Annotated in this window: 54 protein-coding genes (1 of these 54 running past the window's edge); 21 read left to right on the top strand and 33 right to left on the bottom strand. The window is 68.2% G+C overall.

Features of this window, described 5'->3' with window-relative positions; all coding sequences use genetic code 11:
* A partial coding sequence (locus J7357_RS13885; RefSeq protein ID WP_209247316.1) for a FecR/PupR family sigma factor regulator occupies window positions 1-371 on the bottom strand: 371 nt, incomplete at its 3' end.
* The gene (locus tag J7357_RS13890; protein WP_010342400.1) at window positions 364-879 is read right to left on the bottom strand and encodes a sigma-70 family RNA polymerase sigma factor; all 516 of its coding nucleotides are present in this window, start codon (window positions 877-879) and stop codon (window positions 364-366) included. The genes J7357_RS13890 and J7357_RS13885, both read right to left, overlap by 8 nt.
* A 352-nt stretch (window positions 880-1231) precedes the next feature.
* Here J7357_RS13890 and J7357_RS13895 point away from each other — a divergent pair, with 352 nt between their 5' ends.
* Complete coding sequence (locus J7357_RS13895; RefSeq protein WP_209247318.1) at window positions 1232-2302, top strand: pirin family protein; 1071 nt, start codon at window positions 1232-1234, stop codon at window positions 2300-2302.
* A gap of 196 nt (window positions 2303-2498) precedes the next feature.
* Here the strand turns inward: J7357_RS13895 and J7357_RS13900 are convergent, their stop codons facing one another.
* The 6 genes from J7357_RS13900 to J7357_RS13925 all read right to left on the bottom strand — a co-directional run bounded on the left by J7357_RS13900 (window position 2499) and on the right by J7357_RS13925 (window position 6846).
* Window positions 2499-3101, bottom strand: coding sequence for a DUF4142 domain-containing protein (locus J7357_RS13900; protein WP_209247320.1), 603 nt, complete (start codon window positions 3099-3101; stop codon window positions 2499-2501).
* Window positions 3102-3346: 245 nt separating this feature from the next.
* Window positions 3347-3562 carry a hypothetical protein gene (locus J7357_RS13905; protein ID WP_209247322.1) on the bottom strand — a complete coding sequence of 72 codons (216 nt, stop codon included), beginning with the start codon at window positions 3560-3562 and terminating at the stop codon, window positions 3347-3349.
* A 3-nt stretch (window positions 3563-3565) separates the two neighbouring features.
* Window positions 3566-4126 (bottom strand): TlpA disulfide reductase family protein, encoded by a 561-nt coding sequence (locus J7357_RS13910; protein ID WP_209247473.1) that lies wholly within the window; start codon window positions 4124-4126, stop codon window positions 3566-3568.
* Window positions 4127-4522: 396 nt separating this feature from the next.
* Window positions 4523-4822: a hypothetical protein gene (locus tag J7357_RS13915; RefSeq protein WP_209247324.1), complete on the bottom strand. Its 300-nt coding sequence runs from the start codon at window positions 4820-4822 to the stop codon at window positions 4523-4525.
* Window positions 4823-5504: 682 nt separating this feature from the next.
* Complete coding sequence (locus J7357_RS13920; RefSeq protein WP_209247326.1) at window positions 5505-5936, bottom strand: hypothetical protein; 432 nt, start codon at window positions 5934-5936, stop codon at window positions 5505-5507.
* A 157-nt stretch (window positions 5937-6093) separates the two neighbouring features.
* Window positions 6094-6846, bottom strand: coding sequence for an IclR family transcriptional regulator (locus J7357_RS13925; RefSeq protein WP_209247327.1), 753 nt, complete (start codon window positions 6844-6846; stop codon window positions 6094-6096).
* Between the two features lie 211 nt (window positions 6847-7057).
* On the opposite strand from J7357_RS13925, the gene fucP reads away from it, so the two are divergent.
* Complete coding sequence (gene fucP, locus J7357_RS13930) at window positions 7058-8365, top strand: L-fucose:H+ symporter permease (RefSeq protein WP_209247329.1); 1308 nt, start codon at window positions 7058-7060, stop codon at window positions 8363-8365.
* 3 nt (window positions 8366-8368) lie between these two features.
* Window positions 8369-8743, top strand: a complete 375-nt coding sequence (locus tag J7357_RS13935; RefSeq protein WP_209247331.1) for an L-rhamnose mutarotase — start codon at window positions 8369-8371, stop codon at window positions 8741-8743.
* 196 nt (window positions 8744-8939) lie between these two features.
* Here J7357_RS13935 and J7357_RS13940 read toward each other — a convergent pair whose 3' ends face one another.
* The 7 genes from J7357_RS13940 to J7357_RS13970 form a co-directional block, all read right to left on the bottom strand.
* Window positions 8940-10259 (bottom strand): L-fuconate dehydratase, encoded by a 1320-nt coding sequence (locus J7357_RS13940; protein WP_209247333.1) that lies wholly within the window; start codon window positions 10257-10259, stop codon window positions 8940-8942.
* Window positions 10260-10510: 251 nt separating this feature from the next.
* A complete protein-coding gene (locus tag J7357_RS13945; protein WP_209247335.1) occupies window positions 10511-11368 on the bottom strand; it encodes a fumarylacetoacetate hydrolase family protein in 858 nt (285 codons plus the stop codon).
* A 33-nt stretch (window positions 11369-11401) separates the two neighbouring features.
* A complete protein-coding gene (locus J7357_RS13950) occupies window positions 11402-12148 on the bottom strand; it encodes an SDR family oxidoreductase (protein WP_010342411.1) in 747 nt (248 codons plus the stop codon).
* Between the two features lie 31 nt (window positions 12149-12179).
* The gene (locus J7357_RS13955) at window positions 12180-13061 is read right to left on the bottom strand and encodes an amidohydrolase family protein (protein WP_209247337.1); all 882 of its coding nucleotides are present in this window, start codon (window positions 13059-13061) and stop codon (window positions 12180-12182) included.
* Entirely contained in the window at window positions 13058-14092 is a 1035-nt protein-coding gene (locus tag J7357_RS13960; RefSeq protein ID WP_209247339.1) for an aldo/keto reductase, read from the bottom strand. The genes J7357_RS13955 and J7357_RS13960 overlap by 4 nt, the downstream gene beginning before the upstream one ends.
* Window positions 14093-14706: 614 nt before the next feature.
* Window positions 14707-14955: a hypothetical protein gene (locus J7357_RS21375; RefSeq protein ID WP_244667530.1), complete on the bottom strand. Its 249-nt coding sequence runs from the start codon at window positions 14953-14955 to the stop codon at window positions 14707-14709.
* Window positions 14952-15689, bottom strand: a complete 738-nt coding sequence (locus tag J7357_RS13970; protein ID WP_209247341.1) for an HAD-IA family hydrolase — start codon at window positions 15687-15689, stop codon at window positions 14952-14954. Before J7357_RS13970 ends, J7357_RS21375 begins: the two co-directional genes overlap by 4 nt.
* A 166-nt stretch (window positions 15690-15855) precedes the next feature.
* Between J7357_RS13970 and J7357_RS13975 the strand changes: the two genes are divergently transcribed.
* Entirely contained in the window at window positions 15856-16074 is a 219-nt protein-coding gene (locus J7357_RS13975) for a hypothetical protein (RefSeq protein WP_209247343.1), read from the top strand.
* Between the two features lie 154 nt (window positions 16075-16228).
* On the opposite strand, the gene glpK is transcribed toward J7357_RS13975, so the two are convergent.
* The 4 genes from glpK to J7357_RS13995 form a co-directional block, all read right to left on the bottom strand.
* The gene (gene glpK / locus J7357_RS13980; protein WP_209247345.1) at window positions 16229-17728 is read right to left on the bottom strand and encodes a glycerol kinase GlpK; all 1500 of its coding nucleotides are present in this window, start codon (window positions 17726-17728) and stop codon (window positions 16229-16231) included.
* Between the two features lie 103 nt (window positions 17729-17831).
* Complete coding sequence (locus J7357_RS13985; protein WP_017916383.1) at window positions 17832-18653, bottom strand: MIP/aquaporin family protein; 822 nt, start codon at window positions 18651-18653, stop codon at window positions 17832-17834.
* Window positions 18654-18813: 160 nt separating this feature from the next.
* The gene (gene glpD, locus J7357_RS13990) at window positions 18814-20328 is read right to left on the bottom strand and encodes a glycerol-3-phosphate dehydrogenase (RefSeq protein WP_209247347.1); all 1515 of its coding nucleotides are present in this window, start codon (window positions 20326-20328) and stop codon (window positions 18814-18816) included.
* Between the two features lie 290 nt (window positions 20329-20618).
* Window positions 20619-21479, bottom strand: coding sequence for a DeoR family transcriptional regulator (locus J7357_RS13995; RefSeq protein ID WP_343237416.1), 861 nt, complete (start codon window positions 21477-21479; stop codon window positions 20619-20621).
* A gap of 142 nt (window positions 21480-21621) precedes the next feature.
* Between J7357_RS13995 and J7357_RS14000 the strand changes: the two genes are divergently transcribed.
* The gene (locus J7357_RS14000; protein WP_209247351.1) at window positions 21622-22095 is read left to right on the top strand and encodes a DUF1456 family protein; all 474 of its coding nucleotides are present in this window, start codon (window positions 21622-21624) and stop codon (window positions 22093-22095) included.
* 157 nt (window positions 22096-22252) lie between these two features.
* Window positions 22253-23071 carry an HDOD domain-containing protein gene (locus J7357_RS14005; RefSeq protein WP_017907477.1) on the top strand — a complete coding sequence of 273 codons (819 nt, stop codon included), beginning with the start codon at window positions 22253-22255 and terminating at the stop codon, window positions 23069-23071.
* A gap of 61 nt (window positions 23072-23132) precedes the next feature.
* On the opposite strand, the gene J7357_RS14010 is transcribed toward J7357_RS14005, so the two are convergent.
* Window positions 23133-24239, bottom strand: coding sequence for an exodeoxyribonuclease III (locus tag J7357_RS14010; protein ID WP_209247353.1), 1107 nt, complete (start codon window positions 24237-24239; stop codon window positions 23133-23135).
* Between the two features lie 74 nt (window positions 24240-24313).
* Here J7357_RS14010 and J7357_RS14015 point away from each other — a divergent pair, with 74 nt between their 5' ends.
* A complete protein-coding gene (locus tag J7357_RS14015; protein WP_010342424.1) occupies window positions 24314-24520 on the top strand; it encodes a hypothetical protein in 207 nt (68 codons plus the stop codon).
* Window positions 24521-24673: 153 nt separating this feature from the next.
* Window positions 24674-25102, top strand: coding sequence for a hypothetical protein (locus J7357_RS14020; protein WP_209247354.1), 429 nt, complete (start codon window positions 24674-24676; stop codon window positions 25100-25102).
* A gap of 283 nt (window positions 25103-25385) precedes the next feature.
* Here the strand turns inward: J7357_RS14020 and J7357_RS14025 are convergent, their stop codons facing one another.
* Window positions 25386-25775, bottom strand: a complete 390-nt coding sequence (locus tag J7357_RS14025; RefSeq protein WP_209247356.1) for a ribonuclease domain-containing protein — start codon at window positions 25773-25775, stop codon at window positions 25386-25388.
* A gap of 340 nt (window positions 25776-26115) precedes the next feature.
* Here J7357_RS14025 and J7357_RS14030 point away from each other — a divergent pair, with 340 nt between their 5' ends.
* The gene (locus J7357_RS14030) at window positions 26116-26949 is read left to right on the top strand and encodes a lysophospholipid acyltransferase family protein (RefSeq protein WP_209247358.1); all 834 of its coding nucleotides are present in this window, start codon (window positions 26116-26118) and stop codon (window positions 26947-26949) included.
* Between the two features lie 45 nt (window positions 26950-26994).
* Here the strand turns inward: J7357_RS14030 and J7357_RS14035 are convergent, their stop codons facing one another.
* From J7357_RS14035 to J7357_RS14045, 3 genes are all read right to left on the bottom strand, one after another.
* Window positions 26995-27819 carry a DUF6348 family protein gene (locus J7357_RS14035; RefSeq protein WP_209247360.1) on the bottom strand — a complete coding sequence of 275 codons (825 nt, stop codon included), beginning with the start codon at window positions 27817-27819 and terminating at the stop codon, window positions 26995-26997.
* Between the two features lie 172 nt (window positions 27820-27991).
* Window positions 27992-28726, bottom strand: coding sequence for a hypothetical protein (locus tag J7357_RS14040; protein WP_209247362.1), 735 nt, complete (start codon window positions 28724-28726; stop codon window positions 27992-27994).
* A gap of 228 nt (window positions 28727-28954) precedes the next feature.
* Complete coding sequence (locus tag J7357_RS14045; RefSeq protein WP_209247364.1) at window positions 28955-29875, bottom strand: LysR family transcriptional regulator; 921 nt, start codon at window positions 29873-29875, stop codon at window positions 28955-28957.
* Between the two features lie 156 nt (window positions 29876-30031).
* Between J7357_RS14045 and J7357_RS14050 the strand changes: the two genes are divergently transcribed.
* Window positions 30032-30739 (top strand): SDR family NAD(P)-dependent oxidoreductase, encoded by a 708-nt coding sequence (locus J7357_RS14050; protein ID WP_209247366.1) that lies wholly within the window; start codon window positions 30032-30034, stop codon window positions 30737-30739.
* Window positions 30740-30782: 43 nt separating this feature from the next.
* Here the strand turns inward: J7357_RS14050 and J7357_RS14055 are convergent, their stop codons facing one another.
* The 3 genes from J7357_RS14055 to J7357_RS21380 form a co-directional block, all read right to left on the bottom strand.
* Window positions 30783-32021 carry an EAL domain-containing protein gene (locus J7357_RS14055; protein WP_209247368.1) on the bottom strand — a complete coding sequence of 413 codons (1239 nt, stop codon included), beginning with the start codon at window positions 32019-32021 and terminating at the stop codon, window positions 30783-30785.
* 368 nt (window positions 32022-32389) lie between these two features.
* Window positions 32390-33052, bottom strand: a complete 663-nt coding sequence (locus J7357_RS14060) for a type II CAAX endopeptidase family protein (protein ID WP_209247370.1) — start codon at window positions 33050-33052, stop codon at window positions 32390-32392.
* Window positions 33053-33230: 178 nt separating this feature from the next.
* Entirely contained in the window at window positions 33231-34559 is a 1329-nt protein-coding gene (locus tag J7357_RS21380) for a pyridoxamine 5'-phosphate oxidase family protein (RefSeq protein ID WP_244667531.1), read from the bottom strand.
* Window positions 34560-34785: 226 nt separating this feature from the next.
* Here J7357_RS21380 and J7357_RS14070 point away from each other — a divergent pair, with 226 nt between their 5' ends.
* The 4 genes from J7357_RS14070 to J7357_RS14085 all read left to right on the top strand — a co-directional run bounded on the left by J7357_RS14070 (window position 34786) and on the right by J7357_RS14085 (window position 41200).
* Window positions 34786-39378, top strand: coding sequence for an RHS repeat-associated core domain-containing protein (locus tag J7357_RS14070; RefSeq protein WP_244667532.1), 4593 nt, complete (start codon window positions 34786-34788; stop codon window positions 39376-39378).
* A gap of 15 nt (window positions 39379-39393) precedes the next feature.
* Window positions 39394-39951: a hypothetical protein gene (locus J7357_RS14075; RefSeq protein ID WP_209247372.1), complete on the top strand. Its 558-nt coding sequence runs from the start codon at window positions 39394-39396 to the stop codon at window positions 39949-39951.
* Between the two features lie 489 nt (window positions 39952-40440).
* Window positions 40441-40800, top strand: coding sequence for a hypothetical protein (locus tag J7357_RS14080; RefSeq protein WP_209247373.1), 360 nt, complete (start codon window positions 40441-40443; stop codon window positions 40798-40800).
* Window positions 40801-40873: 73 nt separating this feature from the next.
* Window positions 40874-41200: a hypothetical protein gene (locus J7357_RS14085; protein WP_209247375.1), complete on the top strand. Its 327-nt coding sequence runs from the start codon at window positions 40874-40876 to the stop codon at window positions 41198-41200.
* A gap of 41 nt (window positions 41201-41241) precedes the next feature.
* On the opposite strand, the gene J7357_RS14090 is transcribed toward J7357_RS14085, so the two are convergent.
* From J7357_RS14090 to J7357_RS14100, 3 genes are all read right to left on the bottom strand, one after another.
* Window positions 41242-42081 carry an NrdJb gene (locus J7357_RS14090; RefSeq protein ID WP_209247377.1) on the bottom strand — a complete coding sequence of 280 codons (840 nt, stop codon included), beginning with the start codon at window positions 42079-42081 and terminating at the stop codon, window positions 41242-41244.
* Between the two features lie 87 nt (window positions 42082-42168).
* Entirely contained in the window at window positions 42169-42846 is a 678-nt protein-coding gene (locus tag J7357_RS14095) for a hypothetical protein (protein ID WP_209247379.1), read from the bottom strand.
* A gap of 190 nt (window positions 42847-43036) precedes the next feature.
* On the bottom strand, window positions 43037-46309 hold the full coding sequence (locus J7357_RS14100; RefSeq protein WP_209247381.1) for an LAGLIDADG family homing endonuclease: 3273 nt from the start codon (window positions 46307-46309) through the stop codon (window positions 43037-43039).
* A 495-nt stretch (window positions 46310-46804) separates the two neighbouring features.
* Between J7357_RS14100 and J7357_RS14105 the strand changes: the two genes are divergently transcribed.
* Window positions 46805-48238, top strand: a complete 1434-nt coding sequence (locus J7357_RS14105; protein ID WP_209247383.1) for a Do family serine endopeptidase — start codon at window positions 46805-46807, stop codon at window positions 48236-48238.
* Window positions 48239-48248: 10 nt separating this feature from the next.
* Here J7357_RS14105 and J7357_RS14110 read toward each other — a convergent pair whose 3' ends face one another.
* Window positions 48249-48476 carry a hypothetical protein gene (locus tag J7357_RS14110; protein WP_209247385.1) on the bottom strand — a complete coding sequence of 76 codons (228 nt, stop codon included), beginning with the start codon at window positions 48474-48476 and terminating at the stop codon, window positions 48249-48251.
* 174 nt (window positions 48477-48650) lie between these two features.
* Here J7357_RS14110 and J7357_RS14115 point away from each other — a divergent pair, with 174 nt between their 5' ends.
* The 6 genes from J7357_RS14115 (at window position 48651) to J7357_RS14140 (ending at window position 53595) form a co-directional block, all read left to right on the top strand.
* A complete protein-coding gene (locus J7357_RS14115; RefSeq protein WP_010340149.1) occupies window positions 48651-49022 on the top strand; it encodes a hypothetical protein in 372 nt (123 codons plus the stop codon).
* Window positions 49023-49029: 7 nt separating this feature from the next.
* Window positions 49030-49506: a phage holin family protein gene (locus J7357_RS14120; protein ID WP_209247387.1), complete on the top strand. Its 477-nt coding sequence runs from the start codon at window positions 49030-49032 to the stop codon at window positions 49504-49506.
* Window positions 49503-49985, top strand: a complete 483-nt coding sequence (locus J7357_RS14125) for a hypothetical protein (protein ID WP_209247389.1) — start codon at window positions 49503-49505, stop codon at window positions 49983-49985. Before J7357_RS14120 ends, J7357_RS14125 begins: the two co-directional genes overlap by 4 nt.
* Before the next feature lie 248 nt (window positions 49986-50233).
* Complete coding sequence (locus J7357_RS14130; protein WP_209247391.1) at window positions 50234-51346, top strand: AI-2E family transporter; 1113 nt, start codon at window positions 50234-50236, stop codon at window positions 51344-51346.
* Window positions 51347-51458: 112 nt separating this feature from the next.
* A complete protein-coding gene (locus J7357_RS14135) occupies window positions 51459-52175 on the top strand; it encodes an HAD family hydrolase (protein ID WP_209247393.1) in 717 nt (238 codons plus the stop codon).
* A 49-nt stretch (window positions 52176-52224) separates the two neighbouring features.
* Window positions 52225-53595 (top strand): leucyl aminopeptidase family protein, encoded by a 1371-nt coding sequence (locus tag J7357_RS14140; RefSeq protein ID WP_209247395.1) that lies wholly within the window; start codon window positions 52225-52227, stop codon window positions 53593-53595.
* A gap of 490 nt (window positions 53596-54085) precedes the next feature.
* On the opposite strand, the gene J7357_RS14145 is transcribed toward J7357_RS14140, so the two are convergent.
* Together J7357_RS14145 and J7357_RS14150 are read right to left on the bottom strand one after the other, a co-directional pair.
* A complete protein-coding gene (locus tag J7357_RS14145; protein ID WP_209247397.1) occupies window positions 54086-55447 on the bottom strand; it encodes a VOC family protein in 1362 nt (453 codons plus the stop codon).
* Between the two features lie 387 nt (window positions 55448-55834).
* A protein-coding gene (locus tag J7357_RS14150; protein ID WP_244667533.1) for a hypothetical protein crosses the window boundary here: on the bottom strand, window positions 55835-56279 show its 3' portion. It continues 146 nt past the right edge of the window; the window shows 445 of its 591 coding nt (coding positions 147-591); its start codon lies beyond the right edge, outside the window; the stop codon is at window positions 55835-55837.

Genomic DNA, 56279 nt, shown 5'->3' on the forward strand with positions numbered 1-56279 from the left:
AGCGCCACGCCCGCGGCGGCCAGCGCGAGCGCGGCGGCCGCCGCCAGCGGCCAGCGCCGGTGCCGTGGCAGGGCGCGACGCGGGTTGGGCACCGACGTCGGCGTGTCCACATCCGGGCGCAACGGCACCACCACTGCCCCGCTGCGCAAGGCATGCGCGCGCAACTGCGCACTGCTGGCCTGCTGCGCCTGCGCCGCGGACGGCAGGTCGCCGTGCATCCGCGCGATGTCGAAATAGGCGGCCACGTGCCCCGGCGAGTGCCGCAGCCAGGCCAGGAACTCGGCCTGCCGCGCCGGCGGCAGCGCGGTCTCGCGCTGCGCCAGGTACCAGTCCGCGGCCGCCTCGGCGACGCGCTGCGGATCCTCACGCATAGCGCGCCATGCCCTGCCGGCACACCGCCAGGCCCTTGATGATGTATTTCTTGACCATGTGGCTGGAGATCTGCAGTTGCTCGGCGATCTCCTGGTAGCCCAGTTCGTCGCGGTAGCGCAGCGTCATCGCCGCGCGGCACTTCGGCGGCAGCCGCGCCATCAGTTCGGCCAGGCGCTGCCGGCGCTGCGCGCGATGCACCTGCGCATCGGCTTCGCAGGGCACCGCCAGCCGCTCCAGTACATCGTCCAGGCAGGTGTCGCGCTGGCTGTTGCGCTGGTGCAGCAGCGCGTGCTCGCGCATCAGGTTGGCGGCGATGGTGAACAGGTAGGCTTCGGGGTTGGCGATCTCCGGCGCGTGCGCCTCGCTGCGCTGCAGCCGCAGCCACACTTCCTGCAGCAGGTCGTCGGTATCCCAGGCCGCGGCGCGGCGCTTGCGGAAATAGCGGCTCAGCGACGGCCGCCATTGCAGGAACAGCCGCGACAACGCCGGCAGGGGTTCGGAACGCACCAGCCACTCGCAGTGCCGGCGCCATCGGCGGCCGGCGATTCGGAAAGGCTGCGATGCTGGTCCTCGGCGATGACAGTCCGATGACGCACGGGTGGTGCGGGCGCAGAGGAGCGGTTGCGCCCCGGCGAGCATTCAGTTCACCGCTGACTGCCGGGTTCGCGCGATCGGGGCATGCAACGCGGCCGGTCACCGCGCCTGCGCCCGCGCCATGCGAGCGGCGGCCGCGCATCCCAGCGTTTCCCGTGCAGGACAGGATGTCCTTCGGAGCGGCCTTCCGTTCCATCGGCGTCGCCCCATATCGTGAAGGTTGCCGCGTCCAACCTCAGGCGGCGTTCGCACGAAGGATCTCTCCATGACCGACCCCATCGTCCAGATCAAGCCGCTTGGCTTCCCTTGGGACACGATCGACCCGTTCCTGTTCTGCGTCTACCACGACGATGCCTACCCCGCCGGCAACGGCGCGATGGGCCCGGCGGCGCCCCTGCACGGCCGCGCCATCGGCCAGGACTTCAGCCGCAAGGACGGCTGGAGCATGTATCACGGCGAGGAGATTCCCGGCTTTCCCGGTCATCCGCACCGCGGCTTCGAGACCGTGACCATCGTGCGCAAGGGCCTGATCGACCATGCCGACTCGCTCGGTGCGGCGGCGCGCTTCGGCGCCGGCGACGTGCAATGGGTGACGGCCGGCGCGGGCATCGTCCATTCGGAGATGTTTCCGCTGCTGGACACGGCGGCGCCCAACCCGCTGGAACTGTTCCAGATCTGGCTCAACCTGCCGGCGCGCAACAAGCTGGCCGCGCCGCACTTCACCATGTTCTGGTCGGAAGACCTGCCGCGCTTCACGGCCACCGACGACGCCGGCCGCACCACCGAGGTGGCCTGCGTGGCCGGCCGCATCGGCCCGGTCGACGCCGCGCCCGGCAGCGCCGGCGGCCCGCTCGCGCCACCACCGGATTCGTGGGCCGCGCAGGACGATGCCGATGTGGCCATCTGGACGATCCGCATGGCACCCGGCGCACGCTGGACCCTGCCCGCCGCACAAGGCCGCGGCACGCGCCGCAGCCTGTACTTCTTCAAGGGCGCAGCGGTGACGGTGGGCGGGCGCCCGGTGACCCGCCACGCGGCGATCGAGTTGCGCGCCGATCAGGCGGTCGAGTTGGTCAATGGCGACGGCGAGGCGAGCGAGTTCCTGGTGCTGCAAGGCCGACCGATCGCCGAGCCGGTGGCCCAACACGGTCCGTTCGTGATGAACACCCAGGCCGAGATCGCCCAGGCCATGGCCGACTATCGCCGCACCCAGTTCGGCGGCTGGCCGTGGCAGGACGAGGCGCCGGTGCACGGCAGCGACCCGACCCGCTTCGCGCGCCATCCGGATGGACGCGAGGAGCGGCCGGCGTCGCGCGCGGTCGCCGCCGACGGCTAGGGCGTGTCACCGATTCGAGAGGACGCCGCGTTCCCAGCCTCGTGCACCCCGACTCTGCGAGTCGCTTCGCGCCGTCCCCTCACCCCAACCCCCGCTCCGCGCCCCGGCCCACGCTTGCGGCGCGGACGCTCCAGGGTACGCGCGCCAGTGGCGCGCAGGCCCACCCTGTCGCCCCAACGGGAGAGGGGCTAGGTGCTCAGTAGCGCGCCGAGGCCAGCGCCTGCGCGCGCTCCAGTTGCTCGGCGATGCGCTTGCGCGCCTGCTGCAGTTCCTGGCGGGTGGCGTCTTGCTTGGCCGCCGGCACCAGTTCGGCATCGATCACCGACAGCGCATCGGAATACTGCCGCACCACCGCCGCGGCGTAGGCGTTCATGTAGGCGGAGTCGTCCTTCTCGTCGCCCAGCGCCTGCAACTGCGCGCGCCCCTTGGCCACCTGCGCGTCGATCTTCTCCGCATCGCCGGGGCCGCCCTTGCCGGCCGTGGCCGGGTCGGCGTCGTGGTGCACGGCGATGGTCTCGCGGGCGAAGTCGGCCACGGTCTTGCTGACGTTGCGCGACAGCGCCTGCTTCGACAGCGCCACCACGTTGCCCTCCAGCACCTGCAGCATCGCCTTGGCCGAGGCGTCGCCGCCGATCGGCGCACGCCCGCTTTCGCCACCGACCGGTGCGGCGGTGGGCTCAGGCGAGGTGGCCGGTGCGGTGCGCGAAGCCTGGTCGCCGGGCTTGCCGCAGCCGCTCAATGCCACGGTAGTCAGCGCTACAAACAGGGACAGGCGGACGGGGTGAAGAGGTGAGGTCATGAAGCGCTCCTGGTTGGTCTGCGCTCCACCATGCCCAGTGCCCGCGCAAACCCGCGTGAACCGTCGGCGGCTGGCGGCGACGCGGGGCGCGATCGCGTACCAGACGTGCCGTGCAGGTTGGCCGGGGTGATGACGGAATCGCACTGCGGCGTACGCTCACTGCGATTGGTGATCGGTGATCGGTGATCGCCGCCATCGCATCCCCGTTCCCGGAGCCGGCCTGGCGCGGCCGGCTCCGGCGCTGCTCAACCGCAGCAGTAGCAGACCAACGGCTTTCCTGGTCCGCCCGGCCCCAACTCGCCGCCGAACGGCGCGCACTCCTGCTGGCAGGCCCAGGCGCTGCAGGCCGCCTCCTTCTCGATGCCGTCGCCGCCGGTCGCCTGTACGGCGCCGAAGCCCATGCTGGCCAGGAATACGGCCGCAAGCATCCCGTTGCGTAACGCTGTCCAACGCTGTTTCATGGCTTACTCCTCGATGGTTGCCAAGGCCGGTGGCGCCTCCGTGCTGCGCACTGCGGCCATCAGGTCCTGCATCCGCTCCGTGGTATCGAAGACGCCGACGCGCGCATAGCGCACGCGTCCCTCGCGGTCCAGGGCAAGCAGCGTCGGCACGTTGCGCGCGCGGAACAGCATCACCGCGCGGCGATCGGTCAACGTGGTCACCGGAAACGTAAAACCGTGCTCGGCGGCGTAGCGCTGCGCCTGCGCGGGACTGCACTGGCACACGCCCAGCACCTGCACGCGCGGCTGCTGCGCGGCCAGCCGCTGCGCCGCCTGCACGATCTGCGGCGCCGAGCGCTTGCAGTACGGGCAGGTGGTGGTGAAGAAGAACAGCACCTGGCGCTCGGCGGACGGCACGCCGAGCGTCAATGGCGTGCCATCGACCGCAGCGACATCGATGCGCGGCACATACATGCCCGGATACGGCTCGGTGGTGCGGGTGACGAACCAGCGCCGTTCCTCGCGCAGGCCGCGGTTCTGCCAGGCCAGTACCAGCACCAGCGCGCAGGCCGCCAGCAACGCCAACCAACTCCAGGGAAACCGCCGTGCCATGCCGTGTGCCTGTGTCGCCGTGTTCCCTGCAGGCTGCGCAGCGGTGGCGCACAGGTCAACGCTTTGCGCGCACGTACAGCGACTGCGTGATCAGGCTGGGGAGCGAGTCACGTGCACCGTGGGCGCACATTCCAGCGGTGTGGCGCATATGTGGGCATGCAGCGCGGCCGCATGCATGCACTGACCTTGCAGTGTGCTCGCCGCACACGGCGCGAGAACAGCCGCACGCGAGATGCTTCGCGTGGTCGACGCACCGGTGTTGGTACGTCGGTCAGGACTTCCGCCCAGCGCTGCATATCCACAGACGGGCCAGGCGGTCGAATGCCGGAATCAGCCGCGTGCCGTAGGCACGTCAACTTGATTGCCTGATCAGGGGGATTCGCCCCGATTTACCAACAAGGTGTAGACAAAAGAGAGCGGCCAGCAGATGAAGCAGCCTAAGAACCAACGCCAGCTACCAGCAAGATATGCTCGATAAATGCCAAGAAACCAGGTAGCGATCACTGGTGCAACACACATCAGCACGAAGAGCTTCTCGGGCCAGTACATTTCCTCGCCCGTAAGGTAAAAATCCTTGGCGCGATCTTGCCATGAAATGGCGAGGAGATAGGCAAACGGCAGGACCAGGCCCAGCAAACCGAACTTCGGGATTGGGTTGAACTTGAACATGCGCCCTACCGTTTGAATTGAGCAGAGCCACGAAGCGGCTTTGGCCTGGACGAATTATCGGACCTCACGCTACCAAAGCCCATTTCGCCGATACCAGCGCACGCACGCGGCCTCCAAGAGAAACATGCCGACAAGCCCAAGCAGAAAAAGCGCAGGATGCACGCATGCTCCGGAGACGCAGAGCGGAATGACCCCTAACCAACAGCCTGCCTTGTAGGACCAAGGCAGTAGGCCGTAGCGATGCGCCTTCTTCGGACTGCGAGCGAAGTCTCGGCGGCGCTCCCACATCACATAGCCAGCAACCGCGGCATACGCGACTGGAAACCACATTGGCGCAAGAACTGTCACTGATGCCTGACACCAGAATTGCGCCGAGCCGCGAAGCGGCTTCGGCTTGAATGAATTGCCAGGCAACAACCACGTCATTGCCTGCCCCAACGCTCCTCTACATCAATGCCAGGAGGTGGTACCGCATGGACCGTGCCCCCCAGCACCGTCACCGGGCGTTGAGCATGCCACGGATCGCGATCGCGCGGACTATCCCCGCTCGCTTCTCGTACACGCCATCAGGGCATCCCCAGCCCCGGAATCGCCAAGCGCGCGATGTTTACGCCAACACCGCGCTGATCTGGACCGCGGCATCGCATCGGTCTTCGACCCGCCGCGCGGTTTTTCATGATGCTCAGGATACGTCTGGTTCGCCGAACGCACGCCGGCAGGCCTTGCGATCGAACTGCAGGGCGGCACGCATGCGCTGCTCGGTGAGTGGGCGCACGACCCAACTCACCTCCTGTTCGCCACCACGCGACACCACCGAGGGAATCGCCACGAACCAGCGCCCGCCAGGGCCGCGGCAATACCAGAACGCATCGCCCTGGTGAACGACCGGGCTATCCGGCAAGAGCAAAAAACTCTCGTTCGTGCGGATGAACTGCTGCGCCTTCTTCACCACCTCCAGGTCCGCGCCGCGCAGGACGACGCCATCGCTGCTGAAGGACAGCTGGCGGAAGGACTCCATCAGCAGGAGGTCCATGCGGCGCCTGTTGTACCGATAGAGGCTGACCGTCACCAGCGCCACTGTCGCGGCGAACAGATAGAAGACCGCGTTCGCCATCACCCGCCCTCGGTCACCCGACTACCACCACCTCTGCACAGCGAAACCTGCATCCGCCGGGCGCGCGGGCCATTGTCCGCACGCGACACGGGGCGCGAACGCACGCGCTGCAGGAAGAGACGCGCCACGGCACACCGGCAGATGGTGGTCACCGCGCCTACGCCAGCGCCGCACTGATCTGCGCCGCGGCATCGCACACCGCGCGCATCGCCGCCTGTGCGTCGATGGGTTGCGGGCGGCGTTCGATGAAGGGCACGGTCAGGGTGTAGCGGGCGATGCCGTGCTGCAGGATCGGCGCGGTAAGGTCGACCACCCCGACCACCGCCTCGCTGGGGTGGATGCTGTAGCCCAGCGCGTGCACGTCCTGCGCCGCGGCCAGGAACGCGGCGCGGTCGTACGCCACCTCGCTGGCGTCCAGGCGCTGCAGCAATTGCGCCTGCGCATCGGCCGGCTGGAACGCGAACAGCACCAGGCCCGAGGTGGAGTGCGCGAACGGGCGGCGGTGGCCGGGGCGCACCACCAGGCCGAGGTCGCTGGGCACGTCCATCTGCGCGATGACCACGATCTGGTCGTCCGACGGCGCCACCAGGTGGCAGGGCTGGCGGATCGCATCGGCCAGCGCGCGCATCACCGGCAGCGCCACTTCGGTGACGTTCTGCACCCGAGGTTGCTGCATGCCGAGCATGAACAGGCGGTTGGTCAGCGTGTAGCCGCCCTCGCCCGCGGTGCGGGTCAGGTAGCCGCGCTCTTCCAGCACCTGCAGCATGCGGAAGATCTCGCCGCGCGAGCGGCCAATGCCCTGCGAGATCTCGCCCATGCTCATCGGCCGCCCGTCGCGCGCCAGCAGCTCCAGGATGTCCAGCCCCTTGTCCAGGGCGGGCGCGCGGTACTTGGGCAAGGGGGTGGTCATTCCGTCGAGGGCCCGGCAGCAGGTGAAGAGGACTAGGGTACAGGGACGCCGCGCCGGGCCGCACCATGGCGGCCTGCGCTGCAGGGATCGGCGCCGATCGCCTCATGCACATATGAACTCAAATTTTATATTTGCATGGCACTCGCCGGCGCAGTACGCTCCGCCGACAATCCGAACGCGACGCGGCACACCTTGGGAGGGGTAGGCGGCAATGCACTACAGCAGCGAATCCGCCACACCGGCGTCCGCCAGTCTCACCCGGACCGCGCTTGCGCCGTTGGTCCTGATCGTCAGCCTGTTCTTCCTCTGGGGCATGGCGAACAACCTCAACGACATCCTGATCAAGCAGTTCAAGAAGGCCTTCGAGCTGAGCGACCTGCAGGCCGGGCTGGTACAGAGCGCGTTCTACCTGGGCTACTTCGTGTTCGCGATCCCGGCGGCGATGTTCATGCGCCGCTACAGCTACAAGGCCGCGGTGGTGCTGGGCCTGCTGCTGTACGCGGTCGGCGCGTTCCTGTTCTACCCCGCCGCGCAGGTGCACACCTACTGGCTGTTCCTGCTGGCGCTGTTCGTCATCGCCAGCGGCCTGGCCTTTTTGGAAACCACCGCCAACCCGCTGGTGACCGTGCTCGGCCCGGCCGAGGGCGCAGCGCGGCGGCTGAACCTGGCGCAGGCGTTCAATCCGCTGGGTTCGATCACCGGCATCCTGGTCGGCCAGCACTTCATCCTCTCCGGCGTGGAGCACACCCCGCAGGAACTGGCGGCGATGGCGCCGGCCGCGCGCGAGGCGTTCTTCGCCACCGAGTCGCTGGCGGTGCAGACGCCGTACCTGATCATCGGCGCGGTGGTGCTGCTGTGGGCGCTGCTGATCGGGCTGACCCGCTTTCCGGCCACCCGCGCCGATGGCGAGGGCGCGCGCGCCGGCGGCTTCGGCCAGCTGCGGCGCAATGGCCGCTTCGTGTTCGCGGTGATCGCGCAGTTCTTCTATGTCGGCGCGCAGGTCGGCATCTGGAGCTACCTGATCCGCTACCTGCAGGACGGCGTGCCCGGCACCCCGGAGAAGACCGCCGCCGATTTCCTCACCCTGTCGCTGGTGCTGTTCATGGCCGGCCGCTTCATCGGCACCGCGCTGCTGCGTTTCCTGACGCCGTCGCTGCTGCTGGGCGTGTTCGCCCTGCTCAACCTGCTGCTGTGCGCGGTGGCGGTGGCGCTGCCGGGCTGGATCGGCCTGTATGCGCTGGTCGCCAGCAGCCTGTTCATGTCGGTGATGTTCCCGACCATCTTCGCCCTGGGCCTGGACGGACTGGACGACGACGCGCGCAAGCTGGGCGCGTCGCTGATCGTCATGGCGATCATCGGCGGCGCCGCGCTGACCGCGGTGATGGGCGCGGTGTCCGACCATGCCGGCATCCATTGGGCGCTGGCGGTGCCCGCCGTCGGCTTCGCGGTGATCCTCGGCTTCGCGCTGCACGCGGCACACCGCGACGCGGCGTCCTTGCCCTCTACCCGCGGAGCCTGAGCCATGCCGCGTCATTGCTACCTGCTGGACCTGCACGACGATCCGGCGCTGATCGCCGAATACGAACGCTGGCACCGTCCCGACACCGTGTGGCCGGAGATCGTCGCCTCGCTGCGCGCCGCCGGCATCCGCGAGCTGGATATCCACCGCTGCGGCGACCGCCTGGTGATGCTGATGGAGGTGGACGAGGACTATTCGCCCGCAGCCAAGGCCGCCGCCGACGCCGCCGATCCGCGCGTGCAGGCGTGGGAGGAATTGATGTGGCGCTTCCAGAAGCCGCTGCCCGGCTCGGCGCCCGGCGAGAAATGGCGCGAGGCGCTGCAGATCTTTTCGTTGCAGGCGGCGCTGGCCGCGCAGGAGCGCAAGGGCGCGGGCTGAGACGGTTGCGAGCGGGATGTCGGTCTTGACCGCTGGTGCAAGCGGTTGGAGTGCCGCTTCGCTTGTCGCGGCTGAAGCCGCTCCTACGGAAAGCGATCCGGTGCCACTGGCGCTCTCGTAGGAGCGGCTTCAGCCGCGACCGCTTCAACGCCGCCGGTGCGCTTCCGTCAGCGGAAACGCACCTACGCGGCGAACCTCAGCCGCCCTGCGCCGCCAGATCCGCGCTCCAGAACGGGCCGTCCGGATACAGGAACTGGGTGACCGAGGCGGCGTGCATCTCGGCCGAGAAGCCCGGCGTGGTCGGCGCCAGATAGCGACCGTGGACGATCCGCACCGGATCGACGAAGTGCTGGTGCAGGTGATCGACGAATTCGATCGCGCGGTCTTCCATCTTGCCGGTGATGGCGACGAAATCGGCCATCGCCAGGTGCTGCACCAGTTCGCACAGGCCCACGCCGCCGGCATGCGGGAACACGCGCACGCCGAACTTGGCCGCCAGCAGCAGGATCGCCAGGTTCTCGTTGACGCCGCCCACGCGCGCGGCGTCGATCTGGATCAGGTCCACCGCGCCGGCCTGCAGCAACTGCTTGAACACCACCCGGTTCTGGGTGTGCTCGCCGGTGGACACCGGCACCGGGGCGATGCCGCGGCGGATCGCGGCGTGGCCGAGCACGTCGTCGGGGCTGGTCGGCTCCTCGATCCAGGCGATATCGAATTCGGCCAACTGGCGCATCCAGGCGATCGCCGGGCCCACGTCCCAGCGCTGGTTGGCGTCCACCGCCATGGCGATGTCCGGGCCGATCGCCGCGCGCGCCAGGCGGCAGCGGCGGATGTCGTCCTCCACGTTGGCGCCGACCTTGAGCTTGATGGTGCGGAAGCCGTCGGCCACCGCTTCCTTGGCCAGGCGCACCAGCTTCTCGTCGGAATAGCCGAGCCAGCCGGGCGAGGTGGTGTAGGCCGGATAGCCATGTTCCAGCAGCGTCTGGATGCGCTCGGCGCGCAGCGGTTCGGCGTCACGCAACATGGCCAGCGCCTCGTCCGGGGTCAGCGCGTCGCTGAGGTAGCGGAAGTCGATCGCGGCCACCAGTTGCTCCGGCGACAGCTCGGCGATGAAGCGCCACAGCGGCTTGCCGGCGCGACGCGCGGCCATGTCCCAGGCGGCGTTGACCACGGCGCCGATGGCCATGTGCATCACGCCCTTCTCCGGGCCCAGCCAGCGCAGCTGCGAGTCGTCGGTGAGGCTGCGCGCGAACTCGCCCAGGTCGCCGATCACGGTCTCCACGTCGCGGCCGACCACGTGATGCGCCAGCGCCGCCACCGCCGCGCTCTGCACGTCGTTGCCGCGGCCGATGGTGAACGCCAGGCCGTAGCCGGCCAGGCCGTCGTCGGCGTCGGTGCGCAGGCGCAGATAGGCGGCCGAATAGTCCGGATCCGGATTCATCGCATCGGAACCGTCCAGTTCGCGCGAGGTGGGGAAACGGACGTCGAAGGTCTCGAGCGCGACGATTTTGCTCATGGGGATCCTGGTCGGTGAGGCGGAAAGAGGAACGGTCGAAAACAACGATGGAGCAGCCCCTCTCCCCCCGGGAGAGGGGTTGGGGTGAGGGTGCGGGAGTGCAGTGATGTCACCGACCCTGCAAAACAAGAACGAAGTCAGAGCACGTCGCGGTATCGCTCAAGCGCGAGCGAAAGCCGCACTGGGATAAATGGCGAGGTGGCTTCGCCCCGGACCCTCACCCCAACCCCTCTCCCGGAGGGAGAGGGGCTTCAGGCCGCGTCGCGCGGATGCGCGACCACGTCCTGGCGTTGCTCGCCCAGGCCTTCGATGCCCAGCCGCATCACGTCGCCCGGCTTCAGGTACACCTGCGGCTTCTGCCCCAGGCCCACGCCCGGCGGCGTGCCGGTGCTGATCACGTCGCCCGGCAACAGCGTCATGTAGCGGCTGATGTGGCTGACCAGCTCGGCCACGCCGAACACCATCGTGCGGGTGCTGCCATTCTGGTAGCGGTGGCCGTTGACCTCCAGCCACATCGACAGGTTCTGCGGATCCGGCACCTCGTCGGCGGTGACCAGCCACGGGCCGATCGGGCCGAAGCCGTCGCAGCTCTTGCCCTTCACCCACTGCCCGCCGTGCTCGAGCTGGAACGCGCGCTCGGACAGGTCGTTGATCACCGCATAGCCGGCGACGTGCGCCAGCGCCTCGTCCACCGACACGTCACGCGCGGTATCGCCGATCACCACGCCCAGTTCCACTTCCCAGTCGGTCTTGAGCGAACCGCGCGGGATGGTCACGGTGTCGTTGGGGCCGCTGATCGCGCTGGTGGCCTTCATGAACAGCACCGGCATCTCCGGCACCGCCATGCCCGATTCGGCAGCGTGGTCGGCATAGTTCAAGCCGACGCAGATGAACTTGCCGACGCGGCCGACGGCGGCGCCGTAGCGCACCTCGCCGTCCACCTGCGGCAGCGTGGCCGGGTCGAGCGCGCGCAGCCGGGCCAGGCCGGCGGCGGTGAGATGCTCGCCGGCGACGTCGTCGATCACCGCCGAGAGATCGCGCAGGTGGCCGTCGGCATCGAGCAGGGCCGGGCGTTCGTGGCCGGGGTCGCCGTAACGCAGCAGTTTCATGGGAAATCCTCTATCGGGAAGGGGAAGGCGCGGTCAGTTCGACCAGCCGCCATCGATGATGTGGGTCTGGCCGGTGGTGAACGAGGAGTCGTCCGAGGCCAGGTACACCACCAGTTGCGCGATCTCGCGCGGGTCGCCCAGGCGGCCCATCGGCTGGCGGTCGGTGAAGCTCTTCCACACCGCCTGCTCGTCGCCGCCCAGCGCCTTGACCCGCTCGCCCAGCGACGGCGTCTTGATCGTGCCGGGACAGATCGCGTTGCAGCGGATGCCCTTGGCCACGTAGTCGGCGGCGATGGCCTTGCTCAGGCCGATCACCGCCGCCTTGGTCACGCCGTAGGCGAAGCGGTTGGGCACGCCCTTGATGCTGGACGCCACCGAGGACATGTTGACGATGCTGCCGCGGCCCTGCGCGAGCATGCCCGGCAGCACCGCCTGGCACAGGTAGTACATCGCATCGACGTTGATTGCGAACGAACGCTTCCAGGCCGACGCGTCGCAGTCGAGGATGCTGCCCTGGTGCACGTAGCCGGCGCAGTTGAACAGCACGTCGAAGGTCGGCTGCGCCGCCACCAGCGCCTGGATCGCGGCGGGATCGGTGACGTCCAGCGTCTGCGTGACGATGCCGTCGGATTCGGCGGCCAGCGCCTGCAGCGCGGCGGCGTCGATGTCGGTGGCCAGCACCTGCGCACCTTCGCGCGCGCAGGCCAGTGCGCTCTCGCGGCCGATGCCGGCACCGGCGGCGGTGATCAGGCAGCGCTTGCCTTGCAGACGGCCGCTCATGCGCGGCTCCCGGAAACGGACGCGAACGTGGTCATGGGGCAGGACTCCAGGTGGGGGAGGAAGCAATCGGATCGGACAGGCGATAGACGCGCCGCGCAGTGCCAGCGAACACTGCCTCGGTGTCATCGACGGCGTGCTGCGCGACCCAGGCCTGCGCCAGCGCCATCCACGCGGCGTAGTCGGCACGCTGGGTCAGCACCGGCCAGTCGCTGCCCCACAGCAGCCGCTGCGCGCCGAAGCAGGCGAACAGGTGCGCCACGTAGGGCGCCAGCAGCGGAGTGTCGATGGCGGCATCGGCCGGCAGTTCGGTGAGCAGGCCGGACAGCTTGCACACCACGTTGGGGTGCTGCGCCAGTTGCGCCAGGCCATCGGCCCAGGCCCGGAAGTCGGCCCCGCCGATGGACGGCTTGGCGGCGTGGTCCAGCACCACGCGCAACTGCGGATGGCGTTGCAGCCGTGCCAGCAGCGCCGGCAGGTGCAGCGGACGCACCAGCGCGTCGAAGGCCAGGTCGTGCTGCAGCAGCGCGTCGAACGCCGCATCCAGCTGCGGCCGCGCCAGCCACTGCGGATCGGCCAGATCCTGCACCATCGGCCGCAGCCCCTTGAGCAGGCCGGCGCCGTCGGCGCACAGCGCGGCGATGCGCGCAGCAACGTCGGCGGCGTCGAAATCCACCCAGCCGACCACGCCGACGATGCGCGGCTCGGCCCGCGCCAACTGCAGCAGATAGCGGGTTTCCGCCTCGCTCTGCGCCGCCTGCACCGCCACCAGCGCGGTCACGCCCTGCGCGTCGAGCGTCGCGGCCAGGTGCTCGGGCAGGTAGTCGCGGTACAGCACGCCCAGCTCCGGGGTCAGCCAGGCATAGTCGCCACGCGCCAGGCGCCAGAAATGCACATGGGCGTCGACGATGGTCACGGCGTCGGCACCGGCGCGCGCAGCAGGTCGTCGTCGCGCAGCTGTTGCCACAGCGCTGCGGGAATCGCCGCGCGCAGGCGCGTGGCGGCGCTGGCCACTTCCGCCGGCGTGCGCATGCCGGCGACCACCGCGCTCACCGCCGGATGCGCCAGCGGGAACTGCAGCGCCGCCGCGCCCACGTCCACGCCGTGCGCCGCACAGGCCGCGAACAGGCGCTGCGCGTGCTGCAGCGTGGCCGCATCCACCGGCGCGTAGTTGTAGGTCTCGCCCGGGCCGCGCGCGTCGCTCAGCAGGCCGGAACTGTACGGCCCGGCCACCAGGATGCCGACCTGCCGCTGCAGCGCCTGCGCCATGATCCGCTGCGCGGCGTGCTGCTCGAGCAGGGTGTAGCGACCGGCCAGCATCACGCAGTCGAGCGGGAACAGCGGCATCAGTTCCACCGCCACGTCTTCCTCGTTGACGCCGATGCCGATCGCCCGGCACGCGCCCTGCGCCTTCAGCGCGGCCATCGTCGGCAAGGCCTCGTCCAGCGCCTGCCGCAGCATCGCCGGATGGCGCTCGCCATGGGTCAGGCGGCCGATGTCGTGCAGCAGCAGCACATCGACGTGATCGGTACCGAGCCGCTGCAGGCTGGACTCGAACGCACGCAGCACGCCATCGCGGCTGTAGTCGAACTCGGCGCGGCGCCCGGCCACGGCGAAGCCATCGCGCCCCGGCGCGGCCGCGGCATCGTCGTAGACACAGCGGCCGACCTTGGTCGAGAGCGTGTAGCTGGCGCGCGGCAGACCGCGCAGGCCCTGCCCCAGGCGTTGCTCGCTCAGCCCGTAGCCGTAGTACGGCGCGGTGTCGAAATGGCGGATGCCGGCGGCATAGGCATCGGCCACCGCGGCCAGCGCCACCGCATCGTCCACCTCGGCGTACAGATTGCCGATCGGCGCCGCGCCGAAGCCCAGGGTGGATAACTGCACGCCACTGCGGCCCAGCGCGCGCGGCGCCAGGGGGGGGGCGGCGGCGACAGCGCTCAGCGCCATGCGCGCACGCCCGGAGCGACGGCCACAGCGCAGCGCCCACGGACGCGCGAGGGACGGAAGTTGCTGGGGTCACGCATGGCACGCCTCTGCCCGGGGTCGGGCGCGATGAAGGAAGGCCGCAGCATGCACGCCCGGGATGGCGATGGCACGGCGACTGTTCGCATATGAATATAGCAATCACAAGTGAACAATCAACCTGCAGCGCAGCAATTCCGCTCGGCGCCCAGCCGAGCCAGAAGGCGCATGGCGGGGCCGACGTCCGCCAGATGGCACTCGATGCGCCTCTGGATTCCGCGGCGTCGGTCATGGCGCATGCCACCGGGCACGCCGAGGACAAAGGGACGGCGCGAGGATGCGACCGACGGGTCCCTTCGCGCCGTGCGCGCCTGGCTGCTTCGCTCGGGTCGGCGGACTCAGCGCGCAGCCGGCCGCGTGCCGAAGGCCAGGCGGGTCGCCTTGCGGTCGAACTGCAGCGCCACGCGCATGCGCCCCTCGGTCATCGGTCATCGGTCATCGGTCATCGGCCGCACGATCCAGCGCACCTGCGCCTTGCCAAAGCCCGACGTCACCACCGGAATGGCCAGGAACCAGCTCGGTCCCGGCCCGACGCAGTATCAGAACGCATCGGCGGTCTGCAGCGCAGCACCCGGTGCGATCGAATACACATGGCCGTAGCTGCCCTCGATGGTCTGCTTGGATCGCTTGACCACGGTCAGGTCGCTGCCACGCAACAGCCCGTGCTCGCCCGGAAACGCCTGCTCGCGGAACGAAGTCTCCAGCAGGTCCGTCACCTGGCTGCGCCCCATGCGATGCAGCGCGCCGATCGACAGGGCGGCGCTGCCCAGGAAGACGATCGCAATCACCGCACTGATCGCGTAGGGAAGCCACGTAATGCGTCGCCGCCCACGGCCGCGCATGCGCCGCGCGCGCCTGCCCGCGGCAGACGCGCCTGCGCGCAGGCACCGGTACCCAGCACCAGCGCCCGCAGCGCGTCCGGCCGCTGCAGCAACGGCAGCGGCGTGTGCGGCTGCAAGGCGGCCGGCAAGGTGTAGCCCCAGGCGACGCCGGCAAACGCGATGCCGGCCTGGCGCGCGGCCTCGGCATCGCGGATCTCGTCGCCCACGCACAGCGCCCGCGCGGCGGGAACGCCGCAGGCGCGCAGGCTGGCGCGCAGCTTGCGGCGCTTGCCCAGTACCGCCGCGCCGCAGCGCACGTCGCGGAACTGCGCGAGCAGCGCCGGGCCGAGCACGCGCGCAATGTTGGCGTGGCTGTTGGACGTGACCAGGGCCAGCTGCACACCGGCCTGCGCCAGTTGCGCGAGCAACTCGGCGACGCCGTCGAACAGCGCGATGCGCTCGATCTGCGCGCTCATGAGCGTGCGCATGCGTTGCGCCACCGCCGGCACCCGCCACCAGCGCAGGCCGCTGCGCGCCATCAGCTCGCGGGCGCTCAGGCTGCGGATCTCGTCCAGCCGCGCCACGTCGAAGCGGCGGAAGCCGAACTCGTCGGCGACGCCGTTGATGGTCGCCAGGAACCAGGGAAACGAGTCGGCCAGGGTGCCGTCGAAATCGAAGATGACCAGGTCGTAATGGCGCATGCGGCGCCAGCATGCCGGAGCGTTGGAGTCGGCGCCAGCGTTGGGCGAGCCGGTCGCGGCGACATGGCGCACGGATCGGTCGGCCTTTCATCCTGCCTTGGCGTGCGCTTCACCCGCACGCGCTGCCGTGGCGCGCACGCTGGACCCTCATCGCACGGAGACGCTCATGCACATGCAATCCCCCAATCCCGGCCAGGATCCGCAGCAGCCACCGAACGAGGTGCCGGGCCAGGTCCCGAACCCGGGCGTGGATCCGACCCCGGATCGCCCGATCGACCCGATCCCCGACCAGCCGATCGACCCGACCATCCCGCCGATCCAGGACCCGGTCGGCGGCGTCGACGCCCCGGTGCCGGGCCCGCACGGGCCGACGCAGTACGTCTGAACCATCGCCGGACGGACTGCACTGCGAGCGGTCGTCGCGGGCACGCCCGTCGCCGCAAAAGACTCCACCGTCGTAGGAGCGGCTTCAGCCGCGACCAGGCCTTCCCAGGAACGCCCGGTCGCGGTTGAAACCGCTCCTACGTGTGTTGGCCGCCTCAACGAATCCGGAAGCCCATCGTCGCCTCCACCGCCTGCTGCCAGCCGGCATACAGCGCCTCGCGGCGCTCGGCCGGCATGTCCGGCTCGAAGCGGCGGTCCACCGCCCACTGCTGCGCAATCTCCGCACGGTTCTTCCAGAACCCGGTGGCCAGGCCCGCCAGGTAGGCCGCGCCAAGTGCGGTGGTCTCGGCTACCTCCGGTCGCAGCACCGGCACGTCCAGGATGTCGCTCTGGAACTGCGCCATGAAGTCGTTGGCGATGGCGCCGCCGTCGGCGCGCAGTTCCTTCAGTTCGATGCCAGAATCGACCTGCATCGCGGTCAGTACGTCGCGCGTCTGGTAGGCCATCGACTCGATCGCGGCGCGGATGAAATGTTCCTTGGTCGTGCCGCGGGTCAGGCCGAACACCGCGCCACGGATGTCGCTGCGCCAGTACGGCGCGCCCAGGCCGACAAAGGCCGGCACGAAGTACACGCCGTCGTTGTCGCCGGCACGCTCGGCGTAGGCCTGCGAGTCGCTGGCCTTGCCGAGCATGCGCAGGCCGTCGCGCAGCCACTGCACCACCGAGCCGGCGACGAAGATCGCGCCTTCCAGCGCGTACTCGACCTTGCCGTCCACGCCCCAGGCGATGGTGGTGAGCAGGCCGTTCTTCGAGGCCACCGCCTTCTCGCCGGTGTTCATCAGCATGAAACAGCCCGTACCGTAGGTGTTCTTGGCCATGCCCGGCTCGAAGCAGGCCTGGCCGAACAGTGCGGCCTGCTGGTCGCCGGCGATACCCGCGATCGGCACCGCGTGGCCGTAGAAATACTGGCCCTGGGTGTTGCCGTAGATCTCGCTGGACGAGCGCACCTCCGGCAGCATCGAGGCGGGGATATCGAGCAGTTGCAGCAGTTCCTCGTCCCAGCGCAGTTCGTGGATGTTGTACAGCAGCGTGCGCGAGGCATTGGTGTAGTCGGTGACGTGGACCTTGCCGCCGGTGAGGTTCCAGATCAGCCAGCTGTCGATGGTGCCGAAGGCCAGTTCGCCGCGCTGCGCGCGTTCGCGAGCACCGTCCACGTGGTCGAGGATCCACTTGACCTTGGTGCCGGAAAAGTACGCATCGATCAGCAGGCCGGTCTTGGCCCGCACCATGTCCTCGTGGCCGTCGGCCTTGAGCTGGTCGCAGATGTCCTTGGTCTGCCGCGACTGCCAGACGATGGCGTTGTAGATCGGCTGGCCGGTGGCGCGGTCCCACACCACCGCGGTCTCGCGCTGGTTGGTGATGCCGATGCCGGCGATCGCGCTGGCGTCCACCTGGTGGTTGTTGAGCAGTTCGGTGATCGTGGTGTAGACGCTGGTCATGATCTCGCGCGGGTTGTGCTCGACCCAGCCCGGCTGCGGGAAGATCTGCGAGAACTCGCGCTGGGCCATGCCGACGATGCGGCCATGGCGGTCGAACAGGATCGCGCGCGAACTGGTGGTGCCCTGGTCGATGGCCAGGATGAACTGCTTTTCCATCGGAGACTCCTGCGGGATGCACGCCGCGCGCACGGGCACGGCGCCAACGGGGAATTAGGGAGGCGCGCACGCCGCGCGCGGAAACGAACGCGCTGTCGGCGCGCTAGCCGCGGCGCGCGGCGGCCTGCTCTTCCTCCAGCGCTTTCACCCGCGCCGGCAGGAACGGATAGATCAGCCACTGGTAGGCGGCGCCACCGATCACGCCACCGATCAGCGGGCCGACGATCGGGATCCACCAGTAATTGTCGGCCGACGGCAGCGCCGAGGAGCCCCAGCCGGCGACATAGGCGAACAGGCGCGGGCCGAAGTCGCGCGCCGGATTGATCGCCCAGGCTTCCAGATAGCCCATCGAGGCGCCGATGGTGGCCACCAGCAGGCCGATGATCAGCGCACCGGAGTTGGCGGTGGGCGCGGCCTCGTTGTAGCGCTCGGTGATGGCGAAGATGCCGAAGATCAGGAACGCGGTCAGGATCACCTGGTCGCGCAGCGCGTGCATCGGCGTGATCGCCAGGCCCGGCGCGGTGAAGAACACCCCGGCCGCGCCGCCACCGGCGCGGGTGAGATGCTGGGCCTGGTTGTAGTGGTCGATCACCGGCGCGAACAGCAGGTAGACGATCCACGCGCCGAGGAACGCGCCGATCACCTGGGCCACCCAATAAGGCAGCACCTTGGGCCAGGGAAAACCGCGATACAGCGCCAGCGCCAGGGTCACCGCCGGATTGGCGTGGGTGCCGGACACCGAGCCGGTGACATAGATGGCGATGGTCACCGCCAGGCCCCAGGCGATGCACACGCCCCAGTAGGCATGCTGGTACGGGCTGGGATCGTAGAGCACGTACATGCACGCCACCGAGCAGCCGAAGGCGATGATGATCAGCATCGCGATCGCCTCGGAAATCAGTTCGCCCACCAGTTGCCGGCTCATGCCCCTGCCTCCCGGCCTGCCGTCGTTGCCGCTGTCGATCCACCCATGCCTGCCACCCTCCACGGTTGCGTCCAGATTCGTGCGCCACGGCGGGGGCCGGGCGCAGCGCGATTGTGCACGCGCCGCCGCGGCCCGAACCGGGCCGGCCGCAGCGTTTCGATCAAGCCGGTGCCGCGGCCAGCGTGGCCGGCGCCTGTTGCAGGTAGGCGACCAGGCGCTGGCGGCCGGCGGCATCCACCCGCAGGCCGAGCTTGCTGCGCCGCCACAGCAGGTCCTCGGCCTCCACCACCCATTCGTGCTGGCGCAGGTAGTCGACCTCGGCCTGGTACAGGTCGGCGCCGAAGTGCTGACCCAGGTCCTGCAGCGCGGCAGCATCGCCCAGCAACGTGTCCGCGCGGGTGCCGTAGTTGCGCGCCAGCCGCTGCGCGGTGGCCTCGGGCAGCCACGGCCGTGCCGCGCGCAGCTCGCGCGCCAGCGCGGCGATGTCGTTGCGCTCGCCGCCGGGCAGCGGCGCACCGTGCGCGGTCCAGGCCGGCGCCTTGCGCCCGGCATGCGCGGTCAGCCGGTCCACCGCCTCCTCGGCGAGCTTGCGGTAGGTGGTGAGCTTGCCGCCGAACACGTTGAGCAGGGCCGCGCCGTCGCGCGCGTCCAGTTCCAGCAGGTAGTCGCGGGTGACCTCGGCGGCGTTGTCCTCCTCGTCGTCGAGCAGCGGGCGCACGCCGCTGTAGCTCCACACCACGTCGTCCGGGGCGATCTGCTTGCGGAAGTAGCGGTTGGCCGCTTCGCACAGATAGCGCGTCTCCTCGCCGTCGATGCGCGGCGCGGCCGGGTCGGCGCGGTAGTCGACATCGGTGGTGCCGATCAGGGTGTAGTCCTGCTCGTAGGGAATGGCGAAGACGATGCGCCGGTCCGGCTGCTGGAAGATGTAGGCGTGGTCGTGCTCGAACAGCCGCGGCACCACGATGTGGCTGCCCTTGACCAGGCGCAGCGCGTGGTCGTGGCCGACGTGCGCCACCTCATCCAGGAACTGCACCGCCCATGGCCCGGCGGCATTGACCAAGGACCGCGCGCGCAGTTCCTCGCGACGGCCGTCGGCGTGCTGCAACTGGACCTGCCACAGGCCGTCGACGCGGCGCGCGCCGACACAGCGGGTGCGGGTGAGGATGCGCGCGCCGCGCTGCGCGGCGTCCATCGCATTGAGCACCACCAGCCGCGCGTCCTGCACCCAGGCATCGGAATAGACGAAGCCGGTGCGGAACTCCTCGCGCAGCGGCGCGCCCACCGGGTGCGTGCGCAGCGCAAGGCGCCGCGACCCCGGCAGGGTGCGGCGGCCGCGGCCGAGGTGGTCGTACAGGAACAGGCCGGTGCGGATCATCCACGCCGGGCGCAGATGCGGCTGGTGCGGCAGCAGGAAACGCAGCGGCCAGATGATGTGCGGGGCCAGCCGCAGCAGCACCTCGCGCTCGGCCAGGGCCTTGCCGACCAGGGCGAACTCGTACTGCTCCAGGTAGCGCAGGCCGCCGTGGATCAGCTTGGTGCTGGCGCTGGAGGTATGCGCGGCCAGGTCGTCGCGCTCGCACAGGCACACCGACAACCCGCGGCCCACCGCGTCGCGGGCGATGCCCACGCCGTTGATGCCGCCACCGACCACCAGCACATCATAGGTCTCACGCATAGCCGACTCCGGAAGTGTCGTGTCCCGGCGCCGGCACGCTCACCGGGCTCAGGACTGAGGACGAAAAGATCGTAAACGAACATTTCCGAACATATCACGCTGCACTGCAGCGTGGCGTCGCCGGCATCCTGGAAATCGGCCGTAACCGGCCAGCGGCTTAGCTCAGAGACAGTCGGGCGGGCGCGCAAGGCCGCTGCGGCGCGATGATCGCGCCACATCACGCAACATTAACGAAACAATCCGAACACACGCCCTGTGTGCTACCCCGGCGGCGGCAGGACCGGCCTCGCTCAGTCCGCAGCCGCGTCCAGCGCCGGCGCGCCCTGGTCGGCCGCATCGCCCTCGGCGACGAACACGCGGGTGCCGGCCGCATCCAGCACCGCGGCCAGCTCGGCCGGCGGCGCGCGGTCGGTGAACCAGGCGTGCACCCGCCCGATCGGCCCCAGCCGGACCATGGCGTTGCGGCCGAGCTTGCTGTGGTCGGCGGCCAGGAACACCTGCCGCGAGTGCTCGATGATCGCCTGCGCCACCCGCACCTCGTGGAAGTCGAAATCCAGCAGGGTGCCGTCCGGATCGATGCCGGAAATGCCGATCACGCCGAAATCCACCTTGAACTGGCGGATCAGCTCGATGGTGGCCTCGCCGGTGACGCCCTGGTCGCGGCCGCGCACGCGCCCGCCGGCCACCATCACCTCGAAGCTGGGGTTGGCGCTCATCATCACCGCGACATTGAGGTTGTTGGTGATCACGCGCAGGCCGCTGTGGCCCATCAGCGCGCGCGCCACATCCTCGTTGGTGGTGCCGATGTTGATGAACAACGAGGCGTCGTCGGGAATGTGCTGCGCCAGCAGCGTGGCGATGCGCCGCTTCTCCTGCGCCTGCAGCGACTTGCGCGCCGCGTAGGCCAGGTTCTCCACGCTCGACGGCAGGCTCACCCCGCCGTGGTAGCGGCGCAGCACGCCGGCCTCGCACAGCAGGGTCAGGTCGCGGCGGATGGTCTGCGGCGTCACCTCGAAACGCGCCGCCAGCCCTTCCACCTCGGCATAGCCCTGCTGGCGCACCAGCGCCACCAGTTGCTCCTGGCGCGGATTGAGCGCAGAGACTGCGTTCGGCTTGGGAATCGAATGGTCCATGCGCCGATGATGGCGCATGCGCCCGCGGATGCAACCGCGCCGCATACACACCCTCGGTGAACCGCAGCCATGGGCTGGGCCTGCGCGGTCTACGCGCCGATGCGAGCCAGCGCCTAGACTAGCGCCCCTCGCCGGGCCTGCCGGCACTCCTGCACCGATCATGCTCAACAACGACATCCTGCGCTCCATCCGCTACATGCTCGACCTGAGCGACCAGAAGATCGTCGATCTGGCACACCTCGCCGATCCCGCATTCGCGATCGACAAGACGCAGATCCCGGCGTGGCTGAAGAAGGAGGACGAAGAGGGCTTCGTCGAATGCAGCGACGCGGTGCTGGCGCATGTGCTGGACGGGCTGGTGTTCCACTACCGCGGCCGCGACGAGAGCCTGCCGCCGCGCCCGGTGGAGGCGCGCATCACCAACAACGTGGTGCTGAAGAAGCTGCGCGTGGCGTTCCAGCTCAAGGACGTGGACATGCACCAGATCTTCGACGCCGCCGGTTTCCCGGTGTCCAAGCCGGAACTGTCGGCGCTGTTCCGGCAGCCGGAACACAAGAATTTCCGCCTCTGCGGCGACCAGTTGCTGCGCAACTTCCTCAAGGGCCTGACCCTGCGCGTGCGCGGCGCCGGCTGAGCCGCGTCCTCCGCTGCGCCAGGGCGCGGCCGTCGCCGCGGGACCGGTTTTCCACACGCCGGCCATCGCGAATCGGTAGGATGCGCGCATTCCGCCACCGTGGCGGCGTGGCCGGCTGCCGGCCCTGCCCGCCTCCCGTTCCGTTCCGAGGGTCCCCATGAAGCTAGAGGCGCTGTTCGACCAGTTGCACACCCTGCCGACCATTCCCCAGGTGGCGCAGGACCTGATCCTGCAGTTCGATGCACCGGGCACCAGCCTGGACGCGGTGGCGCGCAACATCGAGCGGGACCCGGTGATCGCGGCCAAGGTGCTGCGGCTGGCCAATTCGGCGCGCTTCCGCGGCGCGCGCGACTCCACCACGGTGGAAGACGCGGCGCTGCGCCTGGGCTTCAACACCTTGCGTACCCTGGTGCTGGCCTCCTCGGTGACCGGCGCGTTCCATGCGCCGGCGCATTTCGACCTGCGCGCGTTCTGGCTGCACAGCTTCGAAGTGGCCGGCGTGTGCCGGCTGCTGGCGCGGCAGAAGGGCCTGGACGCGGAGACCGCGTTCACCTGCGGCATGATGCACAACATCGGCGAACTGCTGATCCAGACCGGCGCGCCCGACTACGCCGCGCAACTGCACCCTGACGCCTCCTCCAGCGGCCGCGCCGCCGACGAGACCGTGCAACTGGGCTTCGGCTACCCGGAAGTGGGCGCCGAGCTGGCGCGGCGCTGGCATCTGCCGCAGGTGATCCAGACCGCCATCGCCTTCCAGGCGCGGCCGCTGCAGGCGCCGGAAGGCGAGCCGATGCCCAAGGTCGTCGCCCAGGCCGCGCTGGTCGCCGACGCGCTGGAGCGCCACGGCGGCGCCAACGACCAGGCGCGGCAGGCGGTGACCGGCCCGCTGCTGGACGACGTGGATCTGGACGCGCTGTTCGCCGCGCTGCCGGACGTGATCGAGGCCGATCGCGCGTTTACCGAGATGTTGAAGTAAGGCAAGCCGCCGGGACGCGGCGGTAGCGCGGGGTCGGTACCTTCCCCGCTTCGCCGCACCCTCATCCGGCGCTACGCGCCACCTTCTCCCGACGGGAGAAGGGATGGTTTCCGGCGTGTGCCGCGGCGCGCGGCTTGCGCGCTTTCGGCGTCTTTGTCTTTGTCGCGCTTGTCTTCTTTGTTGCCGGCGCCGGCTGCGCCGATGTCGCCGCGGCCTTGGTCGTCGTCTTGCGCTTGGGCCTCGCGGTCGTCTTCGCCGCCAAAGGCGCCGCGCCGGACGCGGATGCGCGTGCGGTCTTCTTCGCAGCGCCGCGCGTGGTCTTGCTTCCAGCGCCGTCGACGCTGCGCCTCGGCTTGGCCGACGATTTGGCTGCACCGCGGGCCGGCGACGCGCCTAGCGTGACCCAGGTCGGCGCATGGTCGCTGGCATGCGGCAGGTCGCGTACCCAGCGATCCACGCCGGCCTCGCGCAGGCGCGCGACCAGCGGCGGATTCAACAGCAGGTGGTCGATGCGCAGCCCGGCATCGCGCTGCCAGTGCTGGCGGAAATAGTCCCAGAACGTGTAGATGCGGCGCTCGCCGTGCACCTGACGAAGGCTGTCGGTCCACCCCTGCGCCAGCAGCTCGGCATAGGCCTGGCGGCTTTCCGGCTGCAGCAACGCGTCGCGCCGCCACGAGGCCGGGTTGTAGATGTCCGCATCGGTGGGCACCACGTTGAAGTCGCCGATCAGCGCCACCGGATGCGGCAGCGCCACCAGGTGCCGCGCATGCCGCTGCAGCCGCGCGAACCAGTCCAGCTTGTAGTCGAACTTCGGCCCTGGGCGTGGATTGCCGTTGGGCAGGTACAGGCAGCCGACCAGCACGCCGTGCGCCATCGCCTCGATGTAGCGGCTCTGGGTGTCGCGCGGATCGCCGGGCAGGCCGCGCCGGCTCTCGACCGGGTCGCAGCCCCTGGCCAGCAGCGCCACGCCGTTCCAGCCCGACTGCCCCATCCACACCGCACCGTAGCCGGCAGCATGCAGCTCGGCCAGCGGAAACGCCGTGTCGACGCTCTTGAGCTCCTGCAGCCCGACGACGTCCGGCGCCTCGCGCTGCAGCCACTGCAGCAGCTGCGGCAAGCGGCTGCGGATGCCGTTGACGTTGTAGGTGGCGATCTTGAGCGTCTTCATCCGGCGCGCCTGCAGAATCTGCCATCACCTTGGCCCCGCTACCCTCGTCGCATCGTGAAAACGGGAACCGCCGCATGACCCCGCTCGACAAACCCCTGCGCCGCGCACTGGAGATCGACGGCGTGCACTACACCCTGACCGTGGATCCGGAAGGCCTGAAGCTCACCGAGAAAGGTCGTCGCAAGGGCCTGGACTTGCGCTGGAGTGCGCTGGTCAGCGGCGACGCCGCCTTGGCCACCGCGCTGCAGGCGTCGCTGGCCGATCGTCCGGGCAAGCGCTGAGCGTCAGCGCGGCCGGCGCCACGCGGGCAAACGTGGCCGCCGGTGGTGCTATCGTCGCGGCTTCGGCAACCAGCAGGGAGCGGGTGGATGCACAGGCACAACGGTGGTGCTGTCGGGAACAGTCAACGACGCGCTCGGCGCACCGGATGGGTCATGAGCGCGCTGCTGCTCGCCCTGCTGCCCCTGGCGACGCAGGCCGCCCCGGACGTGCCGGACAGCCTGCGCGTCTCCAGCACCACGACCTACGCCGCGGGCACGCCCGAATGGCGGCAGGTGCGCGATTGGCTGGCGAAGCAAAAAACGCGCGGAGACGTGATGAGCATGGGCAATCTCGACCGGCTCGGCCCCATCGTCCTGACCTACGCGAGGACACTGCACGGCGTCCAGACCCGTGCACCCGAACCGCTGCCGCTGCCCGACCAGGGTGCGCCAGGCGACAGCATCGCCATCGCCAGTTGCGTCGGCGGCGTGAGGCAGTCGTGGATTTACGGCGTCGAGACGCGCCCCACGGATATGTGGATCCTTACATCGTTTGCCACCTCGCAGACTGCGGATTGCAAGCAGGCCAATGGCACGCACTGACTCCGCAACGTCCATCGCGTCAGCGGACGCGGCTTCCGAATAGCTCCAGCAGTTCGCTTTCGTTCCGCGACTAGGCCAGGCGCCATTTCCTGCAGGAGCGGCTTCAGCCGCGACGAACTCTACCGGTGACGCCTCGTCGCGGCTGAAGCCGCTCCTGCACTTGCACCTCGGCGTGCTGTTTAGCGGCCTTTTCAGCTGCCCGGACGACAGCATCGCGCTCGATACGCCGGCTTATCGCATCGCCTGGCACCCCCAATTCGCGGAGGGCACCAGGCGAGCGAACTCACTGCACCGCGCAGAACGTGGTGTAGTGATCGGCCGAGTAGTAGCGCTGCGCGATGGTCGACTTGGTCTTGCCGTCGGTGACCAGGAACACCAGACGATAGGTGCCGGCCGCGCCGCCCGGATCGCGCCGCGCCTTGCCTTCGTAATAGGCCTGCCCCTTGCCGGCTTTAGGCAGCCGCCCTTCGGCATTGCCGAACACCTGCACGTCCACCTGGGTGGGACCGCACGCGGTAATGGGGTTGGGCATGGTGATGCAGTACGCCATGTCGCGGGCGGCTTCGCGCACGTAGGTGGGCAATGCGCTGCAGGCGGGCGGTGCCTTCTGCGCCTGTACCTGGGTGGACACCAGCAGAGCGGCAAGCAGGACATAGGGAATCGGGCGGTGCATGGAAGGTGCTCCTTGGCAGTGGTCGGGATGGCCGCCACCGGCGAACGGCGCCGCGGCAGACGCTGCCACGATGCGCGGGCGGCGCCGGCACGCCCATCGGGCGATGGCTGATCTGCGGCTGGCGCAGTCCCCCGGTGCGGCATCCATCTGGAACGACTGCGAAAGCGCGATGTGAGTGCTGTAACGACATCGGAATCGGAAAGGCCAGCACGGCGCGGGCCTGATGCTTTCCCACCCGACACTCCGCGGCAACACGACGCCATGAGACCGAAGACACAGGCGTCGGCTACCATCGCCGCGCGCGCCAGCGCAACCGACCGTCTTCACAGCGACCCCCGCCATGCCCGACGCCGCTTCGCCCCACCCCGCTGCCGCCCCCATCGCCGGCCGCGCGCGCGCCATCGTCCGGCTCGCCGTCTGCATCGCGGCCAGCCTGCTGCTGATCCCACCGCAGTGGCTGCTGATGCGCTTCACCCGCGGCCGCGCCGCGTTCGTGCTGCCGCGGCTGTGGTTCGGCTGCCTGCGGCGCGCGTTGGGGATTCGCGTCGAGGTGGTGGGCACGCCGCGCGACGCGGGCGGCACGCTGTTCGTCGGCAACCACATCTCCCACTTCGACATCGTGGTGCTGGGCAGCCTGCTGCGCGCGCGCTTCATCGCCAAGAACGACATGGAACGCTGGCCGGGCATGCGCCACATCGGCGCGCTGGCGCAGACCGTGTTCATCAGCCGGCGCCGCCAGGATGCGGCCGCGGTGGCCGCCGCCGTGGCCGCGCAACTGCGCCCGGATCACGACGTGGTGCTGTTCGCCGAGGGCACCACCTCCTCCGGCGAGCGCGTCGCGCCGTTCAAGTCCAGCCTGTTCTCGCTGTTCCTCAGTGCCGATCCCGACGCGCGGCGCTGGACGCTGCAGCCGTTCACGCTGGAGGTGCGCAGCGTCGATGGGCAGCCGCTGACGCAGGGCGGCGATCGCGATGCCTACGCCTTCTACGGCGAGATGCAGGCCGGTGCGCACGTCGCGCACTTCCTGCGCCTGTCCGGTGCGGTGGTCAGGGTGACCTTCCACGCACCGATCGCGGTGGCCCCGGGCAGCGACCGCAAGGCGCTGGCCGCGCGGCTACATGCCATCGTGGCCTCGGCGCTGCCGGCTGCGTCGACGGATGCCGCCGCGGCCTAGGATGGCGTGCCTTGCTGGCGTGCGCGGGCGATGCCCGATGGCGCGTCAGTGCGCGGTATCCGGCACCACCGGCTCCGGCAGCCGCACCACCGCGTACTGCTTGCGGAATTCCAAGGCGCCCAGCGCCGGCCAGGTCTCGGCGTAGCGGCGCAGGCAGGCCACGCCGTCGGGAAAGTCCTCGCCATTGACCCGGCAGTCGGCCGCGACCTCGCCGTCGGCGTCGCGCGAGGCGAACAGACGGATGCCGAGCATGCGCTGATCCCGCTGCAGCAACGGCATCAAGGCGTCCAGGCTGTTGGTGAACAGACAGCACGGGCAGAACGCGTGCTCCGTGTCGTCGCCCGCCGCGGCCCGGGCCGCGTCACCGTTCATATGCGCCACCGGCCCCAGCACCACCGTGCGCCGCACCGCGGCCTCGGCCGTAGCCGAGGTGGGGAACTCCATCTGCAACGTCATGCAGCGGGCCTCGGCCGGCGCCGTCACCGCCTCCGAGAGTGCCACCAGATCGGTACGCGCCCAGGTGGTGAAGCCCGAGGCCAGGCTCGCCTCGGTGTCCTCGCCAATGGAATGCTGGAACTCGACGATCCCCTCCGCGAACAGGCTGGCGTGATGCACGCGAATGCAACTGGCCGTGCGCACGCCGCTGCGCAGTTCGGCCAGGTCCACCAGTTCGGTGAACAGTTGCAGGCCGTTGCCGAGCACGACGACCTCGTCGTGCAAGCTCGCCGCATGCCCCTCGCGCTGCAGCACCTGCAGCAACAGCTGTTGCAGTGCGCGGCGCGGTTGCGCGTCGGGCGCCGGCTCCGACCCGGTGGCATCGGCCCCGCGTGGCGAGGTGCGGGACAACAGGCGTCGCAGTCGATCGATCATCCTTGCTCCAGGGCATCCAACCCGCCATCGGTCGCCGCAAGTATGCGCAGTCGCCCGCGGCCACGGCAACCGCCGACGCCACGCGCGTCATGGCGACCAGCGTACCGCGTCTGCCAGTGGCTGGCGGCACGGGCGCAGCGGCCATCGGCGCGCCGCACCCACGGCGCCTGCGTCAGTGCCTGGCCGCCTCGCACAGTTTGCGGTTGAACCAGGTGGACTTGGCGATGGGCAGGTAGGCATCCCAGTCGCTGGGCGGCAGCATGGTGCTCTGCTTTTCCAGCTCGGCCTGGAACGAGGCCTCGTCGTGGCTGCGGCCGGCCATGGTGCCGTCCAGCGCCGCCAGGCACTCCTGCGGCCGGCCCAGGCGCAGCAGGGTGATGGCGCGGTCGTTGGCGAAGCGGTCGCGATCGAGCCAGTTGAGGAAGCCGCCGCACTTGCCTGCGAACGCCTGCATGCCGGCCAGCGCCTTGTCGTAGCGCTTGCCGCGATAGTCCTGCAGATACGCCTCGCGCCGCCGGCTGCTGGCCGCGGCAGTACAGCCGGCCGGCAGCTGCAGGTAATCGCCCTCGAAACTGGCGCGCATGCCGCAGTAGTCGCGGCAGCTTTCCTCGGTCAGCGCGGCCACGTTGAACCCGCCCGGCACCGGCTTGAAGGCGAGCTTGCACGGCACGTCGCCGGCATCGTTCACCTCCGCCTTGTCGCCCTGCAGCGTGCCCGACAGCGAGCAGGTGTGGCCGTTGGCGCCGACCGACAGCAGGTCGAACTGGCGCGCACCGCCCTTGTCGGTGACCCGCATGCTGCCCCAGCCTTCCTTGGTGCTGTACTCGCCGGGGGTCGGGCCGGCCGCCGCCGCGGCGAACGCCACCAGCCCCACCAGCATCGCGCTCCATCCGTATCGCCGTGCCATCGCCTGTTCCTGCCTTCGATCAGAGCCGACAAGTGTGCGCCATCGCCGCGGCGACGGACCAGTGCCGATGTCGCATCCCCGCAGCGACGGCCTGCGCGACAGGCGCGGCCATCGCCGCAGGGACGCGTCGATCAGGCGTTCGGTCGCTGGCGCAAGACAGCTCGTCGCAGGGACCGCACCACATCCCTTCCGCTCGCCCTGGTTGGCCGCAACGCATGCCTGCGCGACTCAGCGAAGCGGCATGCGCGCGCGGAACTCGGACAGAAACAGGCCGCGGAGCCACCGATGCGCCGCGTCGTGCTCCAGGCGCGGATGCCACAGCATCGACACGGTGATGGGTTCGGTGACCACGGGGAGCGCGAACGTATGCGCGGGCTCGCGCAGCGTGTCGGGCTGCGCCGCCATGAACGAGGCCGGCACGAGCGCGATCAGGTCCGACGCGCGCGCCACCGCCAGCGCCGCGGAAAAACTGGGCACCACGGTCGCGACATGACGCACCAGGCCCAGCTGCTGCAGCACCGCGTCCACCGGCCCGTGCGCCCGCCCGCGCCGCGAGGCCACGACGTGGCCGAACGCCACATAGCGCTGCACGCTCACTTCCCCGTCGCGCGCCAGCGGATGACCGCTGCGCACCACACCGACAAAGCGATCGCGAAACAGGCCCTGCACGCGCAGTTCCGGCCCCATCTCGCTCAGCACCCCGATTTCCAGATCGGCCAGACCCTCGCGCAGCGGCGCCGCGATCTTCTGCGCCTTGGCCACGAACTGCAGGCGCACCTGCGGCGCCGACGCCGCCACTGCGGCCACCAGCATGGCCGCGAACGCCTCCACGAAGGCGTCGTTGGCGCGCACGGTGAAGGTACGCTGCACGCCCGCCGGATCCAGCTCGGCCGTTGCCGGGCGCAGCACGGCGCGCGCGGCCTCCACCGCGTCGCGGGCACGCGCGCGCAGTTCGATCGCGTGCGGTGTCGCCACCATCGCGCCGCCGGCGCGGACCAGCAGCGCATCGCCGGTCGCCTCGCGCAGCCGGGTCAACGTCCGGCTCATTGCCGACGCGCTCAACCCCAGCCGCCGCGCGGCGCCGGCGACGCTGCACTCCGCCAGCAAGGCGTCGAGGGCGATCAACAGATTCAGATCCGGTTCCGGCATACGCGTTTCCCGACGATGGCGAATGGACACAGGCGTCCCATGCAAGGCCTCAATGCATGCGACGCGCGTTCCGCCGGGCGACACGCGCGCCTAGAGTGCGCAGACCGCCGGTGGGCCTCGCATGCCGAGGCCGCACCGGCCACGCGGAGACCCACCATGATCGACACCCCTGCACCCAGAACCGTCCTGCTGATCGGCGCCTCGCGCGGCCTGGGCCTGGCGATGGCCGAAGGCTACCTGAGACGCGGCTGGCGCGTCATCGCCACCGAGCGCGCCGGCGCGCCCAGCGCGGCGCTGCACCATCTGGTTACCGCCCATCCACAGACACTGCGTATCGAACACCTCGACATCACCGATCCATCGCAGTTGGCCGCGCTGCGCGCGCGCCTGCACGGCGAGGCCCTGGACCTGCTGTTCGTCAACGCCGGCGTCAAGAACGACGACCGCGAGACCGTCGCCGATGTCGCCACCGACGAATTCGTCCGGGTCATGGTCACCAATGCACTGAGCCCGATGCGCACCATCGAGACCTTGCGCGACCTGGTGCGCGACACCGGCACCATCGGCGTGATGTCGTCCGGGCAGGGCAGCATCGCCAACAACACGAATGGCCAGTACGAGATCTACCGCAGCAGCAAGGCGGCACTGAACATGCTGATGCGCAGCTTCGCCGCTCGCCATCGCGACAGTGCGCACACCTTGTTGCTGATGGCCCCCGGCTGGGTCCGCACCGACATGGGCGGGCCGGACGCGCGCCTGTCCATCGACGACAGCATCCCGCCCCTGCTCGACACCATCGACACCGCCCACGGCCGCGGCGGTTTGCACTACCTGGATTACCTGGGCCGCGTGGTGCCGTGGTAGGCGCCACGCGTGCTTCGTCGGCGCGCGCGACGCCGAAGCCCCACTAGCCGGTCTCCTTCAACGCAAGTGCCAGCGCCGCATCCTCGTGCAGCGGCCGCGACAGGAAGTAACCCTGGACGAAATCGACCTGCAGCTCGCGCAGGGCATCCAGTTCCTGCGCCGTCTCCACGCCTTCGGCCAACACCTGGGTGCCGATCTCGTGGGCGAAGTTGGTCAGCCCCTTGGCCAGCGCGCGGCGGCTGCGGTCGGAATGGATGCACTGGGTGATGCTCATGTCGAGCTTGATGACGTCCGGCTGCAACTGCAGGATGTGACGCATGCTGGCGTAGCCGGCGCCGGCATCGTCCACCGCCACCTGCGCGCCGCGCTCGCGCAGCGATGCCAGCGCCTGCGCCAGCGTCTGGTAGTTGCGCACGATGGCGTGCTCGGTGATCTCCAGGGTCAGCCGCGCCACCTCGGCATCGGCGCCCAGCACGCCCGCCAGCGCCGCGGAGGTCATCAGTTCCGGCGACAGGTTCACGCTGAGCCGGTACTGCGGCGGGAACCGCCGCAGATGGGCCAGCGCCTTGGCCAGCACATGCAATTCCAGGCGGATGCCGACCCCGGCCAGCTCGGCCTGCTGGAACCATTGCGCCGGCCCACGCTGCGGCGCCACGTCGAAACGCGACAGGCACTCGAATCCATGCAGGCGCAGCTCCTGCAGCGCGAATACCGGCTGGAACACGATGCGCGGCGCGCCCGCGGCCAGCGCGCCATCGATCTCGTCGATCATCGCCTGCCGTTCCAGCTTGTGCGCCTCCACCTCGTGCAGGCGCAGGGCGAAGATCTCGGCGAACGCACGCAACATGCCGATGTCGCGCTCGCCCAGGTCGGGCCTGGGCAGGAAACTGAAACAGCACAGCGTGCCGTAGATCCGCCCTCCCACCTGGATCGGCACGCTCATGTGCGCACCGATCGGAATCTCCTGCGTCGCCGGAATGCACAGCGCCGCCGGCAGCAGCGAGGTGTCGGGGATGAGTTGCGGCAGCTCGCCCTGCGCCACGCCCATGCAGTAGCCATCGGCGAACGGCAGGATCTGGCCCTCGTGGATCGGCCCGTCGGGCGGCCCGTCCACGTGATCGAGCACGCGATCGGTCTTGCGGAAGCGCGACAGGAACGCCACGTCCATGCCCAGATGCCGACGCACCACACGCAGGCAGCGGCGCAGTTCGCGGTCGCTGATCTCGCCCGACAGCAGCTCGAACAACGGATGCGGTGCTGGTAGATCCTCGGTCGACGCCATCCCGCTTCTCCCCTGAAAGCGTTGCGGCCCGTGCGGCGCGCACCGCGCACGGCGCTGCGCCGTAGGCGAGGTGATCGAGCGGCCGGAACCCGGACCTTCCCCGTTGTCCAGCGGGCGACACGTCCGTGTCATTCGACTGTAAAGCGTGACGTACAGCCGCGAAAGCGCTGGCCTGTTCAGGAATCAAGCTGTCTACGGCAGCGACCGCTTCGGCAAGGCGCCGCCGCGAATTCAGCGACCGGACGGATGGCACTGCCGCTGGCAGGCATGGTCGACCGCCTTTCCTAGGCTTCGAGCAGGCGGCACCGCGCGATAGTCGCTCCACGCCACGCTGGCGCATGCCCGGCTACCAGCCTGTGCCCCGCCCATCAGGCGTAGGCCATCAACCCCATCAGGTCCAGCGCGGCATGCGCCACGATCGCCGGCCACAGCCGCCCGGTGCGCGCCACCCACCAGCCCAGGATCAGCCCTATCACCACGATGGCGATGGTGCCGACCGGCCCCTGATAGAGGTGGTACGACGCGCGGATCGCCACGCTCACGTTCACCGCGAATGCCGGGCTGTGCCGCCGCTCCAGCGCGCGGATCACGTAGGCGCAGACGAACACTTCCTCGAAGATCGGATTGAGCAGCGAGACCAGCACCACCACGCCGGCCGACAGCGGCCCGGCCACCATCGCGTCCATCGACGGATTCACCTCGGCCGCCACCCTGTCGTTCAACAGGTTCAACGGATAGGTCGCCACCACGCAGGCGGCCAACAGCGCCAGGCCAACGCCGATGTCGCGCGCCTGCCACTGCAACCCCAGCACCTGCAGCGTCCAGCCGCGGAACCACAGTGTCGGCAGCAACACCGCCAGCACCAGCAGCTCGTAGAACACCATGCCCCACAGGCTCGCGTCGGAAAAAGAGGGCTCCACCACCGGCGCCAGCACCGCCTGCGCACTCCAGTAGATCGGCAACCCGAACGCGACTGCCGTGACCAGCAGCAGTTCACCCCAACCGCCTGACGGTTCCCCACGTCCCCGCATCCACACTCCCCTGTCGTTCGCTGCGCGCCGGAACGGCGTCGTCGCCGCTTCCCACCAGGGGCGTACCGTAGCAGGGTGGCATGACCGGGGACATCGGTGACGGCGTCACGCGGCGCGTGCAGTTCACCCCGGCGCGGCGTGATGCGCACGGCGCGGCGCGCACACCGATCGAGTCAAGCTAGTACAACGCATCGCGCGTGCGCTGCGGCAGTTCCCGGTCGTAGGTTTCGCCGTCGAACGCGCCGTCGGCCAGATGCGCGTGCATGGTGCCGGGGCTGGGCAGGCGATCGCGCGGCAGGTGCCGTGTCGGGTCCCACAGCTGCGAGCGCACGATCGCCTTGGCACAGTGGAAATACGCCGCGTCGATATGCACCACGATCACGCTGCGCGGCAAGCGCTCGCCGACCGCGAACCGCGCCAGCAGGTCCGGATCGACCCGGATCTCGGCACGGCCGTTCACGCGCAAGGTCTCGCCGATGCCGGGAATCAGGAACAACAGCGACAACCGCGGATCCTGCAGCAGATTGCGCAGGGTATCGACGCGGTTGTTGCCCGGCCGATCCGGCAACGCCAGCGTGCGCGCATCCAGCACCTGCACGAATCCCGGCGCATCGCCGCGCGGCGAACAGTCCAGGCCCTCCGACCCAGCCGAGGCCAGCACCACAAACGGCGATGCGTGCACGAACGCTTGGTAGTCGGTGTTCAGATGGTCGATTTGCTTTCGTACTACGCGCTCGACTGGTTGGCCGTACAGGGCTTCGAGGGCGTCGAGGCTGGTGATGCGATGCGCGGTGTTCCCCGCCGGCGAGCTGGGCAATGCCGTCTCAGTCGGCACGTCCGCTTTGGCAGCGCCAGCATTGGCGAGCGCAGCGGCGAGCACGCTTTCGTAAAGGTGCAGACGCAGACGGAAATGCGCACCCAGCCAACTGATCATCCACAAGATCGCAGCGAATAGTGCCAGCATGGCCAGCCACGCGGGCAAGGCCAACAGATCGCGCCAGTTGCGCAGGACGACGAATAACGACAGACACAGTGGCAGCAAGCCCAGCTTGTCCATGCCGCCAACTAACAGACCAAGCTTAGAGACCAGACGTTCCTGCGCCATCTTGGCGTAACGCAACTGCTCCTCCAGCACGTCGCGCGGATAAGCACGCAACCAATGCGACAACTGACGCAGTTGAGCTACATCGTGATCGAACTGTTCGACGAACTGCCTGCGCGAATTGACGAATTCGTAAATGACCAACCAGACCGTACGTAGCAAATATGGGAAAAAAGCCAACGTGAGGACCAACCCCACCTGCGACAGGGTCACCATCCACAGCTGCGGCGCGAGCCAGAGCAATAGCAGCGACGGCAGCAAGCCGATGACGATTCCCGCCCATCCCACCACGTTGAGTACCCGCATCCAGCGCGGCGAAGACAAGGCAGACACCGGCCCTTCCGGCATCGCCTCGATCTTCTGCTCCAGCAGCGCGAATGTCAGCAATGGCGTGGTGGCATCCATGGCAGTGATCTCCTAAAGCCAGGCAAGAGGTGCCGGCTATGGCGCCATGATCGCACTGCAACGGGTGTTTCCGCCTAGGTCGATAGAGGCCCGCTTGGCGTCTGGCCGCCAGGCAAGACGTTCTCAGAAAAAATCCAACGTCCGTCTCAGAATTTGCAACAAAGCTCGGTATGATTTCGCCAGCCAAGGAGCTGGATGCAGCGGCTGCCGGCAACACAACTTAATCATGCTCAAGGACGAAGCCATGCCGAACCCCCACGTTCGTGCCGCCCGCCGTTTCGGCGGTGCCTCCCTGCTGCTGCTCGCCGGCGCGCTGGTCGCCTTCCCCAGTGTTGCGGTCACCCCGAAGCGGCAATATGGGCCGCCGTATGTCGGGGATTCCAGCAATGGGTCGCAATCGTTTGCCACCGTGAACGAAGCGGTGCAGTTCGTCATCGATGGCGCCATGCGGGTGTGCCAATCCAATGGCTGCGAAAAAACGCCCGTCTTTACGGTGTCCTACAGCGATGGCTTTGCGGCTGCGACGGTGTATCAAAACGGGCAGTGGTGGGGCTATGTCTACGCCAACGACAAGATTGTGGGCGAAGGCCAGCCGGTCAAGAACACGGGCAGTTGCAACACTGGGTGCACCGGCGGGCTGGGCCAGGCCGGCGACAACACCGGCCCGCATGGCAGCAGCGGCAACGCAGCGCTGAAGCAGGGTGGGGTGCATCGGGGAACTGCCTTCGAAGGCGACCCGATCAACACGTCCACGGGCAACATGTTCCGCCAGGACACCGACTACGATTCGCCGACCTGGCTGACGCTGCGCCGCTTCTACAACAGCAAGACCTTCGTGACCGCGGTGACGCTGGGCAAGCAGTGGCGCCACTCCTTCGAGCGCCGACTGGATCTGATGCTGTCGGGCGTCGCCAATGGCGGCAGCTTTATCGATGTCCAACGGCCTGACGGTGTGGTGGAACGGTTTCGTCCCAGCAATGGCGCGTGGGTGCCGGACCCGGACATCGCCGATACCTTGACCGAGCGCCGCGACAGCGCCGGCGTGTTGCTGGGCTACTCCCTGGCGGTGGCGGCGACCCAGCAGACCGAGCTCTACGACACCGCCGGCCTGCTGCGCTCGGTGTTCGATCGCATGGGCCAGACGGTGTTGACCTTGCAATACAGCGACCTGCCGCCGCTCGCCGGCAGCAAACCGCCGCCGAACCTCCTGCAGCGGGTCACCGATGCGGGCGGCCGCTCGCTGAGTTTCGCCTACGACAGCAATAACCGCCTGAGCACTGTCACCTTGCCCGACGGTGGCACGCTGACCTATGGCTACGACAGCATCGGCAACCTGACCTCGGTGCAGTATCCGGACGGGAAGACGCGCCAATACGTCTACAACGAGGCCTCGCTCACCTCCAACAAGAGCCAGCCGACGGCGCTGACCGGCGTCATCGACGAGAAGGGCGTGCGCTTCGAAACCACGCGCTATGCCAGCAGCGGCGATGCGATTGCGTCGAGCTTCGCCGGCAACGTCGATGCCATCTCGATCGAGTATTCGGCCTCCACCTCCAACTGGGCCACCCCGGCCGCGGTGACTTCGCCGCTGGGATTCAGGACCTTTCTGACCTACACCGACACCGGCTACGGCTCGCTCAAGCCGACCGGTGCCAGCGTGCCGTGCGGTGAACAATGCAATCAGCCCTGGAAGGCGCTGACCTACGACGACAACGGGTATCCGGCGTCGAGAACGGACTTCAAGGACACGGTCACCAAGACCACCTACTCGGCCAATGGCCTGCTGACCCAGCAGATCGATGCGTCGGGCACTGCGCAGCAGCGCACGACGAACACCACCTGGAACACCAGCCTGCGCGTGCCGCTGACGCGCACGGTGCTCGATGCGGCCGGCGCCACGACCGCCAAGACGATGTGGGCCTACAACGCCCGCGGTCAGCAGACGGCACGTTGCGAGGTTGATCCGGCCGTATCCGCCGCCATGAGCTACAACTGCGGCAGCACTGCCAACGCACCGACTGGCGTGCGCCAGTGGCTGACCAGCTACTGCGACACCGTGGACGGCACGCAGTGCCCGCAGGTCGGCCTGGTGCTGAGCCAGGACGGCCCGCGCACCGATGTGGCGGACACCACGACCTACCGCTACTACCTGACCGCCGACGAATCCGGCTGCGCCACTGTCGGTGGCGCCTGCCACCGCGCGGGGGATCTGTATCAGGTCATCGACGCGCTGGGCCGGGCCACCACCTATGTGTCCTACGACCGTAACGGGCGCCCGACGCGCACCCAGGACGCCAATGGCCTGATCCGGGACCTGACCTACACGCCACGCGGCTGGACGGACTCAAGCACGCTGCGCGCGAACGCGGATGGCACACCGTCCGACCAGGATCAGACGACGGTCGTGGCCTACGATGAGGTAGGGAATGTCAAAAAGGTCACCGATCCCGACGGCACGTTCGTCACCTATGGTTACGACGCCGCGCATCGCTTGACCGACGTGACCGATGGCGCCGGCAACACCATCCATTACACGCTGGATCCGTCGGGCAACCGGGCCAAGGAAGACACCAAGGACGCGTCGGGCACCCTGACGCACACGCTGTCGCGGATCTACAACCGAATTGGCCAGTTGGCGACGCAAGCCACGGCCGAAGCCGATCCGACCGACTTCAGCTACGACGACAACGGCAACGTGCAGTTGGTGACCGACGCGCTCAAGCACAAGACCCAGGCCGACTACGATCCGCTCAACCGGGTCAAGCAGACCATCCAGGACGTGGGTGGCATCGCGGCCAAGACCCAGTTCGATTACGACGCGCTGGACCACATCGCGAAGGTCACCGATCCCAAGGGCCTGGCTACGGTCTACCAATACAATGGCCTGGGCGACCTGCTGAAGCTCACCAGCCCGGACACGGGTGTTACCAGCTACACCTACAACAGTGCCGGCAACATGGTCACGCAGACCGATGCGCGCGGCACCAAGACCAGCTACATCTACGATGCGCTGGGGCGGCTGGCCAAGGCCACTTATGCCGACAAGGCGCTGATCGCCACCTACACCTACGATGCCAGCCAGAATGTGTGCGCGGCTGGGGAAACCTTCGCGCTGGGCCGCTTGAGCAGGCTGCAGGACGGCAGTGGCATAACCCAGTATTGCTATGACCGGTTCGGGCGCGTCGTGCGCAAGGTGCAGACCACCAACGGCAAGGCGTTCGCGCTGCGCTACGCCTACACCAAGGGCGACCGCCTCAGCCGGGTGACCTATCCGGACGGCGCGGTGGTGGATTACGTGCGCAATGCGCTGGGACAAACAACGGAAGTGGGCGTCACGCCCGCCGGCGGCGCGCGTCAAAAACTGCTGAGCGGCGCGACCTATTACCCGTTTGGCCCCAGCGCTGGCTGGGCCTATGGCAACGGCCGGCCGTTGCAGCGCGTGCTGGACAAGAACTACCGCCCGCTGGCGATCCAGGACGGCCGCAAGGATGGCCTGAATATTGGCTTTGGCTTCGATCCGGCAGGCAACCTCACTGCGTTCACCGCGCCCGGCAACACCGCACCTGTGGTGAAGTTGGGCTATGACAACCTGAATCGGCTGACCGCCTTCAAGGATGGCCCGACCGGCACGGTGATCGACGGATACAGCTACGACGCCACCGGCAACCGGCTCAGTGCCCAGGTCAACGGCGCCAGCCAGACCTACACCTATCCAACCGACAGCCACCGCCTGGCCAGCGTGGCCGGCGTAGCCCGCAGCTACGACGCGATGGGCAACACCACGGCCATCGATGGCTTGGCGCGCACCTTCGCCTACGACGCGACGGGGCGGCTGAGCCAAGCCACGCGCAGTGGCACGTTGGCGATGGAGTATCGCTACAACGACCGGGGCGAGCAGGTGCGCCGGTTCCTCGGCACCACCAACACCTACACCGTCTACGACGAAGCCGGCCACTGGATGGGCGACTACGACACCAACGGCAAGGCTCTCCAGCAGGCGATCTGGCTCGATGACCTGCCGGTGGGCGTGCTGGCGGGGACCGCGTTGAACTATGTGCAGCCCGACCATCTGGGCACGCCACGAGCGGTGATCGACCCGGCGCGTGACGTTGCCATCTGGACTTGGGACGTCAAGGGCGAAGCCTTCGGCACTACGCCGCCGAATCAGGATCCGGACAACGACGGCACCGCATTCGTGTTCAACCTGCGCTTCCCGGGCCAGCGTTACGACAGCGCCACGGGATTCAATCAGAACTACTATCGAGATTACGACTCTTTAAGCGGACGATATAGCCAAAGTGACCTGATTGGCCTTGGCGGAGGAATGGCAACGTATGGCTATGCAAATGGAAGCCCTATTTCGCAGGCCGACCCTTCTGGTCTAGACTCAGTCGTAACCTACCAGAATCTTGGAATAACAAACTATTATGATGACCATGGCAATCTCATTAAATCATGGGACTCACTAAGTGATGTTGCAGGGAATGCCCTTCCGGGTGCGTCTGGCGCCTATCAATCAAATGATGTTTATCCCACAGCTGGTCCCTACAAGATGAATCCGAGAGCATATGGGCCTAATGACATTCTAAGGACCAATGACCCGCGAGGGCGATGGATCCATGGCGGTGGGTCCAGGCTTCAGAATCCTACGGCACCAAGGCAGGGATGGGCGCCAGCGGTCGGTTGCACTCGAATGCAGAACGAAGATATCCAAGAATTGGTAGGCATGGTTCGTGATGCCAAGGCCCGAAACCCTCTCAAGCCAGTTCCATATCAGCGCCTGAACTACGAAAGGCCTACGATTGTCCCTCTCTTCTAAGACAGCTGAAACGACATGAAAAAATATGGATTTGTCCTCATAATTCTTGGCATCTGCGCAAGCACATTTAATTCAGCAGCGAAGCAGTCAAATTTGGATTATGTATCCAAAGCCTTCCATGATGGAGCTTACATTCCGAATGCCTACAAGGAATCCGATGTCATTCACCGCTATGGCGAAGGCAAAAAAATGCTCAATAGTGCCGGCCTGATTCAAAGAACTTATCGAGATGCAGCCACAGGCATGCAAGTAGTAATAACCTCTAATCCTGACGTCGCACCGAAGTTCAGGACAATTGATGAGATACGCATCTCATCAGGTCATACGGATAAAACGGTGCCTCGAACGATAGAAAGTCTTAAGGGACTAAAACTGAAGGGCGTGGCCATTGGCGAATCTTACTCCAAGGCCATTAAAGCAAGTCAAGATTATGGCACGATAGATACATCGAAAGAGAAGATCGGCGGGCATGAATTTGAACGCATTTGTGGCTTCTCTGAGGGAGGTTCAAATATCTGCTTTTTATCGGACGGCAATAAAGTGACCGCAATGTCGGTTGGATTTGGACCGTGAACGATGATTGAAGATTATCGTCATTTAGTTTACACCCATCCTCGTGATGGACGATAGTATGTTCGTGTGGATAGGGCTTTGGGCGACAGGAGTAACTTTTACACGGAGATAGAAGCTCCGGCAGTGGATTCTGCAAACCAATGGGACATTTTTTATGAGCTCTGGGAATTCCTGGGGAAGACTATTTGCATTGATAGCCCACCAATAAGAAGAGAGTTGAAGATTGACTGCAACTAGGTGACACAAAGCCGACTGCAACATAAGATCTTGCCCGGTTACCGCGTGAAGCCATGCGACGCAGATCTTTAGCCGAACCTCGACGAATAGCGAGCTCGAAATCTTTTAAGTAAATTTGACTAGTCAAAAATTTCAATATCTATCTTCATATAAATCGCACTAGACGCTTAGAACGAGTATAAAGAACCTCCGTTATGGCAAGGCTCTTGCACGCTTTTCAAACCATGATTCCTGGCAATCCCCTACAGGCAAATGCTGAAAGCAAATATAATTTCACGCGCAGCGATTTCCATCGGGTTCTCAATCCTCGCGAATGGCTGCTCGGTCAGCGATAAAGCGGTGTACGGCAACTTGCAGGCACTTGACCTTCGATATGCAGAAAACAAAAGCGACCTACTTGTCGCCAGCATTGGAGATGAAAGTGCTGTGCGTTTCAGAGTGGGAGATGCGCGCGTCTGGTGGGTACTGAATAGACTGAGTAAAGAGGGCGAGATTTACTCATTCCCACATGATGACCTACGTCCTTCCTGCCAAGCGGTTGAAAAACTGAAAGAGAGCGCGCAGCTTAATGATTATTTTGAGAAAGAAGCATATTCAAATTGCAAGAGATGATTTCTGTGCAACGCAGCCTTGCTTTGATTTACCAGGAATTTACGGCCGGAACACATCAGAGGCTAGCGGAAGAATGCGTGAGGTCACGATGCTGAGGGCGGCATTATGGGGATGTCTTCTGCTTTTGGTTTCCTGCGGGGAAAACGATCATAAGATCGATGTAGCCCCCGTTTCAGGAGACGGAAGCTGCAAGACTTTCGATGTTGATTCCAATCGTACAAAGGCCGAGCGCGGCGACCTTTCGGCAATCAAAGGGATGCGCGACTATTCCCTGGATTGCGTCTTGCACAACAATGGTCCCGAGACCTTGCGCTGGGGGCAGTTGGCTGCTGAGAAGGGCAGCAACCAGGACAAGGAAATCTACGAGAGCCTCAAGATGACATTTATCCCGAAGAAGTAGTTCGGGCTACATGTAACGCCGCCCCCACCCAATGCCAGCGCTCAACCGCACTTCGAATACCCACAATTCAAACACGTGGCACACCCGTCCATGATGACCAGCGCCTTGGTGTTGCACTTGTGGCACATCGTGGCCGACGGCGGGAAACTCGCGCCGTCGCCGGTGACGGCGATGTCCTCTTCGTGGTCGGCGGTGGAGTCGGCGGACACCGTCCCGTCGTCCGCCCTGCGGGCACCCTCTCCCGCAGGAGAAGGAACCGCCTTGCTCACTTCACTGTTTTTTTTTGAGCGTTCTTCGTACTGCTTGCGCTTCTCGGCGATCAGCGCGCGCTGGTGGTCGCTCATTTCCGGGTCGTGCAGCAGGCCGATCGACTTCATGTGCTCTTCGACGATGCTGCCCAGTTCGGCGACCAGCGACGGCATATACACGCCGCCGGCCTTGAAGTAGCCGCCCTTGGGGTCGAACACGGCCTTCATCTCATCGACCAGGAAGGTGACGTCGCCGCCCTTGCGGAACACGGCGGACATGATCCGGGTCAGCGCCACGATCCACTGGAAGTGCTCCATGGACTTGGAGTTGACGAAGATTTCGAACGGGCGGCGCAGTTCGTGTTCGGTGCCGGCGTTGAGCACGATGTCGTTGAGGGTCACGTACATGGCGTGTTCCACCAACGGCGATTTGATCTTGTAGGTGCTGCCGATCAGCACGTCCGGGCGCTCGATGCGCTCGTGCATGTGGATGATGTTGTCCGCCGGCGCTTCGGCCTCGGCGGTGGCGCGGTCGATCGACGAGGCGGGCACCGCGGCGGCGGCGTCGCGCGCCTTGTCCTCGGGGGTGACGACGGCGTAGCCCTTGATTTTCTGGTCGATCTTGATGGCCATGAGGCGTGCGTTCCTGGAAGGCAGAGCGGGACGGGCGTGGGCCCAGCCTCTCTCCCGCGCACGGGAGAGAGGGTGCGACGGGACGGCTTACTTCTTGGCGCGGGTGGCCGCGGCCTTCTTGCCGGCGGCCTTGCGCACGGCGGTCTTCTTCACGGCGGTGCTCTTCTTGGCGACCTTGGCGGTGCTCTTCTTGACCGCCTTGGCGACCTTCTTCACCGCTTTCTTGGCGACGGCCTTCTTCGCTGCAACCTTCTTCGCCGCTTTCTTCACTGCCTTCTTGGCAACGGCCTTCTTGGCGGCGACCTTCTTGACCGCCTTCTTCGGCGCGGCCTTCTTGGCGGTCACTTTCTTGGCGGGGGCCTTCTTGGCCGCGACCTTCTTGGCCGCGGCCTTCTTCGCCGGCGCCTTCTTCGCAGCCGCCTTCTTGGCGGTCTTCTTGCCGCCCTTGGTCAGCGCGGCAGCTTCGGCCTGGGCGCTGGCCTTGGCCGCTTCCAGCTTCTTGCGCGCGCTGGCGACGGTCTTCTTGACGGCCTTGCCGGCCTTCTCGGCACGCTTGGCGACGGCCTTCTCGGCCTGCTTCACCGCCTTGCGGGTCTTGGCGACCTGGTCCTGCACGCGCTTCTGCACGGTCTCGGCGGTCTGCTTGACCGTGGCGACGGCCTCGCTGGCGGTGGCGGCGATGGTCTCGCCGACGTTGGTGGCGGTTTCTTTCACGTTCTCGGCGACCTGCGTCAGCGTCGCCGTGACGCCATTTCCATTGCTCATAAAACCCTCCTCAGGGTGTCAGTGTTTATGTCACGCGGGCGATGCTATACCGATTGCAGCGAAGCGGGGAGCCGGAAACGGCGACAGGCGGCGGACGGTGGGGAAACGTTGAGGAAGCGCGGCGCGCCGCGCTCCGGGGCTCCCACCGCCGCCCTCCCCTCCGCCGGCGCGGAGAGGAGACGGGACGGCGTCAGAACTTGCCGTAATACCCTTCTTTCAGCGCATCGAACAGGTTGGCAGCGGTATGCATCTCGCCGTCGTATTCGATCTGTTCGTTGCCCTTGACCTCGACCACGCTGCCGTCTTCCAGCTCGAAGCGGTAGGTGGTGTTCTCCAGGTCCGCTTCCTTGACCAGCACGCCCTGGAAGGCGGCCGGGTTGAAGCGGAACGTGGTGCAGCCCTTCAGCCCCTGCTGGTGGGCGTAGCGGTAGATGTCCTTGAACTGCTCGTAGGGATAGTCGGTGGGGACGTTGGCGGTCTTGGAGATGGAGCTGTCCACCCACTTCTGCGCGGCAGCCTGCACGTCCACGTGTTCCTTGGGGTGGATATCGTCGGCGGCGATGAAGTAGTCCGGCAGGCGCGCGGCGGCGTCCTCGGCGAACGGCATCGCCTTGGCGTTGACCAGGTGGCGGTAGGCCAGCAGCTCGAAGGAAAACACGTCCACCTTCTCCTTGCTCTTCTTACCCTCGCGGATCACGTTGCGGCTGTAGTGGTGGGCGAAGCTCGGCTCGATGCCGTTGGAGGCGTTGTTGGCCAGGCTCAGCGAAATGGTGCCGGTGGGGGCGATGGAGCTGTGGTGGGTGAAGCGCGCGCCCACCTCGGCCAGTTCCTCGACCAGCGCCGGCGCCACCTCGGCGATGCGCTGCATGTAGCGGCTGTACCTGGCGTGCAGCAGCCGGCCCTCGATACGCTCACCGACGCGCCAGCCGTCGCGGGCCATCTCCGGGCGCTGCCGCAGCATCGCCGCGGTGACCTCGAAGGTCTCCTGCATGATCGGCGCCGGGCCCTTCTCCTTGGCCAGCGACAGCGCGGTCTCCCAGCCGGCCACGGCCATCTCGCGGGCGATGGACTCGGTGAACTCGCAGGACTCGGCGTTGCCGTACTTCATGCGCAGCATGGTCATGGTCGAGCCCAGGCCGAGGAAGCCCATGCCGTGACGGCGCTTGCGCATGATCTCGTCGCGCTGCTGCTGCAGCGGCAGGCCGTTGACCTCGACCACGTTGTCGAGCATGCGGGTGAACACCCGCACCACTTCCTTGTATTCCTCCCAGTCGAAGCGGGCGCGCTCGGTGAACGGCTCGCGCACGAAGGTGGTGAGGTTGATCGAGCCGAGCAGGCAGGCGCCGTACGGCGGCAATGGTTGCTCGCCGCAATTGTGGGCGTGCAGACCGTTGCCGTCGAAGGTGTTGATGCCAGGGACCTGCACGTCGTAGACGTCTTCGATGCCATCGGCGGCCACCGACTGCACGGTCGCCACGAAGCGCTCGCGATTCAACTGGCGACGGTAGCCGGACAGCAGCGCCTTGAGGCGGTTGGCCTTGGCGGTGTCGGCAAAGCCCACCCGCTCGGCGAAGGCATCGAGGTTGTCGCCGCTGACGACCAGTTCGTGCTGCGCCTTGGTGGCATAGGCACGCGTGCCGCCGTGCCCGTCGGGCAGCAACGCCGTGCCGGCGGGGCGCCGGTCGCGGCAGATCTGCGAGGCGATACCCAGCCGCAACAGCATGCGCTGCGCTGCCTCCAGCCGTGCCAGGTCGGACTGTGCCAGGCGCACGCTGACGCCCTTCTCCTGGCTGCCCTGCACCGAGCCGTCGGTGTCGAACAGGCCACGCAGGAAGCCGCGATGGAAATCGCTGGAGGTCTTCTCGACGGCCGGGGTGATCGCCTTGTCGCCCGGACGCAGGCCCAGCTCCAGGGCCAGATCGCGCAAGGCGGCCGACTTCAGACGGTACTCGCCACGGTCGCGCACCTCGCTCCAGCCGGCGAAGTCGGCACGGTGCGGCAGGCTGCGCGCGCAGTGCAGGGCTTCGTCCATCAGCGCCACCGGTGCCAGCGGCGCCGCATTGACGGCGGCGGCCTGCGACCAGACAGACAACACGGCGGCTTCCTGCTTGAGCGTGCCGTCGCCCACCAGCATGCCGAGGAGGAAACCTTCCTCATAGCTGCGCGCGCCGCCCCACTCGGCACCGGCACGGTGATTGTTGAGCAGCACCCGGTCGCCCGCGACCAGTTGGTCCGCCTGGCACCATTGGGTGTCCAGCGACCAACGGGTCTGGCGCACCACGCGCCGCACGCGGTGGTCTGCGGTCAGGCGCAGCGCGTAACCTTCCTGCGTCTGCAGTCGCACCACCTGCTTGTGCGCGGTCTTGAAGAATCCCTCCACACCGGTGGCATGATCGCCGCCATCGACCCGCGCCAGGAACGGCGTTCCCAGCAGATCGGCGACCTGACGCGGCCCCTCGGCGGTCTGCACCCAGGTATCGGCGGTCACGCAAGGATTGGTCGCGCGGATGTTCTCGCACCACCAGTTGTTGTTCATTTCGTTGACGCGGTCGATCAGGATGAAACCCGGCTCGGCGTAGTCGTAGGTGGAGACCATGATCATGTCCCACAGGTGGCGGGCGCGGATGTGCCCGTACACCTTGCACGCGACCAGGCCGTCGTCGCGCACGATGTAGTCGTGGTGCGTGGGCCAGTCGCGCCACACCACGGCGCTGGCGTCGGCCAGGTCGATGTCGGCCTCTTCCTTGCGGTTGACCGGGAACACCAGCGGCCAGTCGGCGTCCTGCTCCACCGCCTGCATGAAGCCGTCGGTGATCAGCAGCGACAGGTTGAACTGGCGCAGGCGCCCGTCCTCGCGCTTGGCGCGGATGAAATCCTTCACGTCCGGGTGGGACACGTCGAAGGTGCCCATCTGCGCGCCGCGGCGGCCGCCGGCCGAGGACACGGTGAAGCACATCTTGTCGAAGATATCCATGAACGACATCGGCCCGGAGGTGTAGGCGCCGGCACCGGCCACGAACGCGCCGCGCGGGCGCAGCGTGCTGAACTCGTAGCCGATGCCGCAGCCAGCCTTGAGGGTCAGCCCGGCCTCGTGGACCTTCTCCAGGATGCCGTCCATCGAGTCGGTGATGGTGCCCGACACGGTGCAGTTGATCGTGCTGGTGGCCGGCTTGTGTTCCTGCGCGCCGGCGTTGGAGGTGATGCGCCCGGCCGGGATCGCGCCGCGGCGCAGCGCCCAGGTGAAGCGCTCGAACCAGTAGGCACGCAACTCGTCGGTGGACTCGGCATCGGCCAGCGCCCGCGCCACGCGCAGGTAGGTGCCGTCGATGTCGGCATCCAGCGGCTCGCCCTGCTTGGTCTTGAGCCGATACTTCTTGTCCCAGATGTCCTGCGACGCCGGCTGCATCGGGATGGGGTCGTGCTTGGATCCGGTCTGGACGACTTCCAGGCGCACCGTACTCATTCTGCTGTGTTCTCCTCGAACCTGTCCCGATGAAGCGGATGGGTGGTCACCCGCCATGTGTCTTGTCTATATCGCACTTGCGCTGCACGGCAGAGACGGCCGCGGCAGCGCACGCGGCGCCTGCCCTCGACCGATCAAAAATCCCCTGATTCCGCGACGTTTCCTGTCACCGTCCCGTCATGCACCGCCGAGCGCGCCCCTGGATGTGAAGTCCTGGTGAAGAAAACCCTATGTCTAGTGCCGCACCGGATCCATACCGCTACATGTAGTGGCTGCGACACGCGTGAACGCTAACGCCGGGCAAGCCCACTGTCAACGTCGCCGCGACGCGATTCTGCGCTGTTGCTGCGCCGCGCGCGCAAGGCGCGATTGCGGCCTTGCGCAGGCGGCACCGGAGCGCTTTCACTGGCGGTTAAACGCGGCGCGTTCATCTTGATTTACGCGCACGCGCGCCCATCTGCCCCACGTCTCCCGCGTTCCCCGGAAACCGACCCCATGCGACCGCTGCCTACGCTGCTGACCCTGACCGCCGCCGCTGCCTTCGGCGGTTTCGCCGCCACCGCGATCAATGCGCAACTGGACAACCGCGCCGAGGCCGCGCCCGCCGCGGCGCCGCCACTGTCCACGGCCGCGCGCCTGCCGTCCTCGGTGGCCGGCGAGCCGCTGCCGTCGCTGGCGCCGATGCTGCAGAAGGTGATGCCGGCGGTGGTGAGCATCAACACCAAGCAGGTGGTGCGGGTGCGCAATCCGTTCTTCAACGACCCGATCCTGCGCCGCCTGTTCCCGGACATCCCGCAGGAGCGCATCAACGAGTCGCTGGGTTCGGGCGTGATCATCGATGCGAAGAACGGCTACGTGCTGACCAACCACCACGTGGTGGAGAACGCCGACGACGTGCAGGTGACGCTGGCCGACGGGCGCAGCTTCAAGGCCGAGTTCATGGGCTCGGACGCGGACACCGACATCGCGCTGATCCGGATCAAGGCCGACAACCTCACCGAGATCCGCCTGGGCGACAGCGACAAGCTGCGCGTGGGCGATTTCGTCGCGGCCATCGGCAACCCATTCGGCTTCACCCAGACCGTCACCTCCGGCATCGTCTCGGCGATGGGCCGCAACGGCATCCGCGGCCTGGGCTACCAGAACTTCATCCAGACCGACGCCTCGATCAACCCGGGCAACTCCGGCGGCGCGCTGGTGGACCTGCGCGGCGAACTGGTCGGCATCAACACCGCCAGCTTCAACCCGCAGGGCAGCATGGCCGGCAACATCGGCCTGGGCCTGGCGATCCCGTCGAACCTGGCGCGCGCGGTGGTCGACCAGTTGATCAAGAACAACGGGGTGATGATCCGCGGCACCTTCGGCATCGAGACGCAGAACCTGACCACGCAGATGGCGCAGGGCCTGGGCCTGTCGGCGCCGCGCGGCGCGCTGGTGACGCGGGTGCTGGCCGGTTCGTCGGCCGCGGCCGCCGGGCTGCAGCCGGGCGACGTGGTAGTCGCCGCCAACGGCGAGCGCCTGGACAGCGCCGAGGCGCTGCACAACTACGAGGGCCTGCAGCCGGTGGGCAGCACCGTGACCCTGGACGTGCGCCGCGACGGCAAGCCGCTGCAGCTCAAGGCCACGCTCAAGGAGCAGCCGCGCGCGATCAGCGGCGAGTCGCTGGATCCGCGGCTGAGCGGCGCCACCTTCGCCGACCTGCCCGAATCGCTGCGCCAGTCCGGCATCTCCGGCGTGCTGATCGGCAACGTCGCGCGCGGCAGCCGCGCGGCGCGCAACGGCCTGGCCAGCGGCGACATCGTGGTGGCCGCCTCGGTCGGCGAGTTCGCCGACCTGGCCAGCTACCGCGCCAACTTCGCGCGCAAGCCGGCGCAACTGGTGCTGCGCGTGGTGCGCGGCGGCGCGCAGGCCGACCTGGTCATGCAGTGAGCCGGCGCGCTCAGTCCAGGCGCGCGGCGTAGTCGTCGCGCACGTGCTGGTTGAGGTAGGTGGTCAGGCCGCGCCCGGCCGCGGCCAGGCGCTGCATCTCCAAGACCTGGAGCAGGCCGGGATGCTGGCGGTCGTAGCGGTAGGTGGCGCCATCGGCGAAGCGCAGCACGATCCAGTCCGGGCCGCTGTCGTAGGCGACCACCCCGGCATGGCCGCTCCCGCTGCCGTACGCGTGCATGACAGTTCCTCCGGGACTTGGCCGCTCGCGGGCGAGCGCCGACACTATGGCGTACTGCTTGTGGCGACGAGCTAACACCCCGTACACCCCGCCGATGGTATTGGTGTCGCCCCGTTCTGCGCAGCGTCCGCATCGGCGGACGGCAGGCCCCCAAACCCCAGAGGAGACATGCCCATGAATGCCAGCCCGACCAATACCGAGAACCTCAAGGACAACCTGAGCGAAGCCGGCGCGCACCTGAAGTCCGCGGCCAGCTACGCCGGCGACGCGATCAAGGGCGCTGCCGGTGCCGCTGGCGAGGAACTGAAGCTGGGCAAAGCCAACGTCAAGGCCGAGCTGTCCGACAGCGCCCTGTCCGGGCTGGCGGCGGCCGAGTTCGGCGGCGCGGCGGCGAAGGAGCAGGTGGACGTGCTGCTGGACAAGGGCCGCGACCTGATCGACAGCGCTGCCGAGCTGATCCGCGAGCGCCCGCTGGCCTCGTTCGGCGTGGCCTTCGCCACCGGCTGGATCATCGCCAAGCTGGCGCGCAGCGGCGGCGACAAGTAAGCCGCGCGTGAGCGAGGAGCAGGCCCGCACCGACGGCGCCGCGGCAGACGCCGCGGCGGCACCGTCGCTGGAGGAATCCTTCCGCGCGCTCGGCACGGCCGGACGCGAAGGACTCACCGCCACCCTGGACACCGGCCGCGCCCTGCGCAAGCTGGTGGCCGCGGACTTCGCCCTGGCCCGTGCCGCCCTGGCGCGGGCCCTGGTGTGGATGACCGTGGCGGTGGCGTTCGGCGCCTCGGCCTGGATGCTGCTGATGGGCGCGATGATCGCCCTGCTGCAGCGCATGGGCTGGTCGTGGCTGGCGTCGATTTCGGCGACCGCGGCCTTCAGCCTGGTGGTCACCGCGCTCGGTGCCTGGCAGGCGCTGCGCTACTTCGACATGAGCAAGCTCGACGCCACCCGCCGCCAGTTGGCCAAGCTGGGCATCGGCGGCGACGACGAGGACGGCGACGAAGACATCGCCAAGCGTGAGGCCACGCCATGAGCCTGCGGCAATTGCAGCACCGTATCGCCCGCGCCGAAGCGGTGCTGGAAGGACGCCAGGAGCAGGTGCGCACTCACTGGGCGACCCTGCAGCAGGTCTGGCGCGAAGGTTGGACGCCGTGGCGGATCGTCGTGGTCGGCCTCGGCACCGGCTTCCTGGTCGGGCGCGCCGAACCGGCGGCGGTGGTCGGCAAGCTCGGCGGCGCGCGCTGGCTGCAGATGCTCAGTGCGGTTTCGAGCCTGATCAACGCCACCACCGCCAAGAGCGCGTCCGATCACGCCGAGCGCGCCTCCGACGATGCGGAGGAGGCCGCGGACACGGCACAGGATGCGGCAGTGGATGCCGCCACCCAGACACCGCCGCCCGCCACACCGGTTCCGCCATCCCCCGCTCGTCCGCAGCCGGTGCGGCCGCCGACGGCCTCGCGCCCCGGGCAACCCGCCGCCGCGGAAGCGGCGACAGACCTGTCCGAGCGCTAGGGCAAGCCCCTGTGTAGGAGCGGCTTCAGCCGCGATGGGGCGTTCCCGGTAAAGCCTGTCGCGGCTGAAGCCGCTCCTACGACGGACTCTGCAGCCGCTGTGATGCTGCGCCGCCACGCCGCGCGCACGCGGCGGCCACGCGGTCTTGATACCGCGCCGGCCACGATCGGCCTACACTTCGCTTCCTTTCCGACGCCGCTCGGCGCGTGCACTGCAGCGCGCGGCGCGGCCACCGCATCGCAGGTTCGATGAGCACAGTTCCCGATCCCGCGGCCGTCGCCGACGACGCGCCGCACGGTCCCCTGCCGCCGCCGCCCGCACCGCGTCCGCGCGGACCGGTCTCGCTGGTGGTGCTGGCCACCCTGGCGGTCTGCTACACCCTGTGGGCCGCGCAGGACGTGATCCTGCCGATCCTGCTTTCGGCCTTCTTCGCCCTGGTCGGCAACCCGATCCTGCGCGTGCTGCAACGGCTGTACCTGCCGCGCTTCCTGGCCGCGCTGCTGGTGCTGCTGTCGGGCATGGCGGTGGCGACGACGCTGACCGTGCAGTTGGCCGGCCCCGCCGCCGAGTGGGCGCAGCAGGCGCCGGCGCAGCTGCGCCACCTCGCCACCCAGGTGCGCGACCTGACCAAGCCGATGCAGCAGGCCAACCAGGCCGCGGAAAACTTCGCGCGCGCCGCCGGCGGCGAGAGCGGCCGCCGCGTGCAGGTGATCCGCACGCAGATGGACGATCCGTACAAGGCACTGGTGCGGACGCCGCGGCTGGCCGCCTCGGCGCTGGCCGTGGTGCTGCTGACGTTCTTCTTCATGGTGTTCGGCGAGAACCTGCAACGCCATGCGATCGCGTTGCTGCCCAGCCGCCAGCAGCAGAAGTTCACCACCGAGATCCTGCGCTCGATCGAACGCGAGGTCTCGCGCTACGTGTTGACCATCACCGTGATCAATACGCTGGTCGGCCTGATCTTCGCCGGCATCCTGATCGTGCTGAAGATCCCGCCGCAGGAAGCGCTGCTATGGGGCACGGTGGTGGCGCTGCTGAATTTCGCGCCCTACGTGGGGCCGCTGATCGGCGCGGTGCTGATGCTGCTGATGGGCTTCGTCGCCTTCCGCGATCCGCTGAGCGCGGCGCTGCCGGCGATCCTGTACCTGGCCCTGCACACCCTGGAAGGCCAGGTGGTGACGCCGATCGTGCTCGGCCGGCGCATGGCGATCTCCCCGCTGATGCTGATCCTGGCGCTGATGCTGTTCGGCTGGCTGTGGGGCATGATCGGCCTGCTGCTGGCGGTGCCGCTGCTGGTGTGCATCAAGATGGTGCTGGCACGGGTGGAGGGCATGCAGCGCTGGGCGCGGCTGCTTGAGTGAGGCGGGGAGTCGGGATTGGGGATTGGGGATTGGTGGAAGCGCGCGGGTAATGTCTACCGGGCACGGCCATCGTAGGCCTCGGCGCTTGGCGTAAAATGCGCTCGTGACTTCCATGCCCTCCTTCCCCGTCCGCGCGATCACGCTGGATCTGGACGACACCCTGTGGCCGTTCGCGCCCATCGGCGCGCGCATCGAACAGGTGCTGCACGACTGGCTGCTGCAGCACAGCCCGGCCACCGCCGCGCGCTTCCCGGTCGCGGCGATGCGGCAGTTGCGCGAAGAGGTGTTCGCCGCGCATCCGCACCTGCACCACGACCTCAGCGAACTGCGCCGGCTGACCCTGCGCCGTGCACTGCAGGACAGCGGTGCCGACGAAGCGTTGCTGGAGCCGGCCTATGCGGTGTTCCATGCCGCGCGCAACCAGGTGGAGTGCTATCCGGACAGCATCGCCGCGCTGGAGCGCATCGCCGCGCGCGTGCCGGTGGTGGCGCTGAGCAACGGCAACGCCGACCTGGCCACGATCGGCCTGGACCAGCATTTCGCCTTCCAGCTCAGCGCCCGCGAACACGGCGCGGCCAAGCCGGACCCGGGCATCTTCCGTGCCGCCTGCGCGCGCCTGGGCCTGCCCTGCGCGCAGGTGCTGCATGTGGGCGATCACATCGAGATCGACGTGGTCGGCGCGATGCAGGCCGGCCTGCGCGGCTGCTGGATCAACCGCGACGCGCAGGCCTGGCATCCGCCGACCCCGCCCGACCTGCACTTCGACACCCTCACCGGCCTGGCCGACTGGCTGGATGCGACCCAGCCGGCCGCCGCGGCGCGCGCCTGATCCGCGCGCCCTCGCCCGCCGGTCCTCTCCCCCTTCCAAGGATCCGCTGATGTCCCTGCCGACCGGCTTCACCGACGCCTCCCCCCACGCGCTGCCACTGTACGTGCTCGACCGCGAACACCTGGCCGAATGGCGCGCGGCGCAATCGCAGGCCTGGGTGGCGTGGATGGATACCCAACAATTCATGGCCGCGCCGGGCAGCGTGCTGCTGCTGCCGGGCGCCGACGGCGTGGCCGCGGCGGTGCTGGGCGTCGGCGATCGCGGCGATGCGTATGCCTACGCGCATGCGCCGTTCGCGCTGCCGGCCGGCAGCACCTGGCGGGTGGAAACGGCACTGGACGCGGACACGCTGGCGGCGCTGCACCTGGGCTGGGGCCTGGGCAGCTACCGCTTCGCCCGCTACAAGCAACCGCCGCGGCTGCCGGCGCAGTTGCTGGCCACGCCGCAGGCCGAAGTGTGCGACCTGATCGCGGCCAGCCTGCGCGTGCGCGACTGGGTCAACACGCCGACCGAGCACATGGGGCCGGAGCAACTGGAAGAGGCTGCACGCGCGATCGCGCAGGAACACGGCGCGCAGTTCGAGAGCATCGTCGGCGACGCGCTGCTGGAGCAGAACTTCCCGGCGATCCATGCGGTCGGCCGCGCCTCGCACCGTGCGCCGCGCCTGCTGGTGCTGCGCTGGGGCGAGGAGGCGCATCCGCACGTGGCTCTGGTCGGCAAGGGCGTGTGCTTCGACACCGGCGGCCTGGACCTGAAGCCGGCCGACGGCATGCGCAACATGAAGAAGGACATGGGCGGCGCCGCACACGCGCTGGCGCTGGCCGGACTGGTGATGGCGCAGCGCCTGCCGCTGCGGCTGACCGTGCTGCTGCCGGCGGTGGAAAACGCCGTCGGCCCGAATGCGTTCCGCCCGGGCGAGGTCATCGCCACCCGCCAGGGCACCAGCGTGGAAATCGACAACACCGACGCCGAAGGCCGCCTGGTGCTGTGCGATGCGCTGGCCTATGCCGGCGAGCAGCAACCCGACGCGATCCTGGATTTCGCCACCCTGACCGGTGCCGCGCGCATCGCCCTGGGTCCGGATCTGCCGGCGCTGTTCTGCAACGACGACACGCTGGCGCAGGCCTGGATCGCCGCCGGCGAGCGCACCCGCGACCCGGTCTGGCGCATGCCGCTGTGGCGTCCTTACCTGCGCTATCTCACCAGCTCGGTCGCCGACCTGGCCAACGCCGGCTCGCGCATGGCCGGCGCGGTCACCGCGGCGCTGTACCTGGAGCGTTTCGTGCCGGCGCGGCAGGCGTGGGCGCACCTGGACGTGTACGCCTGGAACGACAGCGACCGCCCCGGCCGCCCGGCGGGTGGCGAAGCGCTGGCGCTGCGTTCGGCGTATGCCATGCTCAAGGCGCGTTACGCGGGGTAAGCCGCGTTCGATGCGGCTGCGCGGCCGAGGTCGCGCAGTCTGGCGCTGCTGCGCCGGTGGCTAGACAACAGCACGCGGTTCATTGCCGCGCATGCGTCTGGTGCAGGAGCCACTTCGGCTGCGATGCGGCGGTGTGCGGTTTGGTCGCCTTCGGATGCCGTCGGGACTGAAGTCCCTCCCACAGTGCACCCACCACACCGACCGCGCCCTCGTAGGAGCGGCTTCAGCCGCGACGCGCAATGGTGTGAGCCGCGTTGTTGTCGTCGGATACCGTCTGGCTGAAGCTCCTCCCACACGGCCGCCGCACCGACCGCGCCCTTGTGGGAGCGGCTTCAGCCGCGACGCGCAATGGTGTGAGCAGCGTGGTTGGCTTCGGACGCCGTCGGGACTGAAGTCCCTCCCACAATGCACCGCCACATCGGTCGTGCGCGTGTGGGGAAACGAAGATGGGAAGCCGCTGTTGCGATTCCCCATTCCCCATTCCCCCGCCTCAACCCGCCAGCGCCTGCAGCGAATCGCGTTCGATGCCGGCGTAGATCGCGAACTCGTCGTGCACCGTCGCGCCCAGTGCCTGCTCGAACGCGGCGCGGTTGGCGTGTGCGGCGTAGGCGCGCTGTTCGCCGCCGCCGAGGTTGGACTGGAAGATGCCGGCGGCGCTGACCGGCAGGAAATCCTCGTAGACGATCGGGTCGGCGCTGGCCAGGCCATCGGCGATCAGTGCTTCGGCCGGCTTGCCGGCCAGGGCCGCGGCGCCCGCGGCGCGACCGGCGTCGGTCAGCGCGTAGCGGAAATAGCCCAGGCCCTCGCGGCGCAGGGTGGCGTAGTCGTCGGGGAAATCGGCGAAGGCCGCCTGCAGGCGCGTGGCGTAGTCGGCACCGGCGCTGCCGTCGGCGGCGCGCGCGCGTTCCAGCAGCGCGTCGTACAGCGCGCGGCCCTTCGGCGTCAGGGCCAGCCCGCGCTGCTCGATCTCGCCGAACCGCGCGGTGTGGGTGCCGGCCTCGGCGCTGTCCGCGCCCGCCGGGAAGCGTACGGTTTCCTCCAGGGCCTTGAAGCTGGTCTGGCGCAGCAGGATCGGGCAGGCGCGGCGCGGCGGGCCTTCGATCACCGCCTTGGCGTCGATGCCACGGCGCAGCATCTCCGCCTGCGCCGCATCGATGTCCAGGGTGCGCGGGGTCAGATGGTTGATGTGCGGGCCATGGAAGCTGACCACGTCGGCGATCAGCTTGTGCGCCTCGCTCAGCGCGCGGTAGGTCGGCAGGCTCACGGTGGCATCGCTGTGCCAGCGGAAGGTTTCCAGCGCCTCGGCGACGAAGCACTGCGCGTCTGCATCGGCCAGGCCGCCGTCGCGTTCGCACTGCGCGATCAACGCGAGCGCGCCGTCGGTGAAGATGCGCCGCTTGGCGAGGATCTGCGCGGCCTGCTCGCGCAGTGCCGGGTCCTCGATCAGCTCCAGCCGCAGCAGCGAGGTGAACACGCGGAACGGGTTGCGCGCCAGCGACGCGGCGTCCAGCGGACGGAACGCGGTGGAGTGCACCGGCACGCCGGCCACCGACAAGTCGTAATAGCCCACCGGCGCCATGCCCATCACCGCGAACAGGCGGCGCAGCGTGGCCAGTTCCTCGGCGGTGCCGACACGGATCGCGCCATGCCGCTCCTGGTCCAGCCGCGCGCGCTCGTCGTTGCGCTGCAGTTGCGCCTCCAACGCCGGATCCGCGGCCAGGGTCTGCGCATTGACCTGCGCCACCAGCTCCATCAGCGTGCCGTACAGCGGCACCTCGGTGCGGTACATGTCGGACATGGCCTGCGCGAACAGGCTGCGGATAGCGTCGGGCGAAACGAAGGCGTTGGTCATCGGGCGGTCCGGGACGGCGGTGGCGCCGGCGGCAGGACCGGCAGAACGCCTATTCTCGCGCCGCGGCGGCGGCGCGGCCAGTGCGGATGAATGCGCGGCGCGTATCGGTGCGGCACAGGAGTGGCCGGCACCGCTGTCTCCTTCTCCCGCCGGGAGAAGGTGCCCCGCAGGGGCGGATGAGGGTCCGGGCGCAGCCTCGTGCACCCAAACTGCGTGAGGCGCTGCGCGCCCCGACCCTCACCCCAACCCCTCTCCCGGGGGGAGAGGGGCTTGTGCGCGCTGGCGTTGATGCATAACGGTGCCTGCATGCCGTGCAGGGCAACGGGACGTTCGCGCAACCGCATGGGCGAACGTGCAGGCGGCCATGTCGTTGTGCTCCCCCCGCGCTTATTGCGTGCGCGTGGATCCGTCCTGGGGCTGCGCCGCGGCGCGGTCGCGGGCGGCACGGTCGCCCAGTTGCCGGCGCAACAGCGCGTCCAGCACGATCGGCCGATCCCAGTGGTCGTAGCTGGCGACGATGGCATGGCGCAGCGCGCGGTAGGCCAGCGAGCCGGGCGGCGCGTCCAGGCCGCTCGCCACCGCCGCCCAGCCGGCCGGAACGCCGGCCGCGGTGCGGGCGCGCACCACCTCGCGGTAAGACCGTTCCGTGGCCTTGGCCAGGAATGCGGCGACATAGACATCGCGGGGCGGCCAGCGCCGGTCGCGCAGCAGGACCTCGGCATAGCCGCGCGGCATCTGTGCGTAGCGCGCGACCTCGTCGAGGAAACTGTCTGGGTAGCGCGCGGCGTAGCGGTCGATGTCCAGCAACTGGCGATCGATCCAGGCATCGTCG

This window comes from Xanthomonas sp. D-109 (assembly GCF_017746095.1).
In the GTDB taxonomy this organism is placed as follows: domain Bacteria; phylum Pseudomonadota; class Gammaproteobacteria; order Xanthomonadales; family Xanthomonadaceae; genus Xanthomonas_A; species Xanthomonas_A sacchari.

Excerpts from the sequence above, each read along its gene's own strand:
- J7357_RS14115 (WP_010340149.1), top strand. The coding sequence starts at position 48,651 with ATGAATGCCAGCCCGACCAATACCGAGAACCTCAAGGACAACCTGAGC.
- J7357_RS14040 (WP_209247362.1), bottom strand. The coding sequence starts at position 28,726 with ATGGCACGGCGATACGGATGGAGCGCGATGCTGGTGGGGCTGGTGGCG.
- J7357_RS14000 (WP_209247351.1), top strand. The coding sequence starts at position 21,622 with ATGCTCAACAACGACATCCTGCGCTCCATCCGCTACATGCTCGACCTG.
- glpD (WP_209247347.1), bottom strand. The coding sequence starts at position 20,328 with ATGCGTGAGACCTATGATGTGCTGGTGGTCGGTGGCGGCATCAACGGC.
- J7357_RS14075 (WP_209247372.1), top strand. The coding sequence starts at position 39,394 with ATGAAAAAATATGGATTTGTCCTCATAATTCTTGGCATCTGCGCAAGC.
- J7357_RS14135 (WP_209247393.1), top strand. The coding sequence starts at position 51,459 with ATGCCCTCCTTCCCCGTCCGCGCGATCACGCTGGATCTGGACGACACC.
- J7357_RS14070 (WP_244667532.1), top strand. The coding sequence starts at position 34,786 with ATGCTCAAGGACGAAGCCATGCCGAACCCCCACGTTCGTGCCGCCCGC.
- J7357_RS14050 (WP_209247366.1), top strand. The coding sequence starts at position 30,032 with ATGATCGACACCCCTGCACCCAGAACCGTCCTGCTGATCGGCGCCTCG.
- J7357_RS13970 (WP_209247341.1), bottom strand. The coding sequence starts at position 15,689 with ATGCGCCATTACGACCTGGTCATCTTCGATTTCGACGGCACCCTGGCC.
- J7357_RS13945 (WP_209247335.1), bottom strand. The coding sequence starts at position 11,368 with ATGAAACTGCTGCGTTACGGCGACCCCGGCCACGAACGCCCGGCCCTG.
- J7357_RS21380 (WP_244667531.1), bottom strand. The coding sequence starts at position 34,559 with ATGGATGCCACCACGCCATTGCTGACATTCGCGCTGCTGGAGCAGAAG.
- glpK (WP_209247345.1), bottom strand. The coding sequence starts at position 17,728 with ATGGAAAAGCAGTTCATCCTGGCCATCGACCAGGGCACCACCAGTTCG.
- J7357_RS13935 (WP_209247331.1), top strand. The coding sequence starts at position 8,369 with ATGCCGCGTCATTGCTACCTGCTGGACCTGCACGACGATCCGGCGCTG.
- J7357_RS13940 (WP_209247333.1), bottom strand. The coding sequence starts at position 10,259 with ATGAGCAAAATCGTCGCGCTCGAGACCTTCGACGTCCGTTTCCCCACC.
- J7357_RS13895 (WP_209247318.1), top strand. The coding sequence starts at position 1,232 with ATGACCGACCCCATCGTCCAGATCAAGCCGCTTGGCTTCCCTTGGGAC.
- J7357_RS14130 (WP_209247391.1), top strand. The coding sequence starts at position 50,234 with ATGAGCACAGTTCCCGATCCCGCGGCCGTCGCCGACGACGCGCCGCAC.
- J7357_RS14140 (WP_209247395.1), top strand. The coding sequence starts at position 52,225 with ATGTCCCTGCCGACCGGCTTCACCGACGCCTCCCCCCACGCGCTGCCA.
- J7357_RS14025 (WP_209247356.1), bottom strand. The coding sequence starts at position 25,775 with ATGCACCGCCCGATTCCCTATGTCCTGCTTGCCGCTCTGCTGGTGTCC.
- J7357_RS13925 (WP_209247327.1), bottom strand. The coding sequence starts at position 6,846 with ATGACCACCCCCTTGCCCAAGTACCGCGCGCCCGCCCTGGACAAGGGG.
- J7357_RS14145 (WP_209247397.1), bottom strand. The coding sequence starts at position 55,447 with ATGACCAACGCCTTCGTTTCGCCCGACGCTATCCGCAGCCTGTTCGCG.
- J7357_RS14110 (WP_209247385.1), bottom strand. The coding sequence starts at position 48,476 with ATGCACGCGTACGGCAGCGGGAGCGGCCATGCCGGGGTGGTCGCCTAC.
- J7357_RS14060 (WP_209247370.1), bottom strand. The coding sequence starts at position 33,052 with ATGCGGGGACGTGGGGAACCGTCAGGCGGTTGGGGTGAACTGCTGCTG.
- fucP (WP_209247329.1), top strand. The coding sequence starts at position 7,058 with ATGCACTACAGCAGCGAATCCGCCACACCGGCGTCCGCCAGTCTCACC.
- J7357_RS13905 (WP_209247322.1), bottom strand. The coding sequence starts at position 3,562 with ATGAAACAGCGTTGGACAGCGTTACGCAACGGGATGCTTGCGGCCGTA.
- J7357_RS14030 (WP_209247358.1), top strand. The coding sequence starts at position 26,116 with ATGCCCGACGCCGCTTCGCCCCACCCCGCTGCCGCCCCCATCGCCGGC.
- J7357_RS13975 (WP_209247343.1), top strand. The coding sequence starts at position 15,856 with ATGCACATGCAATCCCCCAATCCCGGCCAGGATCCGCAGCAGCCACCG.
- J7357_RS14125 (WP_209247389.1), top strand. The coding sequence starts at position 49,503 with ATGAGCCTGCGGCAATTGCAGCACCGTATCGCCCGCGCCGAAGCGGTG.
- J7357_RS14035 (WP_209247360.1), bottom strand. The coding sequence starts at position 27,819 with ATGATCGATCGACTGCGACGCCTGTTGTCCCGCACCTCGCCACGCGGG.
- J7357_RS13960 (WP_209247339.1), bottom strand. The coding sequence starts at position 14,092 with ATGGCGCTGAGCGCTGTCGCCGCCGCCCCCCCCCTGGCGCCGCGCGCG.
- J7357_RS13915 (WP_209247324.1), bottom strand. The coding sequence starts at position 4,822 with ATGTTCAAGTTCAACCCAATCCCGAAGTTCGGTTTGCTGGGCCTGGTC.
- J7357_RS14100 (WP_209247381.1), bottom strand. The coding sequence starts at position 46,309 with ATGAGTACGGTGCGCCTGGAAGTCGTCCAGACCGGATCCAAGCACGAC.
- J7357_RS13920 (WP_209247326.1), bottom strand. The coding sequence starts at position 5,936 with ATGGCGAACGCGGTCTTCTATCTGTTCGCCGCGACAGTGGCGCTGGTG.
- J7357_RS13900 (WP_209247320.1), bottom strand. The coding sequence starts at position 3,101 with ATGACCTCACCTCTTCACCCCGTCCGCCTGTCCCTGTTTGTAGCGCTG.
- J7357_RS14085 (WP_209247375.1), top strand. The coding sequence starts at position 40,874 with ATGCGTGAGGTCACGATGCTGAGGGCGGCATTATGGGGATGTCTTCTG.
- J7357_RS14095 (WP_209247379.1), bottom strand. The coding sequence starts at position 42,846 with ATGAGCAATGGAAATGGCGTCACGGCGACGCTGACGCAGGTCGCCGAG.
- J7357_RS14010 (WP_209247353.1), bottom strand. The coding sequence starts at position 24,239 with ATGAAGACGCTCAAGATCGCCACCTACAACGTCAACGGCATCCGCAGC.
- J7357_RS13950 (WP_010342411.1), bottom strand. The coding sequence starts at position 12,148 with ATGAGCGGCCGTCTGCAAGGCAAGCGCTGCCTGATCACCGCCGCCGGT.
- J7357_RS14055 (WP_209247368.1), bottom strand. The coding sequence starts at position 32,021 with ATGGCGTCGACCGAGGATCTACCAGCACCGCATCCGTTGTTCGAGCTG.
- J7357_RS14020 (WP_209247354.1), top strand. The coding sequence starts at position 24,674 with ATGAGCGCGCTGCTGCTCGCCCTGCTGCCCCTGGCGACGCAGGCCGCC.
- J7357_RS14015 (WP_010342424.1), top strand. The coding sequence starts at position 24,314 with ATGACCCCGCTCGACAAACCCCTGCGCCGCGCACTGGAGATCGACGGC.
- J7357_RS13995 (WP_343237416.1), bottom strand. The coding sequence starts at position 21,479 with ATGCGCCATCATCGGCGCATGGACCATTCGATTCCCAAGCCGAACGCA.
- J7357_RS14090 (WP_209247377.1), bottom strand. The coding sequence starts at position 42,081 with ATGGCCATCAAGATCGACCAGAAAATCAAGGGCTACGCCGTCGTCACC.
- J7357_RS14005 (WP_017907477.1), top strand. The coding sequence starts at position 22,253 with ATGAAGCTAGAGGCGCTGTTCGACCAGTTGCACACCCTGCCGACCATT.
- J7357_RS13985 (WP_017916383.1), bottom strand. The coding sequence starts at position 18,653 with ATGAGCCGGCAACTGGTGGGCGAACTGATTTCCGAGGCGATCGCGATG.
- J7357_RS14105 (WP_209247383.1), top strand. The coding sequence starts at position 46,805 with ATGCGACCGCTGCCTACGCTGCTGACCCTGACCGCCGCCGCTGCCTTC.
- J7357_RS14045 (WP_209247364.1), bottom strand. The coding sequence starts at position 29,875 with ATGCCGGAACCGGATCTGAATCTGTTGATCGCCCTCGACGCCTTGCTG.
- J7357_RS14080 (WP_209247373.1), top strand. The coding sequence starts at position 40,441 with ATGCTGAAAGCAAATATAATTTCACGCGCAGCGATTTCCATCGGGTTC.